The sequence below is a fragment of the Acinetobacter higginsii genome (genome assembly GCF_000369845.1).
Classification (GTDB): domain Bacteria; phylum Pseudomonadota; class Gammaproteobacteria; order Pseudomonadales; family Moraxellaceae; genus Acinetobacter; species Acinetobacter higginsii.
Genome location: NZ_KB850222.1, coordinates 115,344 through 173,014, shown reverse-complemented (window position 1 = coordinate 173,014; position 57,671 = coordinate 115,344). Strand labels below are relative to the sequence as shown.

General features: G+C 38.8%; 44 protein-coding genes (2 of these 44 cut by a window edge). 15 read left to right on the top strand and 29 right to left on the bottom strand.

Translation table 11 applies throughout. The features are described 5' to 3' along the window. Positions 1-522, bottom strand: partial view of a glutathione S-transferase family protein gene (locus tag F885_RS04580; protein ID WP_005321594.1) — the 5' portion only. Its footprint begins 159 nt before the window's first position; only the first 522 of its 681 coding nucleotides appear in the window; its start codon is at positions 520-522; its stop codon lies off the left edge, out of view. Positions 523-651: 129 nt separating this feature from the next. Continuing rightward, positions 652-1,518 carry a metal-dependent hydrolase gene (locus F885_RS04585; protein WP_005190682.1) on the bottom strand — a complete coding sequence of 289 codons (867 nt, stop codon included), beginning with the start codon at positions 1,516-1,518 and terminating at the stop codon, positions 652-654. Positions 1,519-1,681: 163 nt separating this feature from the next. Between F885_RS04585 and F885_RS04590 the strand changes: the two genes are divergently transcribed. Further along, a complete protein-coding gene (locus F885_RS04590) occupies positions 1,682-2,146 on the top strand; it encodes a winged helix-turn-helix transcriptional regulator (protein WP_005321593.1) in 465 nt (154 codons plus the stop codon). A 283-nt stretch (positions 2,147-2,429) separates the two neighbouring features. Here F885_RS04590 and F885_RS04595 read toward each other — a convergent pair whose 3' ends face one another. The 6 genes from F885_RS04595 to F885_RS04620 form a co-directional block, all read right to left on the bottom strand. Further along, positions 2,430-3,134 carry a M48 family metallopeptidase gene (locus F885_RS04595; protein WP_005321590.1) on the bottom strand — a complete coding sequence of 235 codons (705 nt, stop codon included), beginning with the start codon at positions 3,132-3,134 and terminating at the stop codon, positions 2,430-2,432. Next, positions 3,131-6,223, bottom strand: coding sequence for a type I restriction endonuclease subunit R (locus F885_RS04600; protein WP_005321588.1), 3,093 nt, complete (start codon positions 6,221-6,223; stop codon positions 3,131-3,133). The genes F885_RS04595 and F885_RS04600 overlap by 4 nt, the downstream gene beginning before the upstream one ends. A gap of 27 nt (positions 6,224-6,250) precedes the next feature. Further along, positions 6,251-8,095 carry a DUF262 domain-containing protein gene (locus F885_RS04605; RefSeq protein ID WP_005321584.1) on the bottom strand — a complete coding sequence of 615 codons (1,845 nt, stop codon included), beginning with the start codon at positions 8,093-8,095 and terminating at the stop codon, positions 6,251-6,253. A gap of 28 nt (positions 8,096-8,123) precedes the next feature. Beyond that, positions 8,124-9,449, bottom strand: a complete 1,326-nt coding sequence (locus tag F885_RS04610) for a restriction endonuclease subunit S (RefSeq protein WP_005321583.1) — start codon at positions 9,447-9,449, stop codon at positions 8,124-8,126. Further along, positions 9,449-11,917 carry a type I restriction-modification system subunit M gene (locus tag F885_RS04615; protein WP_005321581.1) on the bottom strand — a complete coding sequence of 823 codons (2,469 nt, stop codon included), beginning with the start codon at positions 11,915-11,917 and terminating at the stop codon, positions 9,449-9,451. Before F885_RS04615 ends, F885_RS04610 begins: the two co-directional genes overlap by 1 nt. Before the next feature lie 345 nt (positions 11,918-12,262). Further along, positions 12,263-13,165: a GIY-YIG nuclease family protein gene (locus F885_RS04620; protein WP_005321579.1), complete on the bottom strand. Its 903-nt coding sequence runs from the start codon at positions 13,163-13,165 to the stop codon at positions 12,263-12,265. Between the two features lie 632 nt (positions 13,166-13,797). On the opposite strand from F885_RS04620, the gene F885_RS04625 reads away from it, so the two are divergent. The 4 genes from F885_RS04625 (at position 13,798) to F885_RS20355 (ending at position 18,552) form a co-directional block, all read left to right on the top strand. Further along, complete coding sequence (locus tag F885_RS04625) at positions 13,798-15,318, top strand: HAL/PAL/TAL family ammonia-lyase (RefSeq protein WP_005321576.1); 1,521 nt, start codon at positions 13,798-13,800, stop codon at positions 15,316-15,318. Positions 15,319-15,614: 296 nt separating this feature from the next. Further along, positions 15,615-17,171: a BCCT family transporter gene (locus F885_RS04630; protein WP_005321572.1), complete on the top strand. Its 1,557-nt coding sequence runs from the start codon at positions 15,615-15,617 to the stop codon at positions 17,169-17,171. 140 nt (positions 17,172-17,311) lie between these two features. Further along, positions 17,312-18,136 (top strand): hypothetical protein, encoded by an 825-nt coding sequence (locus F885_RS20360; RefSeq protein WP_005321570.1) that lies wholly within the window; start codon positions 17,312-17,314, stop codon positions 18,134-18,136. Positions 18,137-18,303: 167 nt separating this feature from the next. Continuing rightward, positions 18,304-18,552, top strand: coding sequence for a hypothetical protein (locus F885_RS20355; RefSeq protein ID WP_157412004.1), 249 nt, complete (start codon positions 18,304-18,306; stop codon positions 18,550-18,552). Positions 18,553-18,865: 313 nt separating this feature from the next. On the opposite strand, the gene msuE is transcribed toward F885_RS20355, so the two are convergent. The 4 genes from msuE to F885_RS04650 form a co-directional block, all read right to left on the bottom strand. Further along, positions 18,866-19,588, bottom strand: a complete 723-nt coding sequence (msuE, locus tag F885_RS04635) for an FMN reductase (RefSeq protein WP_004805290.1) — start codon at positions 19,586-19,588, stop codon at positions 18,866-18,868. Between the two features lie 93 nt (positions 19,589-19,681). Continuing rightward, entirely contained in the window at positions 19,682-20,875 is a 1,194-nt protein-coding gene (locus tag F885_RS04640) for an LLM class flavin-dependent oxidoreductase (protein WP_005321564.1), read from the bottom strand. A 19-nt stretch (positions 20,876-20,894) separates the two neighbouring features. Beyond that, complete coding sequence (locus tag F885_RS04645; protein WP_005321562.1) at positions 20,895-23,228, bottom strand: TonB-dependent receptor; 2,334 nt, start codon at positions 23,226-23,228, stop codon at positions 20,895-20,897. 239 nt (positions 23,229-23,467) lie between these two features. Next, complete coding sequence (locus F885_RS04650) at positions 23,468-26,080, bottom strand: TonB-dependent receptor (RefSeq protein ID WP_005321559.1); 2,613 nt, start codon at positions 26,078-26,080, stop codon at positions 23,468-23,470. Positions 26,081-26,355: 275 nt separating this feature from the next. On the opposite strand from F885_RS04650, the gene F885_RS04655 reads away from it, so the two are divergent. Then, a complete protein-coding gene (locus F885_RS04655; protein ID WP_005321558.1) occupies positions 26,356-27,939 on the top strand; it encodes an ABC transporter substrate-binding protein in 1,584 nt (527 codons plus the stop codon). 106 nt (positions 27,940-28,045) lie between these two features. Here F885_RS04655 and F885_RS04660 read toward each other — a convergent pair whose 3' ends face one another. The 4 genes from F885_RS04660 to F885_RS04675 form a co-directional block, all read right to left on the bottom strand. After that, positions 28,046-28,450, bottom strand: a complete 405-nt coding sequence (locus F885_RS04660; protein ID WP_004655022.1) for an ExbD/TolR family protein — start codon at positions 28,448-28,450, stop codon at positions 28,046-28,048. After that, positions 28,450-29,187: a MotA/TolQ/ExbB proton channel family protein gene (locus F885_RS04665; RefSeq protein ID WP_005321556.1), complete on the bottom strand. Its 738-nt coding sequence runs from the start codon at positions 29,185-29,187 to the stop codon at positions 28,450-28,452. Before F885_RS04665 ends, F885_RS04660 begins: the two co-directional genes overlap by 1 nt. Before the next feature lie 31 nt (positions 29,188-29,218). Then, complete coding sequence (locus F885_RS04670) at positions 29,219-30,034, bottom strand: energy transducer TonB (RefSeq protein WP_005321555.1); 816 nt, start codon at positions 30,032-30,034, stop codon at positions 29,219-29,221. Between the two features lie 190 nt (positions 30,035-30,224). Continuing rightward, entirely contained in the window at positions 30,225-31,358 is a 1,134-nt protein-coding gene (locus tag F885_RS04675; RefSeq protein WP_005321553.1) for an LLM class flavin-dependent oxidoreductase, read from the bottom strand. A 313-nt stretch (positions 31,359-31,671) separates the two neighbouring features. Here F885_RS04675 and F885_RS04680 point away from each other — a divergent pair, with 313 nt between their 5' ends. From F885_RS04680 to tatC, 7 genes are all read left to right on the top strand, one after another. Further along, positions 31,672-32,745, top strand: coding sequence for an ABC transporter substrate-binding protein (locus F885_RS04680; protein WP_005321550.1), 1,074 nt, complete (start codon positions 31,672-31,674; stop codon positions 32,743-32,745). Between the two features lie 3 nt (positions 32,746-32,748). Further along, on the top strand, positions 32,749-33,588 hold the full coding sequence (locus tag F885_RS04685) for an ABC transporter permease (RefSeq protein ID WP_005321546.1): 840 nt from the start codon (positions 32,749-32,751) through the stop codon (positions 33,586-33,588). Beyond that, a complete protein-coding gene (locus F885_RS04690) occupies positions 33,588-34,376 on the top strand; it encodes an ABC transporter permease (RefSeq protein ID WP_005321544.1) in 789 nt (262 codons plus the stop codon). Before F885_RS04685 ends, F885_RS04690 begins: the two co-directional genes overlap by 1 nt. Positions 34,377-34,412: 36 nt before the next feature. Beyond that, positions 34,413-35,168: an ABC transporter ATP-binding protein gene (locus F885_RS04695; RefSeq protein WP_005321542.1), complete on the top strand. Its 756-nt coding sequence runs from the start codon at positions 34,413-34,415 to the stop codon at positions 35,166-35,168. Between the two features lie 95 nt (positions 35,169-35,263). Further along, positions 35,264-35,479 carry a Sec-independent protein translocase subunit TatA gene (locus F885_RS04700; protein WP_004655037.1) on the top strand — a complete coding sequence of 72 codons (216 nt, stop codon included), beginning with the start codon at positions 35,264-35,266 and terminating at the stop codon, positions 35,477-35,479. Between the two features lie 13 nt (positions 35,480-35,492). Further along, complete coding sequence (gene tatB / locus F885_RS04705; protein WP_005205340.1) at positions 35,493-35,909, top strand: Sec-independent protein translocase protein TatB; 417 nt, start codon at positions 35,493-35,495, stop codon at positions 35,907-35,909. After that, the gene (gene tatC, locus F885_RS04710; protein ID WP_005321533.1) at positions 35,906-36,655 is read left to right on the top strand and encodes a twin-arginine translocase subunit TatC; all 750 of its coding nucleotides are present in this window, start codon (positions 35,906-35,908) and stop codon (positions 36,653-36,655) included. The genes tatB and tatC overlap by 4 nt, the downstream gene beginning before the upstream one ends. A 36-nt stretch (positions 36,656-36,691) precedes the next feature. Here the strand turns inward: tatC and F885_RS04715 are convergent, their stop codons facing one another. Further along, positions 36,692-37,768, bottom strand: a complete 1,077-nt coding sequence (locus F885_RS04715; protein ID WP_004655042.1) for a sigma-54 interaction domain-containing protein — start codon at positions 37,766-37,768, stop codon at positions 36,692-36,694. 311 nt (positions 37,769-38,079) lie between these two features. On the opposite strand from F885_RS04715, the gene F885_RS04720 reads away from it, so the two are divergent. After that, positions 38,080-39,168 carry an LLM class flavin-dependent oxidoreductase gene (locus F885_RS04720; RefSeq protein WP_005321530.1) on the top strand — a complete coding sequence of 363 codons (1,089 nt, stop codon included), beginning with the start codon at positions 38,080-38,082 and terminating at the stop codon, positions 39,166-39,168. 93 nt (positions 39,169-39,261) lie between these two features. Here F885_RS04720 and F885_RS04725 read toward each other — a convergent pair whose 3' ends face one another. The 4 genes from F885_RS04725 to F885_RS04740 all read right to left on the bottom strand — a co-directional run bounded on the left by F885_RS04725 (position 39,262) and on the right by F885_RS04740 (position 46,859). After that, positions 39,262-40,524: a lipase family protein gene (locus F885_RS04725; protein WP_005321528.1), complete on the bottom strand. Its 1,263-nt coding sequence runs from the start codon at positions 40,522-40,524 to the stop codon at positions 39,262-39,264. A gap of 37 nt (positions 40,525-40,561) precedes the next feature. Beyond that, on the bottom strand, positions 40,562-43,054 hold the full coding sequence (locus tag F885_RS04730; RefSeq protein WP_005321525.1) for a TonB-dependent receptor plug domain-containing protein: 2,493 nt from the start codon (positions 43,052-43,054) through the stop codon (positions 40,562-40,564). Positions 43,055-43,218: 164 nt separating this feature from the next. After that, positions 43,219-45,051, bottom strand: a complete 1,833-nt coding sequence (locus F885_RS04735; protein ID WP_005321522.1) for an ABC transporter ATP-binding protein — start codon at positions 45,049-45,051, stop codon at positions 43,219-43,221. Continuing rightward, on the bottom strand, positions 45,048-46,859 hold the full coding sequence (locus F885_RS04740; protein ID WP_005321518.1) for an ABC transporter ATP-binding protein: 1,812 nt from the start codon (positions 46,857-46,859) through the stop codon (positions 45,048-45,050). Before F885_RS04740 ends, F885_RS04735 begins: the two co-directional genes overlap by 4 nt. Positions 46,860-47,143: 284 nt before the next feature. On the opposite strand from F885_RS04740, the gene F885_RS04745 reads away from it, so the two are divergent. Next, the gene (locus F885_RS04745) at positions 47,144-48,196 is read left to right on the top strand and encodes an ABC transporter substrate-binding protein (protein ID WP_005321517.1); all 1,053 of its coding nucleotides are present in this window, start codon (positions 47,144-47,146) and stop codon (positions 48,194-48,196) included. A gap of 54 nt (positions 48,197-48,250) precedes the next feature. Here F885_RS04745 and F885_RS04750 read toward each other — a convergent pair whose 3' ends face one another. The 8 genes in view from F885_RS04750 to F885_RS04785 are tightly spaced (at most 33 nt apart) and all read right to left on the bottom strand, a layout consistent with a single transcriptional unit that may run on beyond the window. Next, complete coding sequence (locus tag F885_RS04750) at positions 48,251-49,519, bottom strand: acyl-CoA dehydrogenase family protein (RefSeq protein WP_005239125.1); 1,269 nt, start codon at positions 49,517-49,519, stop codon at positions 48,251-48,253. A 27-nt stretch (positions 49,520-49,546) separates the two neighbouring features. Then, positions 49,547-51,364: a dipeptide ABC transporter ATP-binding protein gene (locus F885_RS04755; protein WP_005321516.1), complete on the bottom strand. Its 1,818-nt coding sequence runs from the start codon at positions 51,362-51,364 to the stop codon at positions 49,547-49,549. A 2-nt stretch (positions 51,365-51,366) separates the two neighbouring features. Further along, on the bottom strand, positions 51,367-52,215 hold the full coding sequence (locus F885_RS04760; protein ID WP_005321515.1) for an ABC transporter permease: 849 nt from the start codon (positions 52,213-52,215) through the stop codon (positions 51,367-51,369). Then, the gene (locus F885_RS04765) at positions 52,212-53,363 is read right to left on the bottom strand and encodes an ABC transporter permease (RefSeq protein WP_005321514.1); all 1,152 of its coding nucleotides are present in this window, start codon (positions 53,361-53,363) and stop codon (positions 52,212-52,214) included. The genes F885_RS04760 and F885_RS04765 overlap by 4 nt, the downstream gene beginning before the upstream one ends. A 5-nt stretch (positions 53,364-53,368) precedes the next feature. After that, the gene (locus F885_RS04770) at positions 53,369-54,943 is read right to left on the bottom strand and encodes an ABC transporter substrate-binding protein (RefSeq protein ID WP_005321513.1); all 1,575 of its coding nucleotides are present in this window, start codon (positions 54,941-54,943) and stop codon (positions 53,369-53,371) included. Between the two features lie 10 nt (positions 54,944-54,953). After that, the gene (locus tag F885_RS04775) at positions 54,954-56,147 is read right to left on the bottom strand and encodes an LLM class flavin-dependent oxidoreductase (protein WP_005321512.1); all 1,194 of its coding nucleotides are present in this window, start codon (positions 56,145-56,147) and stop codon (positions 54,954-54,956) included. Between the two features lie 33 nt (positions 56,148-56,180). After that, complete coding sequence (locus F885_RS04780; protein ID WP_004805243.1) at positions 56,181-56,891, bottom strand: class II aldolase/adducin family protein; 711 nt, start codon at positions 56,889-56,891, stop codon at positions 56,181-56,183. Between the two features lie 13 nt (positions 56,892-56,904). Next, positions 56,905-57,671 carry the 3' portion of an ABC transporter substrate-binding protein gene (locus tag F885_RS04785; protein ID WP_004655068.1) on the bottom strand. It continues 295 nt past the right edge of the window, so only the last 767 of its 1,062 coding nucleotides appear in the window; the start codon falls outside the window, past its right edge; the stop codon is at positions 56,905-56,907.

Sequence of the window (57,671 nt, the reverse complement as noted above, 5' to 3'; positions counted from 1 at the left end):
TTCAATACGCTCTAAGTGACGTGTAAATTCTGCTTCGATATCAGCCTTTGCCATACGCCCTGTGCCTTGCATCTTCACCTGCATATTCAACGCAGCCTTGAGCAAAGGTTTCATCAGTACAACCTCATGCTTGGGACGACCCTCTGCACTGATTGCCACGGCACGATTCAAGGCATCAGCATCACTGACCCGAAAATACACTTCATAGAAATATAACAACTCATCGGACCAGTCTTCCCACAATTCGACATAGGCCTTTTGTAGTGGATCTACAGGATATAAAAGTGGCAAATCTGGATACGCTTCATCCAGATAACGGGCAATGCGAGTACTGTCCTGAATGCGTTGTCCGTTGATGTCCAACACAGGGACTTTGCCGACTTTACTCAGCATTGGGACTTTGGCCCCCAATACGCCGTTATAATTCACTGTTTCAAATGGAATGCCTTTAAACTGCAACATCCGTGCGACTTTTTTGCAGAATGGTGAAATTTCCCATTGATGTAAGACCACTGTACTCATTGTTATCTATCCATTTTTTATTGAATTCATCTCGGTGATAAGCGAGCAGCTTGGCGCTCACTCCACTTATCTTACAGATATTTATCCCTTTGGCGATGCATTCATGTAGATGATTTTCTCTACAATTTATTAATGCACAAAAGTCGACTGCTCAGGAGACAAACCAATTTTGATTTTGGTTTTTGCCACAATGTCAGACTCATCGGTATCATTGGGATGGAAGTCACGACGATAATAAGAAAAAAATTGTGGCACCAATTTTCGATAGGCCTGCACAGTAAAGCCTGCAAATTTAGCCCACGATTTTAAATTCAGTAATTGCTTATCTCTCGACATCAATACCACTTGGTAGACATTTGAGAAGGTTGTGATAAGGACCAAACTCAGGCTAAAAATCGCAACCCGAGGGATATAAGCATCTAAACCTTTGCCATAGAGATATTCATACATATCATAGGCAACTGCTTTGTGTTCGGTTTCTTCCACACTGTGCCACAGCCAGAGATTTCGAATGGTAGTATCAGTCATTAATTCATTGACGTTTTTCATCATCTCCACCACCAGTACCGCGGTGTAATGTTCCAAACCAACCGTCACCAATAAATTCCACTTTTTCGGAAAAGTTCGTTCAATCGCTTTAAGGATAATCCCTGTCACTTTTTCCAGTGACTCAGGGTCTAGGCCATATTGTTGCGCACTGACATGAAAGGCATGGTGTTCCTTGGAATGCATGGCTTCCTGACCAATAAATGCACCAATATCACGATCCAGTTGCGGGTTGCTTTTGACTTGATCACGCAAAGCCCTGACTGAACGGACAAAGTAAGACTCTCCTTCTGGAAATAGAGTGGAAAGTCCCGTGAAATAATGGGTAAAGGTTGGTTCATCATTACACCAGTATTTGGGCATATCCTGAAATTCATAATCCATACGGCGGACTGGAAATGATGCAGGTATCTTTTGCTTTGATTTTTCTTTTAACGCTGACGCAGACATAACTCACCTCAAGAATAGATCTCAAAATATTAAGTTCCAAAAAAGAACTTAATTGAAAAATATAGCTGCTATGATAAGTTGTCAATAAAGCAGATATCTTAATCGTTCAAGTTGTCCTAAAATGACAGCCTGCTTCCTGTAAAGACATATAGATGGTATTGCGATGAAATGGCATGAACTCGGTGAAATGAATTGTCCAATTGCACGGACTTTGTCGATTTTTGGCGACCGTTGGACTCTGCTGATTATTCGTAATGCTTTTATGAAAACGCGTCGTTTTGATGATTTTCAAAAGCAGTTGGGCATCACCCGTCATTTACTGACCGAGCGTATTAACCGCTTGGTGGAGCACAAGATTTTTGAAAAGGTGCTGTATCACGAAGCACCAAAACGTTATGAATATAAGCTGACTGAAAAGGGTTTAGCGCTATACCCGATTATTGTCACCATGAGTACATGGGGCAATATTTGGCAGAATGAAAATAAGCAGTTTCCCGAATTACGTTATCTACATAAAAGCTGTGGGCATGTGACCAGCCCAAGCCTAACTTGTGATTGTTGTAAGCAGCCTCTTGATGCCAGACAGATGTCGCCTGTTTATGTGGCGGGTGAGAACAATGAAGAATAAGGGATTATTTTACTACTTTGATAACAGATCATAAGTAGAAATGATTTTTAAAAATTAAAAAGTTATACGCATTTATCATCTTTGAGTATGATAAATGCGAGATCAATCATTAGCCTTGATAGCTCTCTATAATTTCCATACATTTCAATATTTTAATGTAAACACATTGATTGTTTCTTAACTAAAATTCATATGCATAATCACAGATACAAACTTGCTTAACTCTCATCTCATAGCAATCAAAATTTCTTTACAAGAGAAAAATGTCATTTTCATTTAAAATTCAAATATCTGTCAAAGGCTGGTCTTTCAACAAAGCTTTTCTCTGCTTCCAATCTGGTAATTGATGATCCATAAAAGCTTTAAACTCATCATTATGTGTCCTCACCAACAAATGTATCAATTCATGAACGACGATATATTCAAGACATTCATACGGTTTTTTAGCCAACTCTAAATTAAACAAAGTTCTAGAAGCATCAGTATTACAACTTCCCCATTTTGTTTTCATTTTGCGAATACCGTAAGCTTTTACTTTTACATCTAATCTTAGTTGCCATTTTATTAAAAGCGTATCAATTGCTTTCTTAAGCTCTATACGATAAAAACCTTCGATAACTTTTCTTCTATTTTCTATTGTGGCACTTGGGCTTACGTATAAATTTAACCACTGACCATTTGTTTCAATGTAGTGTTTTCCATATTGTTCGATGATGTTAATCCTATAATGTTTCCCCCATAAATAATGGCTTTCCCCACTAATCATCTCACGTTTAGATTGTCTTCTTTGATTCGTAAAATCATTTTGCTGTTTTTTAATCCACGCTAAACGTGCAATTACAGCCATTCGTAAAGCTGTTTCTGACATATTTAAAGGGACGGAAACCCGTACATCCCCCATAGGAGGATGCACAGTAATATTTAAATTTTTTACATCCTTACGATGTATTTCAATATTAATTGAACCAACTTTTAAGTTTGAGATCAATGATATTCCTGATGCATTTGGGCAAGCTTTAAAAACTCTATTAGAACATTTTTATCGATGATACCCAATGCTCGGCTCAACCCTCTTAGTAAGATTTTCTCCTTTGCATCATCTCCTACCCAAGCAGCTAATTTATTAGATTGAATTGCTAAATCAATTTTCTTTGTTAATTCAATATCTTTTCCAAAGTTATCGTATAAAGCCTGTTTGCCTGGTGTATCAATATCTTTAGGGTAGTCTTTTCGCTCAGTAGGCTGAGTAACTTTTCTGGCTAATTCACGAACTTTTTGTAGAAACTCTTTGTATTCAATAGCATTCTTACGCCTTAGTTCAATAATCTCATTCAATAAAACCGACATTTGATCATAATAAATAGGGTTAACAGGATTTTCCTCTACAATTTTTTTGCGGATGTTATTCTCAATTGCTTCAGCCATTGATTCAGGATTTTTCCTGATATTTTCAGGTATACCTTTAAAGTCGTCATCCCCTTTCAGAATTAAGTCGATTAAACCAAACTCTTCAAACTTAATAACTTCTTCGCTGCTTTCAGCTTGGATATACATATCCAATAACTGACGCATTGCAGGTTCGTATACTTTCATGTCTACAGCATCACCGCTGTGAGCCTTGATTTCTTTACTTAAATTTTCAAAAAATTTAACATCTGCCTCTATACCTCTGGTATCTTGCTCAGAATAACCCGCTTGTGTTAATTCATTTGCAATATTTGCATAGCTACGTAAGAGTTTATTAACAGCTTTATAAAATGCTAAACGTAATGACTCTTTTTCTTTTATCTCTTCTGAATTCAGCCCAGATTCCCCACAAAAATAATGTTGAAAATCTTGACTCTGTCTTGGTGCTGGCACTGGTTCACATAACGCTTTGACCACTTCCAGCGCAATATCTAAATCTTGACGAGCAGATTTAATTCGATCCTTTAACAACCCCTCTACATCCGCTTTATCATATCCATCCAAAGCCTCAGAGGTATAGTCTTTGATTGTCTTATCAATCGATTTAAATAAGTCTTTATAGTCAATAATATATCCATATTCTTTATCATCTGAATCTAATCGGTTTACTCGACAAATTGCTTGGAACAAGTTGTGATCTGCCATAGATTTATCAACATAAAGATACGTAGCTGAAGGGGCATCAAATCCTGTTAATAATTTATCAACTACAATCAATAGACGCATTTGACCAGGTTCATCAATAAATTTCTTTTTAACTTGTTTTTCGAACTCTTCAGCTAAGTGCCCAGCGTGCTCCAATGGTTTTTCAAAATAGTCAGCAAGCATTTGGCGATAAATATTATATTTGGTCAACTTTTCAGTCAGTCCTGCACCTGTTTCTTCGCCTTTAATACTTGTCGCTGTAGGTTGGTAACTTGTAACAATTGCAACTTTGCCCTTTAAATCTGTCTCATTAAAAAATTTATATGCTGTACATGCCTGATAAATACTAGAACAGACGAACATTGCATTCCCACGACCATCCATTAAACGTGGACGAGTATTCATATCCATTAAGATGTCGGCAACGATTTGTTCTTGTCGTGATTTACTAGAGAGTACTTTCTGCATTGTACCCCACTTCTGTTTAAGTAAAGTTTTACCAAGCGGGGATAAATTTCTTGTACTTGCTTCAAACCACTCATCTACTTTTTTCTGTGACGTAATACGTTGATCTATATCTCGTGCTTCATAACAAATATCCAATATAACGCCATCTTTTACCGCTTCATTAAATTTATAGGTATGAATATAAGAGCCAAAGACTTCAATTGATTTTTTCTTATCCTTTTTCATTAAAGGTGTCCCTGTAAAGCCAATAAACATAGCTTCAGGTAAAATCAACTTCATTGCCTCATGTAACTTTCCAGACTGTGTCCGATGACATTCATCTACAAAAACAAATAAATCTCCTTTGGCTTTAAAGTTATGAGGGACTGCTTTTTTCATGTCTTCAATAAATTCAGTAGAAGCTTTCTCATCTCCGTCTTCATTATCAACATTACGACCAAATTTGTGTATTAAAGAACAAATAAGCGATGGATTAATAGTATTCAAAGTATGGATAAGATCAGCACCACTACTCGTACGGTATATCTTTTCGTCAACACCACTAAATACTTTTTCAATCTGCTCATCAAGCTCAGTACGGTCAGTGACAATTAAAACACGGCTATAAGGTATATTCTCTCTAATCCATTTGGCTAGCCACACCATGGTTAAACTTTTTCCAGAACCTTGAGTATGCCAAATAATACCGCCTTCTCTATTCTCAATACGCTGTTTTGCAGCCTCAACACCGAAAAACTGATTATGACGACAAGTTTTTTTAATCCCTGCATCATAGACAATAAAGTCATGTATAAGTTGTAAGAAACGTTGTTTATTACAGATTCGACTTAAATGAAAATCTAAGTTATGCAGATGAGGGGTTTCTGTTTCCTCTTTCCATTCCAAATAATATTTTTCTGGTGTTTCGATAGTTCCGTAACGTAAGCCTTGTGTATCATTACCGGCCATGACTAATTGCATTGTGGTAAAGAAATCACGGATAAAATCTTTTTTTTGATTATCCAAATTCTGACGAATACCTTCAGTTAAATTTACTGTCGAACGTTTAAGCTCAATTACACCCAATGCAATACCATTTACATAGAGGACGACATCTGGCCGCTTTTTATATTCTCCCTGCACAGAAACTTCTTCTGCTACAGCAAAATCATTCGCTTCAGGGTTTTGCCAATCAATAAGCCAAACCGTTTGCTTCTGCTCCCCTGCTCCTTCTCTATCTTTAACACCATAGCGCAGCAACTCATACACATCTTTATTAGCATAATAGAGCTTTCTACCTTCACCCAAAGCGGATGCAGCATCTAATCGGCGAAATGCTTTTTGAATAAGTACATCATGCACACCTCGCCCTTTCAACCATTTTTTTAGATCCTCCTCACGAATATTTTTATTATTCTGATCATGCAAATCCCCTAAATAGCGATATCCTAGGTCATTCTTAAATAACTGAATAACACGATTTTGTGTAATTCGTTCAAGTTGTCCGACTCGACTCATTTCTATTACCTAATTTCAATTTATTGATTAAGCTATATCTTTTTGTTTAACTAAAAACTGGTACTGATCCAACCTCTGATCATTAATACGCCAAACATCAAGCGCTAAATCCAACATAATTTTTTGGCGATCTATAATAGTTTGCTTTGTCCAAGTATTAAAAATATAAGATTTCTCTTCTTTAAAGCGACTAATAGCTGTGTTTTTTCCAATATTATATTCGTGATTGATTAAGTTCACTGTCAGTACATTAGATTTTACATATTCTTGTTGCTTTTGCTCAAACCAATTCGTCGTTAAGTCATTCATTTTGCTTATGGCCTGATTAATCACACTTTCTAATAATGTGACATTACCTAACTTATAGATGGTATTGTTGTAATCTGCTTTGTCAACAAATTCATCTGGCAAAATATTGTCTTTAGGCGTTTGAGGAAAAATATGCTCAATTTCCAAACTATAAATTTGTTTGAAGTTGAAAGTAGACCAACCTACAAGAATTCGAGCTTGGTTTTCGATTTGCCCCAAGATAAAACGCTGACGGTACTGAGGGTTATAGGCATCATGACGAATATTTAAAAACTTAAATTGTAGATTTTCTAGCCGCTCCAACACGTAAGGTACAATTGTTTTTTCAACTGCAAGTTTAATTTCTTCAATCGTTGATTTTTCACGAAATGAAACCACCCAATTTGCAAATGAATGTTCGTTACTTTTACCTAAAACACCCACTGTATTGGTAACAAAGTAAAAACTTTCTATTTGTTTAGCCAAATAATTAATTGTTGTCTTATCCGCACTCTTTGATAAGGCCAACAACATGACTAAATGTTGCCTAGATTTATATTTATTCAAGAAACCAATATTGGTTACATTAGGATATTCACTTCCATCTCTAAGCATCTTTGTTGCATTGACTAAATCGGCATAACGCTGTGCCATAAATTCAATTTCTTGAACAAGAGCAATGGGCTGAGTTTCATAATTTAAAATTGCTTTACCAGCATTCGATATAATCCATTTATAGATATCGTCTTCACGTAATATCCCGTTATGGTAACGTGCCATCATAAAATAACGTAGGAAACGTAATGGATTTTCATCTTCACCACAGCGTTGTAACGCTGCATTAATTTTTTTCCATGTTTCTTTAATTATACTAAACTGGTTTTCATTGGCTTGGCTAAATAATAAGTTTTTTACCAAATCCATAGCATTTAGGCTTGCACCACGCTGGTTAATGGTTTCAAAAATTTTCAGTGCACTACCAACATCTTCAGATTCGATCAGCACCAAATCAATTTTACTCATGAAATAACGCGCAAATTTTGTTAAAGCGGGTACCCCTTTTTGTAAAATAGTTTCGAGATAGTCATAAATCTGATCATACGCTGCGCGCATTTTTTGAATGGATGCGGTGTTTTCACCTTCGTATTTTTCATTAAGAATCAGAGTATCTAAAAAGTTCTTACTTTCATCATACTGTAACTCAAGGCGAAGTAGGTGCTTTTCAGTATCCAAATCAAAGCTATACAGTAAGTTATTTACCGTACTTAAATGATTCTTTTGTAATTCGGTCAAATCTTGATTTGAAAGTAAATCTCTGATTGCACACAAGGTGAGTGTAATGGTAGTCAGACGTTGCTGACCATCAATCACATCGTACTTATTCTTGTTTTTAACAATGATAATTGAACCAATGAAATAACTTTCTTGTTGCTCAGCATTTTCATCATATTCATTATCAATATCTGTTAAAAACTGCTCGACCTGATCATCTGCTTTCCATACGTATTCACGTTGATAGTCAGGTACGATAAAAAAATAGTCCTTTAATTTTTCAATCGATTTTACTTGTGCATCAATTTTCATATTTACCCCCAATTTTTTTTAAACGTATTTAAACTAAACGTGTTTTACCTGTTAAAAGCTCTTGTATCATCCCTAGCTTAATATTTTTAACTTTTGCTAGTTTAAAATTAAGTTGAGCAATTTCGGTATCTATGTTAGATAACACTTCTGAAATTGCTAATTGTTCATCAAATCTAGGGATTTTAACTTTAAAATTTCTGACTTGAGTTGTACTTATTTCTAAAAAAGTACTACCGCTACATAAACCTATAAAATCTTGTTTAAGGGTTGTTAATAAATAGTAAATATACTCATTACTTGTATCTTCGAAACAGATAAAGTTTTTAAATCCTTGGTTAGTCGAGGCTTGTTTTTTCAAAATAGCGCACTCACCAATAGTAGCTCGTGATGACATAACTATCGTATCTATTGGTAATACTTCTGCTGATGAATTTTCTATTCCTAATTTAGATAATGTTCTTGAAGTACCTGTAAGATATTTACTTCCTTTTAAAGCCGTGATATCAGTAGGAGTGCACCATAGATAACCTCCGTTCCAATACAAATTATTAACAGTTGAGGGTGTTCCGCCTGTCTTAACTGTTGCAAGATCACTTAACTTCTTGATAGTCCAATCCTCAGGAATCTGACCTAACTCACTGTCTTTATAAGCTTTAGGCGTACCATCTTCACGTAAAGTAAATTCAGGCAAACGAGTTTTACCTGTTAAAAGCTGTTGCATGGTTGCATTTTTAATCGCTTGTTTTTTCTCAATGAGTTTTTCTAGTTCAGAAATTAAGGCATCAGTATCAGATAAAGCTGTAGCGATTTTTTCCTGTTCAGCTAAAATTGGCATCGGTATTAAGGTATTGCGAATAGTCCCTAAGCCTAGGTTTTTAATTGTTGACCCAGTCAATCCATCATTAAATTGATCTAAAGTTCTCTTACTCCCTAATACGTAGTAGATATACGGAACACTACATTCACTATTAATATTAAGGAAAGCTGCACTTTTTCCTAACAATACAGGTTCTGCATTGTAGAAAGCTCTATTACCTATTGTTCCATTAATTGATAATAGAATTGTCTTTCCACTTAAAATCTGTTTATATTTTCTAAATTCTTTGGACGAAATTTTCTTTGTCTCTCCATCTATAAGAACACTACCAGCAACTAAATTATTTCCATTAATAAAGTAATATTCACCTGTAGAACTATAGATCGGTGTTGAATGAATTCCATCACCAATTTTTGAAGTAACTTGTTCAAAAGATTTAATCGTCCAATCGTCAGGAATAAGTCCTAGGTCAGTTTTCTTGTAACCTTCTGGTATCATCTGATTTTCTATGGATGCTAAATTGTCCTGATTCATCATTACCACTCCAAACCCATTGCTTTTAAATGCTCAGCCACTTTCACACTTAAAGCTTCAACATTTTGGGTAATTTGCGGTAATGGCTCTACATAACGCTCATTAAGCTCTTTTACACGATTTGCCAATTGCTGAGTAACGCGTTCAATCTCAGCTTCAATGCTGCTATTTAAAGTGGCAAACCATTTATTTTGTACGACCAAATCTTTCACTTCATCTTCAGTTAAAGTCGGGTACTTATTAAAGACTTGAACATCTAAGGCATCTTGTAAATCTTTAACTTCTTTCTTTAATTTACCTTCTTTTTCCACCATTTTTTGTACCTGCTTAATCACCTCAATTTCTTCCGGATCTTGGGTTTCTTTAAGTCTAGCTTTTAACGATGCTAAAGTAATCTTATCCTTATCATTCAAGGAATCTAATAATAATCCTTCATCATTCGTATATTCTTCAATAAAACTTTCCAATTCCTGAGTAGCAATATCAAACTCAGATTTTTTAGTATTTAAAGCTGCATTTTCTACACTGAAAAATTTAGAAATAATTAAATCAGGGTGAATTGTCTCGGCACGAAAACGTCGTTTATCAAATTCAAAATGGTGTTCTTCCTTCCACTGAGGCTTACTTTTTTCATCTTTTTTCACTTTAAAAATTTCACGGATGAGTGTCGTACCCTCCCAACCATCTTGCGTAATCACGAAAATATCGTCCTGCAATACCTCATCCCAATATTCCATAAAGATTTGGTAGATGTCATATTTAGACAACAACTTCACATCAGCATAGCTTTGCAGTAAGTCTTCGCTGACACGTAGCATGATATCTTTTGGCTTTTGATCTTTTGCAATCGCCTTAAATGCACTACGTTCAAACCACTGCGTAAATGGCTTTAAACTTTCAACTGCAAAGGTCTTAAATTCGGCATGCTCTAAAATGGTCCTCTTCACTTCATTGGCAGCGACTAAACAACGACCATAGCCTTCACGGTCTTTTTCAAATAAGCTGGCGCGAACATTCGGTAAAACATCCCAATAGTTTTGCAGCGCATCAATATCACGCTTTGGAATACCACCTTTCAGATGTGCACTTAAATCATGTAAGTCTTCTGCTTCACTAGAATCAATATAGCGAGGAATATTTAAGTTGTATTCATTGGTAACAATGGCATGAATATCGACTTTACGGCTATAACCCTCAAGTACTAATTCTTTGGTAAATACATCGACAATTTTATGGATATCCTGATGACGCAGGCGGTTTTTATTGCCATCTTTGACAAAACCTTTGCTGGCATCAATCATAAAGATGCTTTGACCATCAAGCACTTCACCTTCTTCATTAAACTGAATAGGTTTAGCCGCAGCTTTATCAATCACAATAATCGATGCTGGAATACCTGTACCATAGAACAAGTTTGCAGGCAGACCAATAATACCTTTAATGTAGCCTTGCTTGATTAGGTTTTCACGGATTCGTGCTTCAGCATTACCACGGAATAAAACCCCGTGTGGCAAAATGACCGCAGCTTTACCTGTACTTTTTAAGCTTTTTAAAATATGTAGTAAAAAGGCAAAGTCACCATTTTTCTCTGGTGGCACACCCCACACAAAGCGATCAAATTCATCACTATTTGGTGTTAAACCATTCGTCCAGTTTTTACTTGAAAATGGAGGATTGGCAACAGCAAAATCAAAGGTCATGAGCTGACCTGCTTCATCTTTGTACTCAGGTGAAGATAATGTATTGCCTTGAGTGATTTTAGCACCTTCACCAACATCACCATGCAGAATCATGTTCATACGTGCCAATGCAGATGTCGCATTATCCATTTCTTGACCGTATATGGTTAAGCCTCTTTGTGCTTCATCAGATGCTTTTAATAAAAGTGAACCTGAACCGCAAGTTGGGTCATAAACGGTGGAGTTTTTAGGTGTATCTTTTTTAATACCTACAATTTTTGCGACTACACGTGATACTTCAGCAGGTGTATAGAATTGGCCTTTAGATTTACCTGACTCCGTTGCAAAGTGACGCATTAAATATTCGTAGGCATCACCCAATAAATCATCGCCATCAGCACGGTTATCAGCTAAGTTTAAGCCTTCGAAAAGACCGATTAACTTGGTTAACCGGTCAATCATATCTTTGCCTTTCCCTAGCTTATCCTCATCGTTAAAGTCGGCAACATCAATTACACCACGCAGATTATTCGCTTCAGCAATTTTGCGAATAATAATATTAAGCTTGTCGCCAATTTCCTTATTGCCTTTCAACTCGCTAATTTTATCGAATGTTGCATCTTCTGGAATTTCGATAATGGCAAAAGCATCATTACTAAAACGATCTGAAATATACTTCAAAAACAGCATTGTAAGTACATAATCTTTGTACTGACTCGCATCCATACCACCACGTAGTTCATCGCAGCTTGCCCAAAGTGAAGAATAGAGTTCTGTTTTTTTAATTGCCATGACTGACCAAGTATATCAAACCAAATATTGCAAGAATCATATCTAAATCAGAAGCAAATAGCTGATTATTTTTCACCCTGATGATTCAAACCATTAACCAATAGGCTAAAATCCTTATTCCAGACCGGATCCGAATGTCTAGTTTTGAGTGTATGGCTAAAACCCTCTATCAACTACCTGATTCACTCCAGATTTAAACTTTTTAGCATCTCAAAATAAACTTATATTTTTATAACCTCACCATGCTATCTACTTTATTAAATGCAGAAAATTCTTAATCTATAGTACATTAGGGGTTTCAAATTTACTCTAATCCCAAATATGTCGTCATAAATACAATTTCAATTACACACTATCCACCTGTTTTTGTTGCCATTCAGCATAGGTCAGACCTGTTTCGGATTCTCGCCACTCCTTTCTCCCATTAGATGATCTACCTTGTATCACCCCAGACGCCGCTGATGGGCTATTAAACATATAATCTTGGCTAAAGGTAAAATTTACAGGATCAATAACTTTCTTTTCGATCAATGCATCACGTAATTTCGTGTAGTTAAAAGTGGAGTTAGAAAATTGCTTTACTTGTGAACCTTTTAAAACATAAAACTCCCCATCTATTTCCTGTGCTTTAGCATCCAATTCACGACTGGATATAGAAAAAGTTGTAATTTTAGAGGGAAAAACTTCTGCTAAATCATTTGTCTGTTCTTCATAGCTTGGTCTTTTTAAGTCTTTTAAGAAGTCGAAACCCAATACAGGTAAAACAATTTTTAGTTGATCTAAGAAGAACTCCATATCTGCAATATCAGATTCAGGCAAGCGCTTATAAATATGTGACGTGCTATTTTCTAACAGACATTGTCCATTTTTTTTAGCAAGATCCATCAAACGGCATTCAAGATATTTGATATGGGCTTTAGTTAAATTTTGATCTTTACTAGTTACTAAGCACACTCTTTCCCAAAAGTCTTTCCCACCACTTTCCTCTGTACGATTATGCTGTTTTAGCCGATTACCCACTTCATCCGACTCACCAATATAAACTTTTGGATAAAATGGATTTTCAGGATCATATCCGATCAGAAAATATACCCCTGTTCTTGCACATTCCTCTCGCTGAATTAATTCAGCTAGTTTACTTCGAGGTGCAGATAGTACATGGCCCGTCCAATTAATGATTTCAGCCGTTAGAATTCCATTTGGTGTACTGTCGACCAAAAATAATTTAACGCTTTTACCATGCACCATATTTCCCCCATTAAAAAATTTTGTTAAAAGGTTTCAGTAAAACCATTATTACATGAGCTATGACTCTATTTTATTAAATATTTACTAATGCAATACCATGATTATTCATATTTAAAATATCTCTATTAATATGCTCAATCCAAGAGCAATACCTATCTTATCAACTCCAAGAAAGCTAACCAATTTAAAAGTCCAAATCTAGCCCCTTTATTTCAATACCCCTTCTTGCTTTCTAAGCACAGCAACCATGTGAACAATCCTTCCAAACAATCACTTCCACTTTACAAAGAACCATAAATAAAGCACAGTTATAAAATTTAACTTACGAAATCAAAAAGATATAAAATAATTTTAAAAATTTGTTTTCAACTCAGACTCAATTTAGTATACATATGTATATACAAGTAAACACATCTTAATCATTCTTTTCTGAATTTTATGGAAAAGGTGCATGTGCTGTAGAGCAACAATGCCGAGATCAAAGTAGGTATATAAAGAAACTGTGTTTTATGCACCAGCGTAGGAAATAAAACCTTCCTATAGTGAAGAGCGAAGGAAATGCTTTTCTTGAGTAACATCAAAAAGAAATGCATCTGTTTTCAAACATGAAAGCAACGTATCAGGATGAAACGATGACCATTCAATTAGGCCACAAAATTGATATAGAGACCTTTATTCAGATTGCGCGCTTTAAATCTCAACTTGAATTCTCAGAACACTATGTTGCTCGGGTAAAAAAATCACGGGCCGTTCTTGAAGATATGATGTCAAGTGATGAACCGATGTACGGGATTACCACAGGTTTTGGTGCCCTATGTTCAGAAAAAATCTCGCAACAACAAACCGCAGAATTACAAGAAAATTTAATTTTATCTCATGCCGTTTCCGTTGGTGAACCATTAAACGAAGAACAGGCACGTGCCTGTATGCTGATGATTCTACAAAACCTAGGTCAAGGTTATAGCGGTGTACGTTTTGAAGTACTCGAGAGAATTCGTCAATTTTTAAATCTAAATTTAATTCCTTGGATGCCTCGAGAAGGCTCGGTTGGTTACTTGGCACCAGAAGCTCATTTAGCACTGACACTCACGGGACGTGGTCAGCTTTACTACCAAGGAGAATTACGTGCAACCCAAGACGTCTTCGCTGCGGAAAATATCCCACCACTACAGTTGCAAGCAAAAGAAGGCTTAGCCTTAATCTCAGGAACCACCTCGACTACTGCTCTTGCCAGTTTAGCTTTATATGATCTGCAAAATGCAGCCAAGTCTGCGGATATTATTGCAGCTCTCAGTCTTGAATCACTTGAAGGAATCCTCATTGCATTTGATGAACGCGTAATGAAGGTTCGCCCTCATCCTGAGCAGGCAAAAACAGCATCGAATATTCGACGATTACTAAAAGATTCGGAACTAGCCCTACTTAAACATCCAACCAAATTACAAGATGCACTCTCACTCAGATGTATCCCACAACTGCATGGTGCTGCAAAGAAAGTTCTGAATGATGCACTGATCACGATTGAAATTGAAATGAACTCATGTTGCGATAATCCTATCGTTTGGCATGATCAAAATCAGCAAGAAATCATTTCAGCTTGTAATCCAGACTCATCTTATGTGGGTTTGGCGATGGATACAGCAGCAATTGCGGCCACAAATTTAGCCAAAATGTCTGAGCGCAGGAATAATCGTTTGATTGACGGCAGCTTATCTGGGTTTTCTTATTTCCTGATCCGACAGCCTGGATTGAACTCAGGACTCATGATTCCACAATATACACAAGCTGCGCTTTTAAATGACATGCGCATCTTATCCCACCCTGCAACCATTGATAATACCCCGACTTGTGGCAATCAAGAAGACTATGTGGCAATGGGCTATAATGCCGCAAAAAAGGCAATATCCATTGCCGACAAACTAGAATACATTCTGGCCATTGAGCTGTTATCTGGATATTACGCACATCAATTTCTAGCAAAAGATAAGAAACGAAGTCCCGCGATGCAGGCAATTATCTATGCATTAGAGCAACGTATCAAAATCTCAGACCAAGATACTTATCTCTATAGCTTTATCAATGAAATCAAAGGAATGATTCACGATGGTACGCTTTTAAACATCATTGAAGATAAAATTGAAAAGTTAGATTAAATCATCATTACTTTTAGACTCTATTAATTTAAAAGTATTTTTTACTCTATTTTCAATCTTAGTTTTAAGATCAAAACTCATTTCATCAATATCCAGTTATTCAATTAACATGGATAAAATTTCACTCGACTATATTCTTTTAATCTCATTAAAAAACATGGGGTTAAAATACAAACATTGGTTGTATATACATGCTAAAGCATGTAATGTTTATTCCGAACAAAAAACAAACGCCACATGGATGTACACGTGGCAGATCATGAGCTTATTCCCACCGAATACATAAGGATGAGTATATGGAAGGTGTTTCGAAACAGGTAAAAACCGTACGCTGGGGTGTCTTTGTTCCCTTATTTTTATTAATGTCTTCCGCTGTTGTCTTAGGCATTTCACATAGCGAATCATTAATTAATCTAACCAAAGATTTCTTTAACTGGTCTCTGCAAAACTTTGGTTGGTTATATCAATGGGTCTCCATGATTTCGCTCATCTTGGTCGGAATTTTATTGGTATCCCGATACGGACATATCCGTATCGGTGGAAAAGACGCCAAGGCAAGCACCAGTTTTGGTCGATGGTTTGCCATGGCACTCAGCAGTGGTGTTGCGACAGGTTTAATTACCTATGGTGTGAACGAACCGATTATCTATTTTGGTAATGTCTACGGGGAGCTGAACCAAGTTGGGGTAGAACCATTGACACATAGTGCTGCGATTTGGAGTTTGGGCCGTGTCTTTTACAATTGGGGCTTTATCCCCTACTCCATGTATACCCTCTCTGGTTTAATTGCTGCTTATATATATTACAACAAGAAAAAAGGCTTATCTGTTGCAGCAACTTTGGAACCTCTACTCGGAAAATACGCACAGAATCGGATTATTGCAGATATCATTGATGTGCTTGCAACCATGGCAATTGTTCTCAGCTTAGCATCAGGCCTAGGTACGGGTTTGACTGTCGTGGTCACGGGTTTAAAAGTCGCTTATGGCTATCACGCCACTACGATTTTATGGGTACTGTTAGGTGCATTAACCACCTTCTTATTCACCTTCTCATCTTATTTAGGTTTAGACAAAGGCTTTAAAATTCTAGCGAGTATTAAATCAAAAGTTTTATATTTCTTGCTGATTTTGTTATTCCTTACTGGCCCAACCTTTTACATCCTGAGATCATCTACTGCGGGTATGGCAATTTGGCTGGATAATTTCTTCCTTTGGGGTCTAGATCCAATTGATATTGGTGGTCCAGCCTTAACCCAATGGTGGACGTTGTTTGACTGGGCGGTTTGGGTGGCTTATGCACCATTGATGGGAATGTTCTTGGCGCTGATCGCATATGGTCGTACCTTAAAAGAGTTCATTATCGTGAACTGGATTATGCCTTCTTGCTTTGCCCTCGTCTGGTTTTCAGTTTGGGGAGGCACATCGCTTTATTTACAGCAAAGCGGTGTATTGGATTTAGTCCAAATCATTAAGGATAACGGTGCAGTGTCTGGCCTATGGGCGTTCTTACAGCATCTTCCATTTAAATTAGGTATCGTCATCGTACCGCTGATTCTGGTTTTAACCCTGTTTTCTTCCGCCGTTGCGGCAAACAGTATCACGACCACAATCGCAGGTATGTGTAGCAAGAATGTTCCGATTGGTGAAGAAGCCCCATCCTATCAGCGTATTATCTGGGGTGTTCTCATTGGTTCAATTGCCATCATCATGAGTGCCTTTGGTGGCGGTGGCCAAGGCATTGATGGGATTAAATATTTAGCCGTTTGCGGCGGCTTCTGTGTCCTGTTTATCTTTATGCTGCAACTACTCTCAATTATTAAAACCTTTTTCTACGACAAGCCTGTCGAATAAGTTGTCATTTCCTCCCGATTAAACAGGATTTGATCGGGATCGCTTTCTTGGTACTCAGAATACCAATTTAAAACACTCGATTTCTCGAGGGAATACATCTTGCCGCTGGAAGGCAGATCAAAATAATTTAAGGACAAAATATGCAAAATTTTTTAAATAACTCATCCTTGATGAGACGTACTGTATCGACTCAAACATTTCAATCACAGACCATTTCAGCCATTATTTTGTTCAATGTAGGCATGTTTTTCAGTGCTGCAAGTTCTGCCGATGAAACAATGGATGCCAAGCAAGTCTCCCAAAATCGTGTAGACCTTGGCGGAGCTGTTCGTATGCGCTTAGATTACGATCCTGACCGAGATATCCGTAAGTTAAGTTTTGATACAGCTATCGTAAAGCTCGATTTTTATTATGACCAACTCTCAGGTCACATCGAGCATCGTGTTTTAGGTGGTGCGTATCCTTATGATTATACAAATCATATTGGTGATGTTAACTTCACTAAAAAAGCCTATCTTGAGTATGCAGTAAATCCCCAGCAATCCATTCAAGTCGGTTTAAATCAGGTTCCAATTGGTTTTCAGCCCTATTACACCAGTACAGTCATTGAGTCGATGGCTTATATCGCAGGAATTGAAGACTTATATCGCTTAGGTGCAAAATATAATTATAAAAAAGACAATCATGAGATCTATGCTGCTTACTACGCTGCCAATCCCAGGAAAGGCAAAGGGACAAGCCAAGGAGCATATTATTCTAATCAGCTTATTCCTGCCGATGAAAATCTAGAGAATGGCACGCACTATAAAGAGCAAGATGCCGTTGCCTTGCAATACAACTATACTCAAAACAATGACAGTTGGTCAGCAAACTATGGGATTTCTGCATACTATGCTCAGTTAAAGTCAAAAAAACAGAGGATAAAGAGGGTCATCGTGGCGTCTACGCACTGCATTATGGGTTAAATAAGGATCGTCTAGGGCTTAAATTTGTCAGCATATTCAATCAGATTGATACCCCCTATGATCAGACAACTTTTGGTTCTTATGATGGAACTTTTAATGTCGCCAATAAAGGCATGCTCTACAGCTTAGATCTCAACTATAAGATTCCAGAATTTAATGTAAAAGATATGAATGATTTCAATGTGTATTTGAATTACAGCCGATACGATAAAGCAAAAAAGGTATTTCTAGATTCAGAGCAACTCGTACTGGGTTCTGCATTTACCTACAAGAAGAATGTTTATATTGCTGCGGAATGGTTATTTGGAAAAAATAATCCTTATATCGGTGGTAGTAGTTATGGACAGAGTCTTGCTGCAGGTGGAAGTAATCAATGGGAAAATCAAGTCAACGTTAATATTGGCTATTATTTTTAAACTCTAGCCAGTTGTAATAAATAATATTTTCTTTAAATTTTATATGCTTAAATTTCAGCATAAAAAAGCCCTGAAACTTTCATTGCAGGGCTTTTCGAATTTTGGTGGAGATGGCGTCAATTGAACAGAATCAATAACATTCTGTTTTGTTTAAATTTTACTTTTATACAACTCAAATTTACCCAATTTTGACCCATTAGCTTTTTGTACATTTTTTAATGGGTTAAAAATTCTGAACCCAATAAAATGAGAGGGAACACATGTACCCTCTTGAATTTTATTACCTAGGATATATAAAACTGAGTTTAACACTCTACACAGCGATGGTCTTTTTATGATGTAGTCTTGCCTCAGCAACATCTAAATCCGGTACTTCAACAGATGGCAGTATAGAATCCTGTTCAACTTGTTTATTGATACTTAAGTCCTGATTGGCCTTTTCTGATTTAGCCTTAACCTTTTGCTCACGTAATCCTTTCGCTGGTGCCCATTGCAAAATTGGTAAAGCTCGAGCAACAGCAAGCAAGATACGGTCATTCAATGCTTCACTTTTGACTGTATATTCAGGAGTAAAGTCACGATCTGTTGCATAAACACCTATAGGTAAAGTCTGTGCTTGGAAAAAGCTGAACAAAGGACGAAGTTGATGCTCAAGTACCAAAGCGTGGCGATCACTCCCACCAGATGCAGCAAGTAATACTGGAACATCCACTAAAGCCGTCTGCTCGACAAAATCAAATAAGTGTTTAAACAGCCCCGTAAAAGAAGCACGATAAACTGGCGTACCAACAATCAAGGCATCAGCCGCTTCAATAGCAGCCAAATCATCTTGTACTTGTTTGGGTAACTGACTCCGATAAATTGCACCACCCAATAAAGGACCAATCTCACTGAGTTTTACAAATCTCACATTTATTTCGATTGCTTGCGCTAATTCATCCAAAATCGTTTGAATCAAACTTTCAGTTTTTGATGGGCTGTTAAGACCACCTGAAACTGCGACAATATTGAGTGGTTTATCATTTGAATATGACATGACTTGGCCTTTAGAAAAATTAATACTTTGACTTATATGGAACAAACCAAGACTTCTAGTTAAAGTCTTGGTTGAATAGGATTGAGAACGATTCTAGGCAATACGATACTTTGATTCTTCTGGTATACGCTGTAATGCCTGACGTTGGTTTTTAAAATGTGGCAGAACATGTTCACCTAAGCGATAAGCTTCTTCTAAATGCGGATAACCGGCAAGGAAGAACAAGTCGATTCCAATACTGCTATATTCCTTAATGCGTTCAACAATTTGTTGGTAGCTACCCACCAAAGCAACACCTGGAGGGATGCCAATGTAGCCAAAGCCAGACCAAACATTGGGATGAATGAAGAAATCATTCACATTTTTGCTGCCATCTTTATCCGCATATTCTTTTTCAAAACTGAGTACCCGCGCTGATCTGAGTCCTGCATGAGCAGCTGAAGCATGCAAACGCTGCTTCTCTGCTGCTTCATCTAAATAACGTTGCGCCTCTGCCAAAGCTTCCTGTTCGCTACGTCGAGCAATTGTATCAATGGATAAACCAAATTTAATATTGTCACGACCATACTTCGCAGCACGTTTACGTACATCCGCAATCAATGCGGCAATCTCACTTGGTTTTTCAGCACGCATTAAATAATAATCTGCGTGCTTTGCACCAAACTCACGTGCGGCTTCAGAAGAGCCAGCTGTACAAATGATGGGTAACTCAGCTTTATTGAGTGGATACTTTAATCCGCCGCCCTCAGCAGAATAATATTTGCCTTGGTAATGGAATGATTCGTTATACCAATAACCTTTTACAACATCGAGAAACTCCGTTGCGCGGATATAACGGTCATCATGAGGCGTGGCATCTCCAACCTGACGTTGAATCACCTCAGAACCACCATTAATGATATTCCACACCAAGCGATTGCCTGTTGCACGTTGGTAGGTTGCAGCACTCTGTACCGCATTGTATGGACTAAAGTGATAAGGCTGGAATGCCGTCACAAAATTTAGTCGCTTGGTTTCTCTGGCTAATAGCGAACAAACCGTCCAAGGTTCCTCTCCTGTTGGCGCATTGACCATCAAAGCACCTGCGAAACCATTGATTTCTGCTGCGCGCGCCACCTGTGCTAAATAGTCAATATAAGTAAAGTCATCACCCACTTGATAGTTGGATGTTGCTCCAGTATTTTCCACACCAGATACACGCGCCCAATCACCACGATTACGAGGATCGCCTGCTAAAAATTCAGCTTCACCATGCAAAGGTAGACGAGTAAAAAATTCAATTCCCATGATGTTCTCCGTATAACAGTTAGAATTTGGCTGTGAGAGAAACACCAACTTGGCGTGGGTTTCCGTAGGTTAAAACATATTGTCCTGCTGGGCCATTTGGACGACCATGTACCTGATATTCTTCATTCAGCAAATTCTTAACATAGGTATTGACCTGATATTTATTATTTGCGCTGTGATAACCAATATTGGCATTCCACAAGGTATAAGATTTTTGGCTTAGGATTGGATCAACCGAATAGTCTTGGCGATTTACCAAGAAATATTCACGGTCACGATAGCTTGCGTCAGTACCAACAACGATACGAGCGCCATCATTTAAATTGAAGGTATATTCACCACCAACACCGATGGTATATTTGGGTGAGCGGACTAAACTGTTCCCGGTATTGTCAGCATTGACCACATTGGTTACCGGGTTCTTGTCAACGAAGTCAGTATATTCACTATCTAAATAAGCCCCTGCAAAACGTAACCGTAGATTCTCAGTGGCTAAATAATCAAGCTCTAACTCTGCACCTTTCACTTCTGCTTTTGGCCCATTGGCTAAAACTGAAGTAACACCGCCCCCTTGCCCCTCTGTTGCAACTAATAAATTGGTCTGGATATCTTTATAGTCGTAATAGAAAATATTGGCATTTGCGACTAAATCCCCACCCAGTAAGCTAGATTTCAAACCGAGCTCGTAACTGTTTAAATATTCAGGGTTAACATCCGCAAGTTGGGTTAGGCTACTAGATAGACCTGTATTAAAACCACCAGAACGGAAACCACGTGCAAATCTGAAATAAGTATTTAAATCAGGGGTAATTTCATATTCTGGTGTAATGTCATAGGTCAACTCATTCCATGTTTTCTTACGACTGGTTGAACCGTTCGCATTTGCAGTTGGGTTATAGACGGCGTTGCTATACCCATCTTTTTTCCACCAACTTCCTTTGGTGTAGTCGCCTGTTGTAATCTGAGTCAGATCGAGATCAATATCTTTTTCTTCACTGGTCCAGCGTAATCCACCCGTCACCTTAAATTTATCTGTAAATTTATAGGTACTATTTCCAAACACGGCAAAGCTTTGTGTAGCCTGATTATAAGTAATGTCTCTAAATGCAGGAGTGGATGCCGTCTGTGCAGGCGCACCATTTGGCAAAGTTTTCTTGACCCGTGCACTCACACCCTTAGAATCTAGATCTTCGTTAAAATAATGTAATCCTGCAATCCAGCTTAAACGTTTGTTCGCATCGGATGAAATTCGAAACTCTTGGCTATATTGACGCCATTCATTATCGCTATAACTTCGCGCAACGTCATAAGGGGTGTAATCACCATCTGAAATTGACTTTTGTGTGGTCTTGTCAAAAGCCGTGATTGAGGTAAAGCTATGGCCCCCTCCTAAATCTCCATTTAAAGTGAATGAAGCACCATCATGCTGAATTTTATTACTTTCATCTAAATCTAAATTGGTATTACGTCCCTCTGGTCTTTCATAAACGCCCCAATATTTCCCAATACTTAAGGAACCATTGTTTCCTAAACCATTGTAGGTCTGGCTATGTAAGTTAACTAATGCATTCCATTGGTCATTCACTTTACCTAAAATCTGGAAACGGAAAGATTTCTTATCAACATCGCCATAATCTTCGCCATTCGCTAAATTCTTTGCATAGCCATCACGATCTTCAGAGTAAAAAGCGCCCCGTACTGCAATATTGTCTGAGACTTTGCCATTGGCAGCCCCCTCGAAAGTACGTAGGTTATGATCACCTACACCTATCGTTGCATAGCCATTTGGTTTTTCTGAGAAAGTTGGTCTTTTGGAAATATAATTAACTGCACCTGCTGTAGTATTTTTACCGTAGAGCGTCCCTTGTGGCCCACGTAAAACCTCGATCCGCTCTAGATCGAATAAGTCTCCTGCACCAGCAACGGGAGCATTCAAATACACACCATCTGCATAAATACCGACTGGAAATACAGTCGATGCAGCAACATCCCCTGTACCCAAACCACGGATATACCAACGTGGTCGGCTATCACCATCTGGATTTTCCGCTGCTGCATTTGGTGTGTAGGTTAAAACATCACCAATAAAGGTTGAGCCCTTGGCAGCCAAATCTTTACCAGAAACAGCCGTAATCGCGGTTGGAACTTTTTGAATATTTTGTGCTCGATATTGTGCGGTTACAATCACATCACTTAACTTTTTGACATCTTTTGCATTGACCACCTGCGCCTGTTGCTCAGCTGTGATGCCTGTATCGATCTCTTCATTTGCCAAAGCCAATGTCGAAACACTCGCTGTTACTCCCCACATAGCAGTTAAAATACTCTGCCTAATTTTTGTGACCTTAAACATGGTGACTCCATTTAAATAAATCTATTCTTATATTGGCAACTTCTATGCCACTTAATTTATTTTATAAATTTCAATACCTTAAAAAACAAAAATAAAACTCATGATTAGATTTTGCTGATAGATAAACATTTTTCCCTATGTTGTTGTTGTTATTCCAACATTGTTTGTTTTTGAAAAATGAAAGAAAAAAATAGCCATACAACTGTATGGCTATTTAGAATTAAAAATATTTCATGTATTTAAAATTTATAACTAAATTGTCCCTGTACCGTGAGTGGACGCATTGGTTGTAAGAATTCACTATTTGCACCGGCTAAACCATTCACAAAATTACGTTCATTGGTTAAATTCAGAATATTTAAACCCACAGTCCATTGTGGTTGTCGATAATATAATCCCAAATCTAAATTATAGTTATTTGGAACTTTAACCGTCTGGCTTAAATTGGTATACCAGTCACTTGTCCACCACCCTGAAAGATTTACACCAAAACCTGACTGATGTTGATAATCCACATAAGCACTGGCAGAGTATTTTGGAATACCCGCCGCATCATAACGACCTGCTTTACGCTGGTTTAACCCATTACTGTCCCCCCAGACAGTCGCATTGTCTGCATGGAAACCAAAGGGAGAAAATCCTGCTGGAATAATTGAGCTATATTCAGCATTCAAATAGGTTAAGTTACCACCTATTGCAATATTTTTTTGTAGCTGCCAGCGTAGTGAAGATTCAATCCCTTTGACTTCAAAGCGTGCCATATTGCCATTTGTATCAGGTGATAAATCTCGCTTCTGCTCAAATCCGCTTAATGTGAGAAATAGTTGATCAATGATCGGCTCATATTTAAATCCTAATTCCTTTAATTCACTTTGACTGTCAAACGCTAAAGGATTCAGTTGATTGCCTGCCCCCCAAATTAAAAATGGGCCAAAAACACCTGTGTTGAGTGCAGTGCTCTTATCATAGGTAAAATACAGTGTAGTTTTTTCTGTTGGCTTGATAAATGTACTGGCTTGATAACTGAGCAAACTATACTTATTACGATCTGAACGGACATCTGTCGGCACTAAGACCAACGGGTTTTCCAGTTTGGCTTTGATTGAACTATGATTAATCCCAAGATTAATGCCAAACACATCATTAAAAGTAAAATTCTGCTGAGTAAACACACTCCACGTATCCCAAGATCCCGTTCCTGTATAAACAGCACCACCACCATTGGGAGGGAAACCACCTTTTTCAGCATATAAGCCATGGCCGACTGGATACATTCTTGGTAGATTTAAATAACCAAAGTACTGAGAATATTGAGGAACACCGGCTTGTCCAATCCAGCCTCCTGTTGAACTGCTATTATTGACCAACCCAAGTAAATCCCCTGGATTTTTTTGAGAAGGATCATTGGTCAGATCATAAGGATTAATATTAAAACTATTATTTGCCGCTAAAGAAGTAAACTCCTCACGGCGATAAGCGCCTCCTGTACTGCCTTTATTATTCACCTTAAGCCCAAACAACTCGAAATCATAATCTGCGAGGAATTCTAGGCGATTATCAAATAACTCATGTTCCAGATCAGTAAAGAAACTTCCAACCGAATCACCTAAATCCTTGCTATTTTGATAAAGCGTACTATTAGAAACAGACCAATGTGTATTCAAATCTTTAACTAATTTTAATTGGGTGCTGAATCGTTTGGCACTATTTTTATCTTCACTTCGACCAGAAATATTATCGTCTAGTTTGACCAATCCATTACCAGGTATAGATGGATCATAGACCCAACCTCGAATTGTTCCAGCCTGATCCGCTGTTGCATTTGGTAATGGTGTTGTTTGAACCGCACCTACTGCAATATATTGGTTTTTGTCATTCTTCTGTCGGTTTTGCCAACCAATCACTTTGGAGTTTGCTGCCCCAGACTCAAATACTGGCGACCAAAAGGTCGCACCATTTTGAATAATTGGCGTTGCCCTGCCTTTGTAATACTGACGGTTATCAACTGATTGTTGTGTTGCCCTATTCCAACCATGTGTCACGTTAAAATCATAATAATCGTCATAACTTATATTCCAGTCGACACGTAGACTATCATCTGGACGCCAAGCCAATGCACCATAGAATGCATTAAAATTATTTTTCACATTGTCATAATAATCATCGGTTTTTTGGGCTGTTGCGCTGACACGGAATGCAAGTTCTTTAGAGATCGGGGCGGTATGATCAATACTGACAGAAAAATTAGGTTCTGAACCTTTTCCTGCATAGATTGAACCAACCGAACCAGAAATCGTTGTTTCTGCTTTATTAAAGTTAGGTTTTTTAGTGAGGTAATTAATATATCCACCTGAACCCGAAGTAGGTGCAAAAATCACTCCCGTTGGCCCTGCCACAATATCTGCCGCTTCATATGCATTTAAATTGGTCGGATGACGGGTACTATAAATTCGTTGGCTATCTTGAAAGACCTCTGAATTTTGCCCTCGTATCTGCGGTGCGAAATTAGCATTTTGTCCTCCACCTCGGGTAATACTTGGCGCATATTTAACAAGATCATCTGCACTACGAATCACATCTTCACGAAATTGTTGTTCCGATACTTGGGACACTACACGAGGTGTGTCTAATACAGAGCTATCCGTTCCATAGATTGAAGTCACTTTACGCTTGGGAACAACAGTTTGTTTTTTATTTGCACCAGTCACCACGACATCTGCCAAAGTAATCACATCACTTTCAGTATTTGCCGATGTATTTTGGGTTTCTTCGGCAAACACATGTATGGGTAAAGATACCCCCGAAAAGGCTAAGGCAATCACTAAAGGTTTTAATTGAAAAGGCTGCTTCATATCATACTCAGTAAAGTAAATTTACAGTACGTTACGCAAGGCCTATGCCAATCATTAAACAGCCTCAAAACAACACCCAAGATATTGATTTAATAGTTTTTAATTTTTATATATTTAGATATCAGCTTTATAAATGTTTATTTTTTCAACAGATTTGTTGAAATAAAGACAGTAAACAAAAACCATAATTAATTAAGACACTGATAAATATAAATAAATTATTGGCATTTATTCTGCAAGTCCATAAAGATGACTATCCAATATGAGTATTTATAATGACAAGTCGATCAATTCTATTGTCACGTCGAAAGTTTTTAGCACAAAGTCTTAGCGCAGTAGGTGGTGTTTCTTTAATAGGGAGCTTGTCTGGCTGCGATCAATCACCACAAACGGGTACAGACGTACAGAGCCCATCTTCACTCACTCCCAAACATGGTGGAACGATTCGATTAGGTCTAATTGGTGGACAACAGTCAGGCAGTTTAGACCCACATCTATCTACTTCAAGCGCAGGAATTACCCGAGGTTTTGCCATATATAACAAGCTATGGGAATGGGATGAAAATATGCTGCCACGTCTTGCCTTAGCTGAATTTTCTGAACCCAATCATAATGCGAGTGAATGGACCATTCGTCTACGTAAAGGTCTAGAATTCCATCACGGTAAAACAATTACTGCCGATGATGTGATTTTCTCAGTAAAGCGTTTAACTGACCCAAAGCTTGCCTCACCGTTTCGAAGTCTGGTGCAATGGATTGATCGGGATCGCATTCAAAAATTAGATGAATATACCGTTCGTATTCCTTTTATCAATTCAATTGCTGGTTTCGTTGCACTACCTGAAACTTGGGTGAATTTTGGTGGAATCGTACCTACCGACTTTGATCCAATCCATAACCCAGTCGGTGCAGGCCCTTATAAAGTCAAACAGTTTATCCCTGGTCAACGTTCTGTCTTCACTCGTTTTGAAAACTATTTTAAAGCAGATCAACCTTATGCAGACAGTTTTGAGGTGATTGATTTTAAAGATCAGGTCTCACGTTTAAATGCCTTATTAGCAGGACAAATTGATATCGCCAATGCCATTTCACCTGAATACATTAAAATTCTGGAGCAGGCGAAACATATTCAAACCATTCGTTCTGAAACCAATACCCATAATGGTTTTGACTTTAATACCCAACAAGCCCCTTTTAATGATCCTAAAGTCCGTCAGGCATTTCGTTTAATTGCCAATCGTGAGGAGCTTGTACAACGTGGGTTAAATGGTCAGGGGCGTATTGCCAATGATCTCTACTCACCACAGGACCCTGCTTTTCTTAACCTACCCCAACGTCAGCAAAATATCGAGGAAGCAAAAAAATTATTGGCACAAGCTGGTTTTAAAGAGGGTTTAAGTGTTGAACTTGTTGCACCTGCTGGCAGCGCCCAGCCTGCACTGATCTTTGCAGAACAAGCAAAACATGCCAATGTGAATATACGAGTCAAACAAGTCGATGCCGCAACATTTAATGGACCAGACCGTAATAAATGGCAATTGTCGAGTAACGCAACCAATGTCGGTACACCCTATTTATCTACTGCTGTTGTCAATGATGCACCGATTTCAACAACCAATAAAATCAATTTTAAAGATCCTGAATATAGTGAGTTGTTTTATAAGGCGCTTGCCGAACCAGATTTAGCAAAGCGAAAAGTGTATTTGACCCAAGCACAGAAAATTCAACATGAACGTGGTGGAATGCTGATCTGGGGATTTAGCCATACCATTGATGCAGCCACAAAAAATATTGGAGGCTTAGCCCCAGAACATACTATTTTTCCAACGTGGCGTTTTGAGAAATTATGGAAGGCTTAAACACATCCGTTTAACTTTGCTTCCCCTCTTTATGAGGGGATTTTTATTCTGCTGACAGAATAAATTAAAAAAGCTGCCGAAGCAGCTATTTAAGATGTGGCTGGGATTATTGAGGAACAGTGATCACCGATAATTTATCTACACCAACTCGTTCAATACTTGCCAATAATTTTGCCACTGTCCCATAAGGAACAGTTTCATCCGCATTCAGGTTCAAAGCCAGCTTCGGGTTGCTATTCTTGCGTGACTGAATTTCTTGTTCAAAACTTGCAAGTGACACTTTGTCCTTATCCAAAAATATCTCACCCTGTGGATTAACACTAATCACGACAGCTTTATTCTGATCAGTAGATTGAGTCGGTGCGGCCTTAGGCAAATTGACTTTCACCGTATTGGTCAGCAAAGGTGCTGTGACGATAAAGACAATCAGCAAAACCAACATCACATCCACCAACGGTGTAATGTTGATTTCACTCACCACATCATCATCTTGAGAGGTAGAAATTGCCATTATGCGAATACTCCTTTTTCTTTCACTTCTTTTGTTGAAGCATCATTCAGAATCGTAGTCTCTGCTGTATTTTTGGTTTTAGCAGTCGGCAATTGAAAACCAGCCTTTTGATTTAAACTGACAAAATCTGTTGCAAAATCATCTAAGTCTGCACCAATCGCTTTCACTTTACGTACAAAGTAGTTATAGGCAAGCACAGCAGGTACAGCAACAGCGATACCAATTCCTGTTGCAATCAATGCCTCTCCAATCGGTCCAGCAACGACATCCATACTTGCATTACCAGAATGGGCAATCGCCTGTAATGCATGAATGATTCCGAATACTGTGCCAAACAAACCAATAAAGGGTGCATTGTTACCAATAGACGCCAATAGCGCTGAACCTTTCTCCAATTGACGACGTTCAGTTAGAATTTGTTTGCGTAAGTGACGTTCCAATAAGTCCTGACGGCTCCAACTGTTTTGCAAGTCATGGTGTGTTTTTTCATCTGCTTCTATCAGTGTTTTAAACCCCGCATTTGCAACACGTGCTGCTGGTCCTTGACCCGATTCAGATTTAGTCACGGCGTCAGATAAATTTTTTGCTTTCCAAAACGCCTCTACGAAACGTTTATCTTGTTTTGATGCTCTTTGGGTCTGAACGATTTTGATTACAACCAGTGCCCAAGTCACAATTGAGAAAGCAACTAATAACCAGATAGTGCCGTCATGGATCAATGAATTAATGTCAGTCATGTAAATATCCTCTTAATCTATAAAATTAAATTTATTTCGGTAATTGATAATGAATTGGAACATCGACCCAACCTTCTACAGGGGTTTTACCTTTTAAAGCGGGTGAAAATTTCCATTGCTTTACTGTTCTTACAGCAGCGCTATCTAAAAGTTTTTTGCCACTACTTTGCTTGATACTGACCGTATCAGGGCTACCATTTGCTAATACTTTGACCCTTAAAATCACAGAACCCTCCCAACCACGTTCGAGTGCCTGTTCTGGATATTCGGGTGCAGGATTACTCAGATAGCCTGCATATCCTTTCGCTTCCGTCACAGGTAAGTTGTCATCGACCGACTTCACAGGTTCAACAACTTTCTGAACAGGTGCAGGAGTCACCTCTTTGGTCACAACAGTCTCTTCAACTTTTTGTGGCGTAGGCTGAGTGACTGCTTTAGGTTGCTCCACCGCTTTCTGTAAAGGTTTGGGTTGTTCAACCTGTTTAACTATTGGTTTTGGCTTTTCCACAACTGGTGGAATTTTAGGTTTCTCTGTGACAGGAGGAATTTTAGGTTCAATCACTTTGGGTGGTTGTTCAGGTTTTACAATTTCAATCACCACGGGTTCTGGCTTATGAATATCCAAAGTAGGTGTAGGCAAGTGTTTTGCGATATACCAAATTCCTAAATGCGCAGAAGCAACTGCAATAATCGCAATCAACACTTTATTCAAGCGTGGTGGAGAAGGTTGCGTAAGCTCCATGGAATGCCGTGTAAACGGATCTGCTATGTTGTTTGAACTAGCTTCAGGTGCATATTGTTCAAATAGCAACGCCCGTTTATGCGAGTTAAATAGTAGTTCACTCATAGGGTTTTAAACGAAAAATAAAATATTGAATAAAAAATTGCACAAGTCATGCCAAAAGAACAAGTATTTGATTTTTATATTTTTAATCACTATTTTTTAATTAATCGATATTCAATATGTTGGTTTTCAGACAGTGTTATGCTGTTCAAACAACAAGATCCCTTTGATATATCAAAGGGATCTAAATTTATTATTTTAATTTATATCCAACCAGTGGTAAGACCTCTTCTGCTACCCGATAGGCTTCTTCCAAATGAGGGTTACTGGCTAAAATGAAATGACCAACACCAATATCAATATATTCTTGCAAACGCTCTGCAACCTGTTCATAGCTACCCACTAAAATACAGTTAGGTCCGCCACGTACATTGGACATACCCGCCCAAACGTTCGGACTTACAAATAAGTCTTCGAAACGATTGCCCTGCGCCAAAGCCTGCTGACGTTTTGCACCGACCGACTCAGTATCTTTTCGTTCAAAGGCATGACCATCAACAGCAATGGTTTCATACATCTGTTTAAGCTCCTGAAAAGCTTGCTCTTGTGTAGGCCGTGCCAATATATCAATACGCATACCAAATTTAACGTTACGATCAGGCGAGTTTTGTTCAAAAAATGCTCGCGCCTGTTCAATGACTTTTTTCTGCTGCTCAACAGGTTCACCCCAAGTTAAGTGAATATCAGCATGACGTCCTGCGACTTGTAAGGCGGCATCACTCGCACCAGCCAACCATAACCGAGGTACATCATATTGATTCATTGGGTATCTCAACCCACCCTGCTCAACATGAAAAAACTTACCATCATAGTCAAATGGCGCATGATGTGAATAACCTTTTACAAACTCCAAAAACTCGTTGGTCCGTGCATAGCGCTGGTCATGTTCAATAAAATCACCGTAAGCACGTTGCTGCGCACCGCCTCCACCTGAAATGACATTCCACTCTACTCGCCCCTGACTTAAACGCTGTAAACTGGCAGCCATTTGACTGGCATAGGCTGGATGAATAAACCACGGCTGAATCGCAATCAACAGTCGAAGTCGTTTGGTTTCTCTTGCTAATGCTGAAGCCAATACCCAAGGCTCTTCAGTATGAGGAAAAGCGGGAATCAATGCGCCATGAAAACCAACAATATCAGCCGCTTTTGCCACTTGTTGTACATAATCATAGTAGGCAAATAACTGATCTTCATGTTGCGGAGCCACGCGTTGTGGAGATTTAATTGCTGGATTTAACTGATTCCATTCACCACGGGTATGTAACTGATGTGCTCGACGACCATCCCCATGAACAGGAATTCTCCATAAAAACTCAACTGACATAATAGTTCTCAATAATTAAAAATTTCACGACATCGTGTTCGTTAGCTATGTCATGAGCAGAAATCATGCCGCTTTTTATTCGATATTTTTTTAACATATATTATTGTTTTATTTAAACTTTATAAAAACATACCAAAACATAGTGTTGAAATTTCAACACTTCTATACTTTTAAATGTCTGTTTCACAGCATACATGACTGACTCAAAAACAATAGTCAGCATAAAAAATAATAAATAATTGATTTTTATATATTAATTATTTTGGCTTAGTTCTTGCTCTATTCCTCTATATTTTTTAATTCTTATGATGATATGCGTATTCTTCCTAGCTTATTTTTAAGTTTTAGTCTTTTAGGACTCGTCGCTTGCGATGCAAAACAAAACGAACAAGCATCTGAGAGTAAACCATCTCAGCAACAGTTGCGTATTGCTGTCGTAGCAAATGGAACATCAGGTAGTCTGGACTTTATTGGCGTACCACAACTCATCTCTCAAGACCCTATTTTTCTCAAGGCCTTAAAGCAACAACATATTGAGTTGAAATGGGAGCCAGTAACAACTGCTGCTGTAGCGACTTTAGTGAATGAAAGTTTCCTGAACAATAAAATTGATTTTGCTTTTTATGGCAACCTACCGGCTGTGGTACTGAATGCAACTGGGGTAAGAACACAAATTGTGGTGCCTGGGGGGATTGGTAATAATGTCTATCTGATTGTGCCACCTGATTCACAGGTAAAAAGTATTGAGGACTTAAAAGGTAAAAAAATTGCTTTACATCGTGGCCGTCCTTGGGAAATCAATTTTGGTCAACTTATACAAAGCAAAGGTTTAAACCTCAAAGACTTTCAAATTATTAACCTCAACCCTCAAGCAGGTGCAGCAGCTTTATCTGCCAAAAGTGTGGATGCATTTTTTACTTTAAGTGATGCGTTAACTTTACAAGACCGCCATCTCGGTAAAATTATATGGTCATCTCAATCCTTGCCTGCTGATTGGAAAATGCGTGCGGAATTATGGGGACGTAAAAACTATATTGAACAATATCCAGAGACCACTCAGTTACTTGCTGACGCAACAGTTAGAGCAATGAACTGGATATCCCAACACAAAGATGAATTTCAGCAAAGTCAAACCAAGTTTGGTCAACCTTTAAATGTCATTCAACGTGAAAGTCAGAATAGTGCAAGTACATGGCAACAGGATTGGTCACCTGAATACAAAGTTGATTTCCTTAAACAACACTATGCCAAAGTCATTGATCATGCTGTGAAAAACCAGTTGATTCAAACGCCTTTAAAAGCAGATGAGCTGTTAAATCCAAAATTTGCCGAGCAAGCAATTCAAAATTTACATGCAAACGATCAGCAGAAGAAACAGGGAGACTAAGCGATGAAAACGCTCGTGAATCCTCCCCTTGAAAAGAATATCGTTGTGGTTAGACCTCCGCTATGGAGGAGGATTTCTGCTGAGCAGTTGTATGGGCTGCTCTCGATGATTTCCCCCATATTGGCTTTACTTACTTGGCAATTTATTTGCTCTTTACAAATTTTTCCAACTCAAATTCTGGTGCCACCCGCAACGGTCTGGAATACATTTATTAGTTTATTGCAAAGTGGTGAACTACAACTGCACTTAAAGGATAGTCTTGCTCGATTATTTTTTGGATTTTCTATTGCAGCACTCAGTGCCATTGCTTTTGGAATTGCCTATGGTTCAATCACCACATTCCGTAATTACACTTATATCTTATTTAATCTGCTTTACCAGATTCCGATCTTTGTTCTTATTCCTATTTTTATTCTCGTTTTTGGGATTGGTGAACTGTTTAAAATTTTACTCATTATCAAAGCCTGTTTTTTCCCAATTGCTTTGGCAACAGCAGATGCAGTGAAAAATATTCCTAAACAATACATTGAACTCGGTCAAATCTACAAACTTAAAACGCGAGCGTGGCTTAGGTACATCATCATCCCCTCAACATTCCCCCCCTTGATCAGTGGACTACGAATTGCATTAGGCCGAGCATGGTTGATTTTAGTTGCCGTTGAATTACTTGCAGCAGGTACTGGCATTGGTCAGATGATGGAGCTTGGACGGCAAATGCTTCGTCTGGATGTGGTGATGGTCGGGGTATTTATCACAGGCATGATTGGTTTTAGCCTCGATAAACTTTTACGTTTGGTCGAACAACGCTTTATATCACCTGCTCTCAGTTCAAGGGGGAAATAATGTCGTCACTATCACTTACTTTAAAAGGTGCATTACAACAGCCTGTGGTCCTTTTACAAGGTCTCGTACTTCCAGCAATATTACTAGCGTTATGGCAATACAACTCAGGACTAGGCTCTAGTCATGCCTATGCCTTTGTCCCTTTACAGAATATTTATTCTGCTTCTCTTCAACTACTAGAAACAGGTGAATTATGGGTGAATACATGGGGTAGTCTGAAGAAAGCGGGATTAGGCTTTTTATTTGGTTCAACAGCTGGACTCATTTTAGGCGCCTTACTCGCCTATTCAAAAGTTTTTAATGCGCTCATTTCGCCACTGTTTAACAGTATCCGACAAGTTCCACTCCTCGGTCTAACCCCATTAATTGCTTTATGGTTTGGCAATGGTGAAGAAGCCAAGATCTTTATTATTGCACTGGCTTCTTTTTTCCCCTTGGTCATTAATACCTTTCAAGGACTTAGCCACTATGATGAAAAATACAGTGAAGTCGCACGAATGTATCAGTTTTCATTTTGGCGTGAATTTAAAAGAATCCGCTTGCCACAAGCCTTGCCACATATTTTAACGGGGTTAAATTTAGCGGTCCCTTTTACCTGGATCACCACCACAGCAAGTGAATTGCTATTCAATGCAGGCGCAGGCTTGGGCAATCTCATGATGAAAGCTGAAATTAATGCTGAAATGGACATCCTATTGGTGTGCGCAATAACCGTCACGATGAGCGGTATTTTGATGACCACATGTATCCACTTCATTTCAAAACGTCTGCTGCAATGGCGAGCTTAGTAGCCTCTAATTTAAAAATACAATCAGGATTTCAAAATGTCTTTTCCTTTACTCTCGATTAAAAAACTCAATAAATCATTTCAACGTGATCAGAACAACTTAACTGTTTTAGACGGTATTCATCTCGACATTGAGCAAGGTGAATTTATCTCCATTGTCGGCAGCAGTGGTTGTGGAAAATCGACTCTACTTCGTCTAATTGCAGGACTAGACCCAGACTATCAAGGTGAAATTTTACTCAATAAAATTCCTATCCAAGGGACAGATTTAAAACGAGGCTTAATTTTTCAGGAGCATCGCTTACTGCCTTGGCTCACCGTTTCCGAAAACATCCATTTGGCGCTGGAAGAAACGGGGTTAAGCCGTTCAGAAAAAATTGCACGTGTGAAAGAGCATATCGAAATTGTTGGACTTACTGGATTCGAGAATGCCTACCCTCATGAATTGTCTGGCGGTATGGCGCAGCGGGTTGCCATTGCACGTGGGTTGGTCAATAAACCTGATATTTTACTTTTAGATGAGCCGTTTGGCGCATTGGATGCCATGACCCGGAGTCATTTACAGGCTGAACTGCAACGTATCTGGCAACATGAAAAAATCACCATGATTCTTGTGACGCACGATATTGAAGAAGCAGTCTATCTTGGAGATCGTGTGATTGTGATGTCAGCTCGACCAGGGAAAATCAAGGAAATTATACCTATTCCTTTAGCCCATCCAAGACATAAAGACAGTGAAAGCTTATTCAATTTTCGTAATCAAGCACTTCATCTACTGGATCATACCGCATAATTAAATCGAATATTGATCGATATTAATATGATTTAGAAAACAGACGATGTCATGATATTAATAGTCTTTATTATATATTTCTCAGGAGTTTTAGCATGGGTTTATCAATTTGGCATATTCTATTATTTGCCGTTATCGTTATTTTATTATTTGGCACTTCAAAGCTAAAAAACCTAGGAAAAGATTTGGGTGGTGCAATTAAAGACTTTAAAGACTCTGTTAACCCTGATGATCCAAAATTAATACAGAATCAACAATACAAAGATATTAATTCGTTAGAATCAAATAGCGAGAAGCAGACCAAGTTATAAGTGATATATTGCCATGTTTAATATCAGTTTTGGGGAACTATTTGCTTTTGGCATTATTGCCCTCATCATTTTAGGGCCTGAAAAGCTTCCTCAAACATTAAGAACGGTACTATTCAAATATAGAGCAATTAAAAACCACCTCAATAAAATCCAGAATGATCTAGAAAATGAACTGGAATTGATTGAACTCAAAAGAATCATGCAAGAAGAGCTGCAAAAAATAAAACAAAATGAAGAGCAGCTCAAACAACAACTCGCGCTCATGCAACAAGAAATTGAAAATGTACAATCCACTGTTTCTTTGGAACAAAGAACCAAAGCAACATACACCACGGATTATGTCTATATCCAATCACATGACAAGTTAAGGACGCCCTTTTTAACTCATTTTAAAACAGTAAATAAATTCAATGAGGATCAAGCCGCATGACTGAACATCTCGTCAGTGAAAACCTCACTGAAATGAAATATAGCGAACACCTGAAAGAGTTAAGAAAGCGTTTGATCTATAGCATTGGTGCGGTTGTTACCATTTTTTTAGTGCTTCTCCCGCTTGCCCAACAAAACTACCATGTTCTTGCTCGACCTTTAATCTCATTATTACCTGTTAACTCAACCATGATTGCAACGGATGTGATGGGTACATTTTTAGCGCCGTTCAAACTCAACATTTATCTGGCAATTCTAGTGAGTATTCCCTTTATCCTGTATCAGTTTTGGCAATTTGTTGCACCTGCACTCTACCAAAACGAGAAAAGATTTGGTGTCGCTCTAGCCCTTTCCAGTATTTTTTTATTTTATCTCGGCCTCTTGTTTGCTTATGGCCTGATCTTACCCTTGGCCTTAAAGTTCTTTGTATTGGCTTCTCCTGAAAATGTATTACCGATGACGGATATCAATAGCTATCTGGATTTCTGCTTAAAGCTTTTTCTTGCTTTTGGTCTGGCATTTCAAATCCCAGTATTAACTTATATTCTTATTTTTATTGGAATTCTATCTATTCAACAATTAGAACAACATCGCAAACACATCATTGTGTTCTTCTTTTTTATTGCAATGTTCATTACCCCTCCAGATGTGTTCAGTATGCTTGCTCTTGCTGTCCCTATGTGGCTATTATTTGAATTAGGTTTATGGATCACTAAATTAACAACAATAAAAAAAGAACATCCATAGATCAAAGATGGATGTTCTTAGAATAGAATATTTTTTCTATGCAATTTCATTTTCATTCTTATTGGGTAATAAATTATAACGAGACAAAAGGTTACGCAAAACATTGCGCGAAAGGCCTAACATTTTTGCAGTCTTGACCTGATTATTCCAGCAACTTGAAAATGCTGTATTCACAATCTTATCTTCAATAATATGCCAAGCTTCCCCATCATATTCCTGAAATAAACGCTTCAGGATATCTTCAAACTCCTGAATTAAATCACTATCAGGTAATGCTGCTGATCCACCTTCTTCTGAAAAACGCAGATGTTCAATATCAATCGTTTTACCACTGCTCATCAGTAAAGCATAATGAATATTGTTTTCCAACTCACGAATGTTCCCTGGCCAACTATAATTGAGGAGCGCATTTCTTGCCCGATCACTAATATTTGGCTTGGTGGTAATCAGCTTCTGAGAGTACGAATTTAAGAAAAAATCGACTAAAGGTAAAATATCGCCTTTACGTTCCCGTAATGGCAAAATATTCAGTACCACGACATTCAAACGGTAGTATAAATCGAGCCTAAACTTGTTTTCTGCCACAGCCTTACGCAAATCTACATGCGTACCAGACAGAATACGTACGTCGATTGGAATTGGTTTACGGCCACCTACGCGCATCACTTCTTTTTCTTGCAATACCCGTAATAGCTTGACTTGTAGAGATAGTGGCAACTCACCCACTTCGTCCAAAAACAAAGTACCACCATCTGCTGTTTCGAAAATACCAGCACGTGTCTTATTTGCTCCGGTAAAGGCACCTGCCTCATAGCCGAATAACTCAGACTCAGCTAATGTTTCAACCAAAGCACCACAGTTCACAGCAAGAAAAGGCTTGTTTTTACGATCACTTTTCAAATGAATTTCGCGTGCAATCAACTCTTTACCTGTGCCCGACTCACCTTGAATGATAACACTGGCAGAGCTTGGGGCAATGGTTTCCACTTGATTTAACAATTTACGGGAGTTTTGATCTGAGAAAATAATTGCTTTTGCTCGAATTGGTTTTACAGGTACCCCGTTATCTGGCAAAGTAATTACTTTATAATCATTATCCAAATAGGATTTCATAATTAATCCTTTAAATAGATGAGGATGATATTAAAATAGAATAGTACAATTCAATTACAAAACTGATAAATAATAATTACAGATATTCAATCCATGATTTAAATATTCATTACTCTAAAATCAACCTTATAACTTTATTAAGAATATAATTCTCAATTTATGAAATGTTGTTTTTTAAGCAAAATACGAATACTTCTGATCAAATTTAGACACCTAATTAAAATACTATTCCCTAATCGCTTATTTTATATCAGTTTAAACTTGGCATTTATTTTGCTCATTGGTTAAAAATCCATAAAATAGGTTTAATAATGAGCATCGAATTCGTTGGTATGGTTTTTCCTAATCAATGGTCAGAAACCAAAGGGACACGTATTGGTCATAAAATAGACCTCGACTATCTACGTTATCATGCACGGGCACATGAATATGCTGGTTTTGATAAAGTTTTAATTGCTAGTGGACCAAGCAGCCCAGATAGTACACAAATTGCAGCTTATCTCGCACAGCATACTGAGCAACTCGGGTTTATGATTGCCCATCGTCCCGCGCTTGTAACACCAAATCTGGCTGCACGTTCTTTTGCGACACTTGACCATACGACAGGTGGTGGAAGAATCCGTTTACATGCAATTACAGGAATTACAGCTGAGCCTCAAGAAGGTGATTATATTGTTGATAAAATTCAACGTTATGAACGGACCGGGGAATATCTAGATATCATCCAGAAACTCTGGAAAAGCGATCAACCTATTAGTTATGAAGGTAAGTACTTTAAGCTAGAAAACGCTTTTTGCCCATTAAAGCCAGTCAATGGGACAATCCCGATTTCATTCGGTGGCTCATCCGATATTGCTTATGATATTGCAGTCCGCCATGCAGACCTGTATTCACTTTGGGGGGAACCACTGGCTGGTGTAAAAGATCAAATTAATAAATTAAAGCTCGCAGCAGAACACGCCAATAAACCGCAGCCACCGGTTAGCTTATCCGTACGCCTTATTATTGGCCCAACCGAAGAACTTGCTTGGCAGCGTGCAGAACAGATTCTTGCTGATATTCAGAACAATCCAACTTTTCAGAATAACGGCACATTGTCAGGGCACAAAATCAAAGGAATTGGTTCACAACGCTTATTGGCAGCAGCCCAACAAGGTGATCGACATGATCGTGCCTTATGGATGCCCACTGCAACTGCTGTAGGAGCTTATGGTGATACCACTGCCTTGGTGGGTACACCAGATACCATTATTACGGCATTACTCGATTATGTAGATTTAGGCGTTACCACCTTTTTAAATCGTGGCTACGATCCGATCTATGACACGGTCGATTATGGCCGCTATATCATCCCTGCTGTACGTGAAGAGGCTACAAAAAGATTAAAGCGCATCGCTTAAACATTTAAAGCATAAAGCCGCTCTGCAATATCTTTGAAGAGCGGCTTTTTAAAATAAAGATTTTCTTCAGTGAGAAAATCTTTATGTCATCTTTTATTGTAAGTCAGGTTTACAAATAGCCTGAATTTTCTCTCCTGCAATCACCTTTTTAGCAAATGGAATCGAATCTTGTAATGACGCATTAACGGTCTCGCTATGCCCTAAGCCATGATACAAATGGCCTTCGACTATGGTACCCGCTTTACACGCATCGGCCACCAGCTTCATTTGAGATCGGGCATCAGGTGTTCGGTCGTTTGCCCCTGTTCCGATAAAGAGTGGGTGACTGATTTTTAATGTCGGATAATAACCATAATCATTCGATTGTTTCTCTTGCAGCTTTTTATAGTTTGCAGGTGGATTAGGTTTATACGCTTGTGCTGGCGAAAGACCCGCAGTTTGAATATCCCCCATAAAGCTTGTTAAGCACGCATTTCTTGCTTGTTCAACTAAAGGCACTGCTTCAGGTGTGAAAATATCTTCTGTTTTTATCTTTGGATATAAACTTTGCGTCACTAAAAAACTATAGATGCCATAAGCAAGCGACGGACTGACTTCATAAGGATTTAACTTTAGCTGATTCTTTTCAGGCGTCGCTTCAGGATCTTGATAAATCACGCCTGTACCAATTGAACCTTTAATATTTAAGTCAGGTGCGTACGTTGCCGAGTAGGAAGAAGCCGCAATCGCTCCTGCGCCTCCTTGTGATTGGCCAACAATCACAAACTTATTCGCAAGTGGTAACTTGGTTTTTAAAGCAGCTCTACCACTATCTAAAATACTATAAGCCAGCATCGGGTTATTAATTAACAAATGCGGTCCAGCAACGCCCAAACCTTCATAATCTGTAGCAACAACAGCGAATCCTTCTTTAAGCCAGCGGTTTAAATATTGTACATCGCGGTATGATCGTCCACTCCAAGACGGCGCACAAGCGTCGGCCAAACCGACCGTACCATGTGCCCATAACACTACTGGCCAACCACCTTTAGGAGGAGTCCCTTTTGGTAAATGAATACTTCCTGAAACCACAATAGGTGTTTTACTATCTTTGCCACTGGTCGAGCTGTAGAGAATTCGAATCGCCTGACTGTCATTTGCCAAACGAATATACGGATTATGAATAGCCTCTGTTTTTAATAATTTTCCAGCCTGAGCTGGAATAGCCGATTTCCATGTATAAAACTCGGAAACTCGGCCATCCCCATATTGATCTTCAGATGCTGGCACTTGTTGAGCAGTCGCCAAACAGCTCGAAGTTAACATCGTGGTGATTAAAGAAAATTTGCATAACGTTGATAAAAAAGTATGTTGCATTGTCATTTACCTTAAAATTTGTTTAATCATTTTTGATTTAAAATTCGTAACTTACACGACCATATAAATACGTTCCAAATGCGCCTTCAGGTGCATTAAAACTATATTTGACAATGTTGCCGACGGAAGAATCTTTGGCTTTGTCAGGATGGCTATTCAATAAATTGATTGCCCCTAAATTGAACTTGAGACCTTTCACAAATGCATCCGCTTTGTAGCCGATATCCAAATCTGCAATCCACTGCGGATCAAAAGTCTGGTCTAATGTAGTGTTGGTATTATTTAAGGTCGTCCATTTATCATAGCGACGGATTGCGGTATTGACGCTCCACGCTTGGTTTGACCAAAGTGCGCCAAGGGTCAGCTTTGTTTTCGGTGCAGTAGACTCAATCAGGCTTTGTGTATTTCGTCCTGCAATGCTTGAAACGGGAATTCGCTCACCTTTTGCGGTGATAGAATCTCTGGTTTCAGTGATTTCATTTTTGTTATAGGCCAGACCTAGATTCAGATTTAACTTGCCATATTGTTCAAGATTTAAATCATGCTTAAACGCGAGCTCTAAACCTTGGGTACGTGTATCTAGTAAATTATTAAAGAACGCCACATTGGCAATATTTGAATACCGTGAATTGGAAAATGCATTGGTGATTACACTTCCAGTAATATTGTCTGAAAGCAAAATACGATTTTTAATATCGATTTGATAAAGGTCTAAAGTTGCTGAGGTATTCGCAAGTGGCTTCCAAACAAAACCTAAAGAGTAATTTGTGGATTTCTCTGGTTTAAGTGAGCTTCCGCCAATAAGTAAAGCGGCCTCACTGCCTGCAACTAAAGTTCGTTGTTGCACATCTTGCCAACCTGAAGGGGTTTGCACCGTTTGTACGCTATAAGCAGAATATCCTTGTTGTGCCAATGACGGTGCTCTATAGCCTGTATTAATTGAACCACGTACCGCAAACTGAGGTGATACATCATATTTAGCAAATAATTTTCCGTTTGTGGTCGACCCAAAGTCTGAATATTTTTCACTTCGAACAGCTGCGCCCACATTCAAATTTGTAAAAATATCTGCTTCTAAATCTAGGTAAACACCATAAACATCACGACTAATTTTTCGTTGATCTTGGTCTGTAATTCCGGCATATATCCCAGGAACACCAACGCCTAAAGTTGTGCTTGGATTGAAATATGGGCCTCGGGTATAAGCAATCGAATCACCCGCATTTTGTTTATATTGTTCCCAACGATATAAAACTCCTGTAGATAACGTGAGTGGACTTGCTAACCCATCAATTGCAATATCACGGCTATAATCGAGCCCTGTATTTAATTGCGAAAAAATATTTTCGCCCAAGTCATAGTTTGAAGGAGAATTTGAGCCGTAGCTTGGGTTAATGCCATTGCCTTGTTCTGTGCTGACTTTATTTTGTCCATAAGTTGCATAAAGATCATATTTACCTGACTTCAACTCCCCTCTTTTAACTCCAACTGTGGTTGCAAAATCATCTACAGTGACTAAGCTCAATGGCGAACGTCCATCTGGATAACGTTCTTTAAAATAGCTGGATTGATTCAGTACTGTTTTGGTTGTTGGTGGTTCATAAAAGTTTTCGCCTATTGTTTTGCGATGGCCATAGCTACTAAAACCATAAAGTGCAAGGTCATCTGTCAAAGGTAAATCTAGATTGGCAGTCACATTGACTTGATCTTTTTGTTCGGGTGAGCCAAATTTCCATGTTCTATAGGGTGTATTTTGTTCTGTATATTGAGCTTTGGTTGAACCATCATAAAAAGTTCGCGTATCAGGTGCCGTGTTACTTGCAGCTTCACGTTTGCCTAAATCTAATGCAAACGTCAATGCACCATCGTTAGGCAGTGTAAAACCTTTCCAAAGATTAACTTTATGTTGTTCACCATCTCCTTGAGTATAGCCACCCGTTTGATAACTTACCCCACCCCCATGATCACGTGATTTCAAGATAATATTAACGACACCAGCGATTGCATCCGATCCATATTGTGCCGCAGCACCATCCCGCAAAATTTCTATGCGTTCAATTGCACTCACTGGAATTAAACTTAAATCAGTTACTGCTGCTCCTCTTCCACCAGCATATGCTTGGCGGGTGAAATACGCTGCAGTATGTCGGCGTTTCCCATTAATCAAAATTAAAGTTTGATCCGCAGATAATCCTCTGAGCGCAATACTTGGTGGAACTGATGCACCAAACCCTCCTGCTGGAGAAGTCGGTAAACTCACAGAAGGAGACAACCGTGTTAATGCTGCGGCAAGATCAGTTGCACCAGTCTCTTGTAAGTCTTTAGCCGTTAAAATATCAACCGGCGCAGGTGCATCGAGAGAACTATGAATTGCCCGCCTAGACCCAGTGACAACGACAGATTGTAATGTGATGACATCTTCTTTCCCTGACAAATTCTTTTGATCATTTGCCATCGCAATTGAGGCCGTAAGTGTACTCAGTGCAAAAAGTGAGGAGTGAAGGATGAATTGAGAAAAATATATACGCATATAAGCTTCCTTAACGATCTAAACCGATATAGCAAAGCCAATGCCAAATATTTTATTTATTATTATCAATATATTGAGTGTAAAAACAAAAAAATCATTGTTTAAATTTAAACAATGATTCAAAAAAATGTTTATAAAACTACAATTTTTAAATTTGCAGACCGCTAGACAAGCTGATTTTGTAGATAGGACTGATACAATTGAAAGTAAGCTGCTTGTTGCTGCATTAACTGCTCATGCGAACCTTGCTCTACCACATGACCATTTTCAATGAGCACAATTTTATCAGCCTCACGAATGGTACTCAGCCGATGTGCAATCACAATACAAGTTCTATTTTGGCATAAGCGTCTAAGCGCATATTGTATTTTTTGCTCAGTATAAATATCAATTGCAGAAGTCGCTTCATCTAGAATTAATATTTTAGGGTTTGCTAAATAAGCACGAACTAAACAAACAAGTTGCCTTTGTCCATGACTAAGATTTTTACCAAGTGCCCCAACTTCGGTGAAATACCCTTGCGGCAGTTGTTGCAATATCTCATCTGCCCCTAAGTCTTCAATCACCTGAATAAGCTGCTGATCTGAAGCATCAGCTTGTACCAAACGCAAGTTATCTAAAATTGTTCCACTAAATAAAACATTATCTTGTAAAACAATACTCACATGCTGTCTTAAACTAGAAAGCTGAATACTTTGTATTGGATAACGATCTAGAAAAATTCCACCCTTCTGAGGTTCATAAAACCGTGTTAGCAACTGAGCCATGGTACTTTTGCCATGTCCTGTTGGCCCTACAATCGCAATTATTTTTCCAGCTTCAATCTCCAAATTAAAATTTTGTAAAACAGGTTTGTGGGTATAAGCAAAATCTACAGACTGAAATCGAATATGACCATTCAACTGTACAAGCTTTACAGCATTCGGTTGTTCTTGAATCGTAGATTGGGTGTCTAAAAGTAGAAATATACGTTGTGCACATGCTGCCCCATTTGCATAACGCTCAAATAGATCGGTAAGTTCCTGTAAGGGTGCTAAGAATAAAAACACATAGAAAATACTTTCTGCAAACTGGCCAATACTAATGATGCCGTCACTATACGCATAACTACCAATCACAATAAATCCAGCAGTGGCTAGCGTTGAAAGTAAGCCTGTAAAAGGGGCAAACCAACTGGTCCGCTTACTGCCATAAATAATAGAATTATTAAAATCTTTTAATAATTCTTGATAACGAGATTGATTGGTTGCGGTGTAATTTAACTGCTGAATGATTTTTGCTCCATTTACTGTTTCAACCAAATGAGCAGTAAATCGACTGCGTTCCTCTGCAACTCGTCCCCAATGTTTTTGCGATGATTTCTTAAAAATTGCAGTCATCCCAAATAAAATGGGTAGCGTCGCAAATAAGCACCAAAAGAAAGGTGGATAGATATGCCAGAGAAGTACTGAAGCTAAGCCACAACGCAAAATTGCGGAAAGTAGCTCTGGTGGCCCTTGTATTAAAACAGGCTCTAACGTTTCGACATCACGATCGGCCCGCGAAATAATCCTGCCAGCCTTGGTACGATCAAAATATCCAATATTTAAACTTTGGATATGCTGAAATAAAGAACGTCTTAAACCATTAATCACTTTCAAAGCTGCTCGGCCTGAAAGATATTTTGATACGCTTGCTAAAGCAAAACGACAAATCCAACTCAATGCCAAAATGCTCATCGCAATCAATAAAACTGGCTGATGCAATACTACTTTTCCAGCAATTTGTTGAAAGCCCGAATCCAGAATATATTTCACTACCCAAGGTCGGACAAAAATACTCATTACTTGTAAAATTTCTACTGTAATTAAAGCAAGCAGCAAGTAGCGGATGGGATAAACTAAAGGAATAAGTTTTGTTAACACTCCTCTATGAATTGAGGTATTTGCTAAATTTTCTTCGATTTGTAGATCAGCTGATTGTGTGAATGGGCGGAAATTTTTAACACTGCTATTCATGCATTAATCTCCTGCTGTTGTAACTGAAAGCCCATCAACTCACGATAAAATAAACAATCTTGAACTAATTCAGCATGCGTGCCTTGGGCAATAATGTGGCCCTGATCAAGAACAATAACGCGATCAGATAAAGTAATCGTGGTTTGTTTATTAGAGTTAATAATGATTGTTTTATTTAAAGGGTTGCCACTGCCAGAAAGTGCTGAAAGCCGCTGTAAAACCTGTTTTTCTGTGGTCGCATCTAAGGCACTGGTTGAGTCATCTAAAGCTAAAATTGGTGAATTCTTTAGAATGGAACGGGCCAAAGCAAGGCGTTGTTTTTGTCCTCCTGACAAGGTAACGCCTTTGTCCCCAATCAGCGTGTCTAGTCCATCATCAAGTCGTTGTAATAGTTCTGATGCAGACGCTAAATGTAAAGCATCCCTCATCTCTTGCTCAGTTGCATCTTGCTTAGCAATGCTTAAGTTGTCTGCCAATGTGCCGCTAAAAAAGAAATTTTCCTGAGGAATGATCTGAACCAAATGACGTAATTCAAATAGGCTTAAATCTTTAATATTCGTCCAGCCCGTTTGCTCAGAACCAATCAAAACTTGCCCTTCTGTTGGGTCAATAAACCGATTGAGTAAATTCATCAATGTCGTTTTACCTGAGCCAGTCTTACCAACAACAGTGACGATTTCACCTGCTCGAAATTCAACATGGCAGTGTTTTAAAATATACTTTTGCGTTGTCTCATCCTGAAAGCTTACATTTTCTAATCTAATATTTAACTCATCATGCCATTGCAAAGGCAGAGGACATCGTTGATCTTCAATTGCGGACTTCTGATCTAACATTTGCCAGATTCTTGTTGCAGATGAACGTGCATCAGCAAAAATATGTAAGACCTGACCAATGCTTTCAATACGAAACACCAATAAATTTGCCATGAGAATGGCAGCGACGAATTGCCCCACTTGCAACTGATTTTGTCCAATTAAATAAGCACCAAAAGCGATGACCCATAAATAAGAGCATGCAATAATCACTTGGGGGATAGGTAACCGTTTAGCACTTGTGCTAATGGTCTGAATGGAATGATGAATAAATAGATCTACGGCATGATTAAAGCGCTGTAAAAGTCTCTCTTCAAGTTGAAAAGCTTTGACTACCCGAATCCCATTCACGCTTTCCGCTAAGCTATCACTGACTTTTTCGTAGGTAGATGCAACTTGATGATCCAATACAATCAATTGATTGGTCAGTTTAAATAGAACCAAAAGCCCTAAAAAAATAAATAATAAAGGAACTACTCCCAGCCAAGGATGGTACCAACACAAGAGTCCGACGGTCACCACAACAACTAGACTTGACTCAAACACTTGCCGCCAAAAATTGATAAGCGCTTCTTTTAATTTATCTGAATCACGTGTTGTTCGAGATAACACTTCTCCCAGCCCATGCTTCCAGTGCCATGAAACATCTAAATGCTGTACTTGGGAAAAGATTCTTTCCCTTAAAATACTCAGTAATTGCTGACCAATGCTTAAAGCACTTAACCCTGCCAGATACTGAACAACTGCCCTAATGCCAGCAATACTCGCAAGTAGAATAAACCAAAACCAAGGGTTTAAAGGATCAGAAAATGCATGCTGAAATAAAGTTTCCCTTTCACTATGTTTTAAGGTATCAATCGCATGACCGATTGAATATTGTTGGATTGCTAACCCTATATTTGCAATAACAAATAAGGTCGCCGTCAATAAGAAACGAAATGGCATAAATCGATACAAAGCCAAACTTCGCAATAATGGATAATTTTTAAACATAAAAGATAGAAAAAAATTTGAGATTTTGTATTAGTGCGAGATTCATGCCAAATTAATGACCTGAAAAAATATTTTAACCCATTGTTTTATATTATTTTTATAGATGACTATTTATAGTGGTGTTGATTTTAAAACACTGGCGCAATGGTTCTGTTGTAATCGCAACAAAATTTGATATATCAACATCATAAAAAACGATATTACAAATAACCAATAAATATCAACAACTTAATAAATGGCATCAATTTTGCTTTAAAGCATAAAAATCACAAAAGGATGTCATGATGACAACACTTCAAACTCAATCATTAAACACACTTTGGTACACGCGCTGCCCTGTACCAACAGGCCTAGGCATTTCAATTCAAAAAGGTTGGCTCAAAGAAAAGTTTAATGAGCAGCAGATTGAAATAAAATCAATTCGAGAATCAAATTCCAAAGATATTCGCAACTCTCATTTTAACCATACACTTGCCAATTCAGTTCGACACGGTGGCAGTATTCCTGCAATCTGGGCATATGCATCTGGTCAAAAAACTAAAGTGATTGGATTATCTTGGGCTGATGAAGTTCAATTATTGTTAACACGCTACGATTCAAACATCAAAACTGTTGCAGACCTAAAAGGCAAACGTTTTGGAATTCCATTAAATCAGGATGCAATTATTGATTTCTCGCGTGCACAGGCGATTCGTGGTTTAGAGAATGCCTTAAAGACAGTAGATTTAAAGGTAAGCGATCTTGAATTAGTTGACTGTTTACGAGCAGATATTTTAACAGCACAGCAACAACAGCCAGAAGAAAATGATTCTAGCTTTTATGGTAATCGCAACAAAATCAACGCAAATGCAGAGATCGTGGCATTAATTAAAGGTGATGTGGATGCCATTTTTCTAAAAGGTGCACATGCTGCGCAGATTGCCCATGATTTCGCCCTGCATACCATTATTGATATTGGCTCACATCCAGACCCTATTCTACGCTCCAATAATGGAACACCAAGAACACTCACTGTTGATGAAGATTTTCTAAAGCAATATCCAGAGCAAGCCCAATCGATTGTTGATGCTGTTTTACAAGCAGAACAATGGGCACATGAACACGCCGATGAAACCCATCGTTATCTAGCAAAAGAATGTAATAGTAGTGAGCAATGGGTTCATGCGGCATACGGTGCGGATGCACATCTGAAACTGAACACTAACTTTGATGAAATCTCTATTATTGCTTTACAAGACTTGAGTGATTTTCTCTATCGCTGGAACTTTATTCCTGCACAAATTAATGTTCGTGAATGGCTTGCACAGGATATTTCTATTCAAACTCAAGTGGCTTAATACTTTAAAATAAAAAAGGTTGTCATGATGACAACCTTTTTTATTGACTTCATTTTACTTAGAAAATTTAGTCACATTTTCCGCCTGCTTCTTTAGAAGTACGGAGTTGTATTCTCCTGGTGGAATATTATTTAAATAATAATTTCCAACATGATATAGCCTCCAGCGAATTGGATCATGCGTGGTGTGAGTTCGTGCATTTCGCCAGAAGCGGTCTAGGTTCCATTTCGATAAAGTTGAACTTGCCCCAAGTAATCCAAAAATTTCACTCGAAATTTTTAAAGATGCATGATCAGACTGACTACGGGTAGCAGCAACCGATAAAATCAATTCAGTTTGTAAATCTTCATCCTCTACATTTGCCAAATGCTGTTCAAAAATCTGTGCTGAACGATCCAATAATGCCTCAGCTGAACGAACTAAAACAGCAAATTCACCAATCTGTTTGATGATATGAGGTTCATGCGTAGGCGAATCGACGCCACTTTCTACCCAAGGTCGAGCATGATGTTGTAAATAATCAATCCCACCTTGTAGGGCTCCTTTGGCAATTCCTGTGTCCATTGCAGCGTGTAAAATCTGAGGCCAAGTGAGTCCCGTACGTAAAACAGTGCCTAAACCACCCGTATTTCGCTTAGCAACATAACGTTCATCAACAATCACATCTTTAAAATTAACAGTGCCACTGACACTATTATTTTGTCCCATCGCATCCCAGTCATCAAGCAACTCCACTCCCTGCGTATCACGATGAATTAAAATCGAGACAGGGCCATCATCACTACCTGCGAATAAGGAAATCCATTCTGCGAGTAAAGAGCCCGTAGAATAGAATTTACTGCCATTTAAAATTAATTGCCCTTCTGAATTTCGCTCTACACGAGTCTTATGCTGAAATTTATCTTTACCACCCACTTCTGCAAGTGCATTACCCAAACGCTTTCCGCTTAAGATATCACCCAGTAACTGATCACGAATTTCATCATCATAGCCCGTTAAAACACCTCGGAACATGGTGAAGTGAATCTGTAATAACTGCCCGACACCACCATCTGCGGATGAAATAATTTTCACCACATTGACCAAGGTTGAAATACTGGCGCCTAAGCCCCCAAATTGCTTGGGTACAATAATCGCAGTTAAACCAGCTTCTGAAATTAAGCGAGCTTGTTCATAAGGTACGGTCTTGTTATAACTAGGGTCTCGAGCAAATTGATTCAGTTGATCCGCCACTTCTTTTGCAATATCAAGTGCTTCTTGCTCACTTTGAATATGCCTGATACTACCTAATTCTAAAAAATTACGTTGGTTAATGTCGTTCATTGTTAACTCCGGAAAATCTGTTCTTTTTTATGCGTAAACTTCAAGTACCTTGTCTTTAAACAAGCTTGGCGCATGGGTAAGCAAAGTTTTGGTATATATATGTTGAGGGTGACTCAGCACTTGATCTGTTTCGCCATATTCAACAATATGTCCATTTTTTAATACGGCGACTCGATCTGCGATTGCACGAACAACCCCTAGGTTATGGGTCACAAATAGTAAGGTCACACCTTGCTGTTGGAGGTCTTGTAGCAGTTTTAAGATGGAAGCCTGAACTGAAACATCCAAAGCAGATGTAATCTCATCACAAATCAAAACATCAGGTTGGCACAGCAAAGCTCGCGCGATAGCCACTCGTTGTCGCTCCCCACCCGATAAATCTCTTGGATAGAGTTCCTGAACTTGTATAGGCAGAGAGACTTGTTTAAGTACCTGCGTGACTTTTTCTATGGCTTCTTGTCGAGATGCTCCAAAGAAATGCTGTACAACTTTAATTAATGTCTGACCAATCGTATGCGCTGGATTCAAAGCCTTATAAGGATTTTGAAAGATATATTGCAGTTTATGCCGCTGCTGCAAATGACGCTGTTGCCCACGCAACGACAAGACTTCATCTGCTAATGTAATTTGTCCATCTGCATTTTCATTCAGTCCAGCAATAACACGCGATAAAGTGGTTTTTCCTGAACCCGATTCACCCACCAATGCTAAACATTCGCCTTTTTTTAGTTGAAATGAAATATCAAAAAGTGCCTGTTGCTGCCCATACCATGCATTAATATGTTCAACTTTTAATAGAGCTTCCCGGTCTGTTTCTCTTTCAATCACTTGATGATCAATCTCTTTAAAATTAATCACACCGACGTGATCCGAATGGTGACAAGCAACAAAATGCGGATCGAACTCATCTTTTAATTGAGTTAATTCAGGTTGTTTTTGACGACATATATCTGTGGCGAAAATACAACGTGCCGCAAAAGCACATCCCACTGGACGCTCATTGGGCGAAGGAGCATGTCCTTCAATTGGAGATAAATATTTACGAATGGCCACATCGGGAATGGCGTTCAGTAAACCTTGCGTATAAGGGTGCTTAGGCGTTTCAAATAGTTGGGTTAATACCGCATCTTCAGCAATTCGACCCGAATACAGAACAATCACCCGATCTGCAATATCTTTTACCACCGTTAAGTCATGCGATACATAGATAGCAGCAACGTTATATTCCCGACATAATTTACGAATGATATTCAACACCAATGTCTGTGTCGTCACATCTAACGCGGTGGTTGGCTCATCCAAAACGATCAAACGTGGCTGTAGCAAGAATGCCAAGGCCAATAAAATTCGTTGTTGTTGCCCACCCGAAAGCTGATGAGGATAACGCTTTAGAAATAGCTCATCATGCGGCAATCCCACTTCATTTAAAATTTTGGCAACCTTTTGGTATTTTTCAGCGCTCGATAACTGTGCATGATGGACATCTAATAATTCAAATAAATGTTGTCCAATACTTAATGCTGGGTTGAGTGCTGTTCCAGGATCTTGGGCGACATGACTAATTTTATAACCACGAACCTGACGCAAAGCATGATCATCTAAACTGAGAATATCTTCATCATCCAGTTCAATTGTGCCTTGAATAATCTTGGCTCCATATCGTGCATAGCCCAATAAGGCACTCGATAATGTCGTTTTACCTGAACCACTCTCTCCAACTAATCCTAGGACCTCACCTTCTCGTAGGCTAAATGAAATATTAGAAACGATATGATTGCCAGTGTTGACCAATGCCACGGTTAAGTCTTTTACAGTTAATACTGTATTTTTAAATTTATCTGCCATGCTTATTTTTCCTCAATCCGAGCTGCTGCACGTCCAACGCCCTCAGCCAATACATTCGTTCCGAGCGCAAACAAAGCAATTAAGATGACAGGAGCAAATACCGCCCACGGCTGCACCAATAAACCAGCGCGATTTTCATTAATCATGAGTCCCCAATCTGCTGCTGGAGGTGCCACACCATAACCAAGAAAAGCCAAACCAGATAACATACCTACAGCCCATGTCAGCATCACACCAAGATGGATTAGTAAAGGCGTCAGCATGTTGGGTAAAATTTCACGAAATAAAATATAGGTTTTTGAGTACCCGAGAATTCTGGCTGCTTCGATATATTCTTGTTCCACCAGATTAAGTGCAACGCTTCGCGCAAGACGCACTACGCCAGGAATAAAAGCAATTGAAACCGTTAAAACAATGAGCCAAGGTTCCCGACCTAACATTGAAACGATAAGCAAAACCAATATAAGATCCGGAAAGGCCATAAAAACATCTGTAAACCAAGTCACGAACTGATCAATCTTATTTCGAGCAAAAGCAGCGAATATGCCTAAACTAGAGCCAATAATTAATGCAACCAAACTGGCAGCCAGTGTCATCCAAATAATAGAAGCCCCACCAGAAAGTACACGCGACCACACATCATGACCAATATAATCATATCCAAGAAACGATTTTCCTTCAGGCGGACCATATGTCATGCCGATCAAAGCAGTGGGCTCAAAGGGAACCAAGAACGGTCCAACCAATGCAAAAATCAACACTAAGGTCGTGACTACAAATCCAAAACGTACTTGTCTTTCACGAATTAATGTTTGAAAAAAATTTCTTTGGTACCAATGAAGTGAGCTCATTTCCCACCTCCTTGCTGAATGTTCTTTAACGCATTACGGCGGTCAACAGGTTTTACCGTAATTGGTCGACCCGACTTCCATAAACGTAATGCCTGACGACGGCCTGGCGAACGAGCTTTATGTCTTTTGGCTGTTCGTATTTTTGGTGTGAGTAAGGTCGTGATTAAATCTGCAATTAAATTAACGACTACTACACAAATGGTCAGCAATAAAACAATTGCTTGAATGGTCGGGATATCTCTTAATTCAATTGCAGCATTGAGTGCATTACCAATACCGGGATAACTGAAAACCACTTCAATAATGAGAGCACCACTCAGCAAAACCCGTATCGTTAATGCTGTTCCCTGCACCACGGGCACCAATGCATTTGGTAAAACATGTTTCCATATGATCCGTCGCTCAGGAATACCACGTAATCGTGCAGAGGTCACATAGTCCGACTCAAGTGCATCAATCATGGAACCACGAACTAAACGCATCAAATATGGAATAAGCGATAAGGCCAAAGTTAAAATCGGTAAAACTAAAAACTCTATTTGGCTAAAAGCTGACTGCTCTGGAATCAACAAGGATGCAGCTGGCAATATGTGCAGGATTGAGGTTGAGAAAAACATCATTAACCAGATTGCAATCACAAATCCTGGAACAGCCTTGAATAGAATAGAGCTAGAAACAATAATACGATCTAGTTTGCTATCTCGACGGAGTGACAGCCACACTCCCAGTACCACAGAAAGTGGTACTGTAATGACAATAACTAAGATCGTTAATGCAACGGTGTTACCAAAATAATTCTGAACAATCTGTACAACAGGTACATTTGAATCAATCGAACGGCCAAAATTACCTTGCAATAATTGACTCAGCCAATGCCAGTATTGAATCAATATTGGATCGTTCAGGCCCAATTGTTCACGAAGTATTTGAACCGTCGCTTCTGGTGCTTCTGGGCCCAAAATGACGCGAGCCGGATCAGATGGGAGTGCTTGTGTGGCAATAAATACAATGAGACTAATCACAAATACAACCAATACACCTGACAACAACCGTGTGAAAAACCAAGGTAACCATGCTGGTATTTCAAATGATCTCGTCATTGTTTGATGTGAAATGGCTGTCTCTATATTGCTGGATTGCGTTGTCATAGCGGTCACCCCCTACGCCAAAATTCATCTGTACGCCACGCTGCAAAGCCTGTGCGATCGGGTGTTACGCCACCAATTTGGCCAGAATGTGCATCGAGTACATTATTAAAACCCCAAATGAGCAAACCACCTTGCTCATGTTGAATATGCTGTGCTTCATGAATGAGAACTTTGCGTTTTTCCAAATCAGGCTGTTGTAATGCTGTATGAACCAATTCAGTAAAACGTTCATTGTTAAATCGAGTTTTATTATTTGCCGCACCAGGCCCATCAATTTGCAAAACGGTTAATAAAAAAGGTCGTGAAACGTTTGAACCTGTACTAAATGCCCAATCTTGTTTTACAGCATCAGCAAAGGTGGCAGCTTCAACCTGTTTAACATTAACAATAACACCAGCCTGAGCCGCATGCTGAGCAAAAACCAATGCGGCATTGCTATCTGGACCTGTATACAAATCAACCGCCAAGCTATTGCTAAAACCAGCTTCTTTTAACAATGCCTTAGCTTTATTTAAATCTTGCTTACGCTGTAGAATACTGTGGTCATACACGGGATCACTAAAGGAATAGAGATCATTTGCAACTCGTCCTTGACCAGCTAAAGCCCTTTTAACCAAATCATCTCTATTGGCAATCAATCTAAAAGCTTGACGTACTCGAGGATCATTGAAAGGTGCTTTTGAGGTATTCATATCAAAAGATTGCCAAGCATCTGTTTCAGAAGAAACTAGATTCAATCGTTTATTGGCTTGAATTAAAGAAATATGCTCGGCACTTACACCTGAAGCAATGTCAATTTGACCAGATTGCAAAGCAGCAAGACGCCCTGTCTGATCTTTAAAATCAATGATTTCTATTGCATCAGCATAAGGCCTATTTTCTTTCCAGTAATTTTCAAAACGGACAAAGCGTGAACGCTGGCCTGGTGTAAAACTGTCAAGCTTAAAGGGACCTGCTCCTACGACATTTTTAACTGGGTCATAATCTGTAGGAACGATGCCTCCCCAACTCATCCATGCCTCAGGTAAAGCAACCAACCCTTTTCCTTGAGTAAAAGGAATCTCAACTGTGTATTCATCTCGCTTTTTAATCTCATTCCTTTGCAAAGAATAAAGATAGGCTGCAAATGGAGAAGCGAGTTTAGGGTCCGTCAAACGGCGTAAGGAGAAAATAACATCATCAGCAGTAATCGTTTTACCATGATGAAATTCGAGTCCTTTTTTTAAGCGAATGGTCCATTTCGTCCCATCATTATTCGGCTCCGCAAATTCAGCAAGTGCGAGTTTGGGCTGGATATCTCTACCCCATTCCCATAATTTTGCATATAAAGGCCAACCTCTGAATGCACTAGACATACCAATAGGCTTGTGCGCGTCTAAATTACCTGCTTGATTGCCATTGATTACTCCAATTTTGATCACACCGCCTTTTTTCGGAATATCATTTTGAGTATTACTAGCATTAGCACTCTCAGAAGATGAAGAGTCAGTTTTAGAACATCCTATCAGGCTAATTGCAGCAACAGCTCCAACCCCCAATCCAGTCTGCTTAATCAGTTCTCGACGTGTAATTTTGTTCATGTTTTCTCCCTTAAACTACGATTTCTTGATTCAAGAGAGAATCAATGGATGAATTTTTATTGAGCTTAGGTAACTCAAAACCATGATCGAGCTCTAATAACGGGAACAATAAATCAGCTACGCGATAGGCTTCTCCAATTAAAGGGAAACCAGATAAAATAAAAGCAGATACACCATAGCTTTCGTATTCTTTAATCCTTTCAGCAATATTTTCAGCACTGCCAACCAAGGCAGTACCTGCTGCTGGGTTTAAAATATCAAAACCAAATAAAGATGGCCCAGTCCAAACATTCGGGTAAATTTCAAAGTCTTTGGCACGAGGTAATACCCCATGTCGTAACAAAGTGAGATTCCTTTGAACGATCGGATTTGGGCTTTGATAACTCTCAAAAGTTTCATTGGGAGGAAGCTGCCGTTTAACAGCTTCGATTGCATAATTGATATCAAGCTTGTCGAGTAATGACTGAGCATACTGCCAAGCCTCATCTTCTGTTTCTCGAACAATAATTTGCAATCGAGTACCAAACTCTAAAGTACGCCTAATTTTTGCCGCCTCAGCGGCAACTTTACTAAACTTTTCTCCAAGCAGCGGTGGCGTATTCGCAAAACTTAAATACACATCGAGTAATTCAACAGAATGCTGAACGCCTTTGGCAGAAGTTCCAGCTCCCCATAAAGGAACACCCTGCTTTTGAGTTGGACCACTCCATTTGGACATAGGAGATCCACTTTCTAGACGTGGAGCAATTTGAATAAATTCCCCCTCAAATCCAGACCTATCTCCTAAATAGTTTTGCTGAAATGCTGTCCAGTATTCCTTGCTAAAGTCATAACGCTCATCATGAGTATAGTGAATACCTAAAGCTGCCAAACCCTTATCATTTCCATTGACGACATTAAATAACAAACGCCCTTTAGAAAATGCATCAAAAGTTTGCGCATATTTTGCCAATACTGCTGGCTGGACTTCTCCAGGATGTTGGGCAACTAGAAACTTTAAACGTTCAGTAAATGGAATTAAACTTGCAGCAACAGCAAGTGTTTCATACTCGCTGGTACCCATAAGTGAACCGTAAAAACCAAGTCGATCCGCAGTAATCGCAATCTGTTGCAAGTGTTCATAATCGGTATCCCACCGCCCAGATTCCAACCAAGGATATGGTCCATCCGGAGAAGTGAGATACCATAAAAGTTTTACAGCCATAGTATTCTCTATATTTATATTTGAATCAGATTTCTAATGAAGTGGAAGTAATCCAAGCGACTTCGCTTTATCGGTTAAACCACTCATTCGCCATTGCTGGTGTAAAACACCCTGTCCGTATTCACGGCTTCCCCCAGCTAATTCAGCAAGTAGCTGAATCTGCGCACCCTCCTCAAGTAACAAGATAAATTCAGCTGTTTCTTGTAATCCTTGACGTCCCCATACGGTTGCACCTCCGTTGGCTTCTAAAATTGCTCGATGTTCGATATCAACTTTGAGTTGATCTAAAATGAAATCTACTTCTGCTTGACGGCGATCAATATAAATTGGTAGTTCTTTAAATAAATGAAAGCGCTGAACAGGCACATAACGAATCGGTAAGGTCCGATGTGTTTGCGCCCAAGCCCCTAAATTCGGCGCGTGTACATGAGATATTGTGGTGACATCTGCATGCTCGCGAAAAAGTTTGTTATAACGCCCACCTGCATTTTTTCTTCCCAATAAAACTTCACCATCAATTGTCTCCACAAGTACTTTGCTTTTTTTATCTTTAGACCAAGGTCCTGCATAGTTAAAAGTGACTAAGGTATTATCAGGTCCACGTTCAACAAAATTAACCGTTCCATTTGCCGTGATTGTTCTTGTTTCACGGAATACTTCAAAAGCAAATTCAGCTTTTTCACGATTCAATTCGATAAAGTCATTGAGTTCAGGAGAAAGTGGAGTTTGAATAAGTGTTGTCATGATCAATATCCTATTAAAATTGCTTATTTTGGCGGCGCTTTAAAACTTCGAGCAAAGGACGGTGGTCGACCCAAGTATTAATATCGACATCACGCTCGAGAAAACCATGTAACCAAAGGAAATCTTTTTGTTGTCTTAAAAGCTCTAAACGCTCTTCACTTAGTGATGGATGTAAAGACTTATGAAAATTATTACGGTAGGCTGTCGCGACACTCTCTGCGCCTGCAATCGTTTCATCTTCAAGAATAACCAGCACTTCATCTAAATGATCTTGAGCCCAATCTGCGGTATCAAACAGCTCTTCCAGAAAATCAACGACGACATCAAAGTGATCTTTTAACAAATCTTCATGTACGGTAATTGGACGAGGCGTACCATTGTTTACACGGGAGGTCACATCTTCAAATTGATCCAAATCAATCCCAACTTTTAAACCACGTTTTGTCGCTGCTTCAACAGCAGATGCTCCTTTTACATAAACAGCATCAACTTCACCGGTGATTAACGCATCTAATCCAGACCAATAGGTACTGGCATCACGTTGTTGTGTATTCGATTCCGCTCGTTCAGGGACTTCAATAAAATCCACATCACGGAAGGTTAAATTTGCGAGTTGCAAAGCACCTCGAATACCCTGTAAAGACATCGCTCTAAAAATGCTACCTGCCCGTTTGTCTGCATATTCAGGTAAAGCAACTTTTACATTTTTTAAATGCTCTGGCTTGCTGATTTCAGAATCAGGGCGAACAATAATTACCTGCCATTCATCAATCCATGTCA

What these genes read in the sequence shown, in the direction of transcription:
- F885_RS04585 (WP_005190682.1), bottom strand. Translation starts at nt 1,518, where the DNA reads ATGTCTGCGTCAGCGTTAAAAGAAAAATCAAAGCAAAAGATACCTGCA.
- F885_RS04745 (WP_005321517.1), top strand. Translation starts at nt 47,144, where the DNA reads ATGACAACACTTCAAACTCAATCATTAAACACACTTTGGTACACGCGC.
- F885_RS04755 (WP_005321516.1), bottom strand. Translation starts at nt 51,364, where the DNA reads ATGGCAGATAAATTTAAAAATACAGTATTAACTGTAAAAGACTTAACC.
- F885_RS04615 (WP_005321581.1), bottom strand. Translation starts at nt 11,917, where the DNA reads ATGGCAATTAAAAAAACAGAACTCTATTCTTCACTTTGGGCAAGCTGC.
- F885_RS04695 (WP_005321542.1), top strand. Translation starts at nt 34,413, where the DNA reads ATGTCTTTTCCTTTACTCTCGATTAAAAAACTCAATAAATCATTTCAA.
- tatC (WP_005321533.1), top strand. Translation starts at nt 35,906, where the DNA reads ATGACTGAACATCTCGTCAGTGAAAACCTCACTGAAATGAAATATAGC.
- F885_RS04605 (WP_005321584.1), bottom strand. Translation starts at nt 8,095, where the DNA reads ATGAAAATTGATGCACAAGTAAAATCGATTGAAAAATTAAAGGACTAT.
- F885_RS04660 (WP_004655022.1), bottom strand. Translation starts at nt 28,450, where the DNA reads ATGGCAATTTCTACCTCTCAAGATGATGATGTGGTGAGTGAAATCAAC.
- F885_RS04655 (WP_005321558.1), top strand. Translation starts at nt 26,356, where the DNA reads ATGACAAGTCGATCAATTCTATTGTCACGTCGAAAGTTTTTAGCACAA.
- F885_RS04685 (WP_005321546.1), top strand. Translation starts at nt 32,749, where the DNA reads ATGAAAACGCTCGTGAATCCTCCCCTTGAAAAGAATATCGTTGTGGTT.
- F885_RS04780 (WP_004805243.1), bottom strand. Translation starts at nt 56,891, where the DNA reads ATGACAACACTTATTCAAACTCCACTTTCTCCTGAACTCAATGACTTT.
- F885_RS04730 (WP_005321525.1), bottom strand. Translation starts at nt 43,054, where the DNA reads ATGCGTATATATTTTTCTCAATTCATCCTTCACTCCTCACTTTTTGCA.
- F885_RS04765 (WP_005321514.1), bottom strand. Translation starts at nt 53,363, where the DNA reads ATGACAACGCAATCCAGCAATATAGAGACAGCCATTTCACATCAAACA.
- F885_RS04650 (WP_005321559.1), bottom strand. Translation starts at nt 26,080, where the DNA reads ATGAAGCAGCCTTTTCAATTAAAACCTTTAGTGATTGCCTTAGCCTTT.
- F885_RS20355 (WP_157412004.1), top strand. Translation starts at nt 18,304, where the DNA reads ATGAATGATTTCAATGTGTATTTGAATTACAGCCGATACGATAAAGCA.
- F885_RS04630 (WP_005321572.1), top strand. Translation starts at nt 15,615, where the DNA reads ATGGAAGGTGTTTCGAAACAGGTAAAAACCGTACGCTGGGGTGTCTTT.
- F885_RS04620 (WP_005321579.1), bottom strand. Translation starts at nt 13,165, where the DNA reads ATGGTGCATGGTAAAAGCGTTAAATTATTTTTGGTCGACAGTACACCA.
- F885_RS04715 (WP_004655042.1), bottom strand. Translation starts at nt 37,768, where the DNA reads ATGAAATCCTATTTGGATAATGATTATAAAGTAATTACTTTGCCAGAT.
- F885_RS04590 (WP_005321593.1), top strand. Translation starts at nt 1,682, where the DNA reads ATGAAATGGCATGAACTCGGTGAAATGAATTGTCCAATTGCACGGACT.
- F885_RS04750 (WP_005239125.1), bottom strand. Translation starts at nt 49,519, where the DNA reads ATGAACGACATTAACCAACGTAATTTTTTAGAATTAGGTAGTATCAGG.
- F885_RS04645 (WP_005321562.1), bottom strand. Translation starts at nt 23,228, where the DNA reads ATGTTTAAGGTCACAAAAATTAGGCAGAGTATTTTAACTGCTATGTGG.
- F885_RS04665 (WP_005321556.1), bottom strand. Translation starts at nt 29,187, where the DNA reads ATGACTGACATTAATTCATTGATCCATGACGGCACTATCTGGTTATTA.
- F885_RS04670 (WP_005321555.1), bottom strand. Translation starts at nt 30,034, where the DNA reads ATGAGTGAACTACTATTTAACTCGCATAAACGGGCGTTGCTATTTGAA.
- F885_RS04600 (WP_005321588.1), bottom strand. Translation starts at nt 6,223, where the DNA reads ATGAGTCGAGTCGGACAACTTGAACGAATTACACAAAATCGTGTTATT.
- msuE (WP_004805290.1), bottom strand. Translation starts at nt 19,588, where the DNA reads ATGTCATATTCAAATGATAAACCACTCAATATTGTCGCAGTTTCAGGT.
- F885_RS04725 (WP_005321528.1), bottom strand. Translation starts at nt 40,524, where the DNA reads ATGCAACATACTTTTTTATCAACGTTATGCAAATTTTCTTTAATCACC.
- F885_RS04740 (WP_005321518.1), bottom strand. Translation starts at nt 46,859, where the DNA reads ATGTTTAAAAATTATCCATTATTGCGAAGTTTGGCTTTGTATCGATTT.
- F885_RS04610 (WP_005321583.1), bottom strand. Translation starts at nt 9,449, where the DNA reads ATGATGAATCAGGACAATTTAGCATCCATAGAAAATCAGATGATACCA.
- F885_RS04625 (WP_005321576.1), top strand. Translation starts at nt 13,798, where the DNA reads ATGACCATTCAATTAGGCCACAAAATTGATATAGAGACCTTTATTCAG.
- F885_RS04690 (WP_005321544.1), top strand. Translation starts at nt 33,588, where the DNA reads ATGTCGTCACTATCACTTACTTTAAAAGGTGCATTACAACAGCCTGTG.
- F885_RS04760 (WP_005321515.1), bottom strand. Translation starts at nt 52,215, where the DNA reads ATGAGCTCACTTCATTGGTACCAAAGAAATTTTTTTCAAACATTAATT.
- F885_RS04700 (WP_004655037.1), top strand. Translation starts at nt 35,264, where the DNA reads ATGGGTTTATCAATTTGGCATATTCTATTATTTGCCGTTATCGTTATT.
- F885_RS20360 (WP_005321570.1), top strand. Translation starts at nt 17,312, where the DNA reads ATGCAAAATTTTTTAAATAACTCATCCTTGATGAGACGTACTGTATCG.
- F885_RS04640 (WP_005321564.1), bottom strand. Translation starts at nt 20,875, where the DNA reads ATGGGAATTGAATTTTTTACTCGTCTACCTTTGCATGGTGAAGCTGAA.
- F885_RS04775 (WP_005321512.1), bottom strand. Translation starts at nt 56,147, where the DNA reads ATGGCTGTAAAACTTTTATGGTATCTCACTTCTCCGGATGGACCATAT.
- tatB (WP_005205340.1), top strand. Translation starts at nt 35,493, where the DNA reads ATGTTTAATATCAGTTTTGGGGAACTATTTGCTTTTGGCATTATTGCC.
- F885_RS04770 (WP_005321513.1), bottom strand. Translation starts at nt 54,943, where the DNA reads ATGAACAAAATTACACGTCGAGAACTGATTAAGCAGACTGGATTGGGG.
- F885_RS04720 (WP_005321530.1), top strand. Translation starts at nt 38,080, where the DNA reads ATGAGCATCGAATTCGTTGGTATGGTTTTTCCTAATCAATGGTCAGAA.
- F885_RS04680 (WP_005321550.1), top strand. Translation starts at nt 31,672, where the DNA reads ATGCGTATTCTTCCTAGCTTATTTTTAAGTTTTAGTCTTTTAGGACTC.
- F885_RS04675 (WP_005321553.1), bottom strand. Translation starts at nt 31,358, where the DNA reads ATGTCAGTTGAGTTTTTATGGAGAATTCCTGTTCATGGGGATGGTCGT.
- F885_RS04735 (WP_005321522.1), bottom strand. Translation starts at nt 45,051, where the DNA reads ATGAATAGCAGTGTTAAAAATTTCCGCCCATTCACACAATCAGCTGAT.